The sequence below is a fragment of the Mesorhizobium sp. CU3 genome, from assembly GCF_006442965.1.
Lineage (GTDB): Bacteria > Pseudomonadota > Alphaproteobacteria > Rhizobiales > Rhizobiaceae > Mesorhizobium.
Genome location: NZ_VFWX01000015.1, coordinates 115,344 through 160,478, shown reverse-complemented (window position 1 = coordinate 160,478; position 45,135 = coordinate 115,344). Strand labels below are relative to the sequence as shown.

The 45,135-nt window shown below is 63.7% G+C and carries 36 protein-coding genes (1 of these 36 cut by a window edge); 15 read left to right on the top strand and 21 right to left on the bottom strand.

The genetic code is table 11. The features are described from left to right. Nucleotides 1-2,078: VCBS domain-containing protein (locus FJ988_RS22455; RefSeq protein ID WP_210242784.1), on the bottom strand; the 2,078-nt coding region annotated here is incomplete at its 3' end. Nucleotides 2,079-2,428: 350 nt separating this feature from the next. Between FJ988_RS22455 and FJ988_RS22445 the strand changes: the two genes are divergently transcribed. Next, nucleotides 2,429-3,343 (top strand): transglutaminase-like cysteine peptidase, encoded by a 915-nt coding sequence (locus FJ988_RS22445; protein ID WP_348644341.1) that lies wholly within the window; start codon nucleotides 2,429-2,431, stop codon nucleotides 3,341-3,343. Nucleotides 3,344-3,466: 123 nt separating this feature from the next. On the opposite strand, the gene FJ988_RS22440 is transcribed toward FJ988_RS22445, so the two are convergent. The 5 genes from FJ988_RS22440 to FJ988_RS22420 form a co-directional block, all read right to left on the bottom strand. Continuing rightward, on the bottom strand, nucleotides 3,467-4,108 hold the full coding sequence (locus FJ988_RS22440; protein ID WP_181183633.1) for a ribbon-helix-helix domain-containing protein: 642 nt from the start codon (nucleotides 4,106-4,108) through the stop codon (nucleotides 3,467-3,469). Beyond that, entirely contained in the window at nucleotides 4,098-5,387 is a 1,290-nt protein-coding gene (locus FJ988_RS22435; protein ID WP_140820529.1) for an HlyD family type I secretion periplasmic adaptor subunit, read from the bottom strand. Before FJ988_RS22435 ends, FJ988_RS22440 begins: the two co-directional genes overlap by 11 nt. 15 nt (nucleotides 5,388-5,402) lie before the next feature. Then, the gene (locus FJ988_RS22430; RefSeq protein ID WP_140820528.1) at nucleotides 5,403-7,535 is read right to left on the bottom strand and encodes a type I secretion system permease/ATPase; all 2,133 of its coding nucleotides are present in this window, start codon (nucleotides 7,533-7,535) and stop codon (nucleotides 5,403-5,405) included. A gap of 39 nt (nucleotides 7,536-7,574) precedes the next feature. Beyond that, the gene (locus tag FJ988_RS22425; RefSeq protein WP_407067746.1) at nucleotides 7,575-8,963 is read right to left on the bottom strand and encodes a TolC family protein; all 1,389 of its coding nucleotides are present in this window, start codon (nucleotides 8,961-8,963) and stop codon (nucleotides 7,575-7,577) included. A 403-nt stretch (nucleotides 8,964-9,366) separates the two neighbouring features. Continuing rightward, a complete protein-coding gene (locus FJ988_RS22420; RefSeq protein ID WP_140820526.1) occupies nucleotides 9,367-10,137 on the bottom strand; it encodes an SDR family NAD(P)-dependent oxidoreductase in 771 nt (256 codons plus the stop codon). Nucleotides 10,138-10,332: 195 nt separating this feature from the next. Between FJ988_RS22420 and FJ988_RS22415 the strand changes: the two genes are divergently transcribed. Next, nucleotides 10,333-11,673 carry an NAD(P)H-dependent oxidoreductase gene (locus FJ988_RS22415; RefSeq protein WP_140820525.1) on the top strand — a complete coding sequence of 447 codons (1,341 nt, stop codon included), beginning with the start codon at nucleotides 10,333-10,335 and terminating at the stop codon, nucleotides 11,671-11,673. On the opposite strand, the gene proC is transcribed toward FJ988_RS22415, so the two are convergent. From proC to FJ988_RS22400, 3 genes are all read right to left on the bottom strand, one after another. Next, nucleotides 11,648-12,463, bottom strand: a complete 816-nt coding sequence (gene proC / locus FJ988_RS22410; protein WP_140820524.1) for a pyrroline-5-carboxylate reductase — start codon at nucleotides 12,461-12,463, stop codon at nucleotides 11,648-11,650. The two genes, FJ988_RS22415 and proC, sit on opposite strands and share 26 nt — an antisense overlap. A gap of 82 nt (nucleotides 12,464-12,545) precedes the next feature. After that, on the bottom strand, nucleotides 12,546-13,865 hold the full coding sequence (locus tag FJ988_RS22405; RefSeq protein WP_140820523.1) for an O-antigen ligase: 1,320 nt from the start codon (nucleotides 13,863-13,865) through the stop codon (nucleotides 12,546-12,548). After that, entirely contained in the window at nucleotides 13,834-14,832 is a 999-nt protein-coding gene (locus FJ988_RS22400) for a glycosyltransferase family 2 protein (RefSeq protein ID WP_140820522.1), read from the bottom strand. Before FJ988_RS22400 ends, FJ988_RS22405 begins: the two co-directional genes overlap by 32 nt. A gap of 170 nt (nucleotides 14,833-15,002) precedes the next feature. On the opposite strand from FJ988_RS22400, the gene FJ988_RS22395 reads away from it, so the two are divergent. The 3 genes from FJ988_RS22395 to FJ988_RS22385 are packed head-to-tail and all read left to right on the top strand — an operon-like array spanning nucleotide 15,003 to nucleotide 17,886. Next, nucleotides 15,003-16,172 carry a glycosyltransferase family 4 protein gene (locus FJ988_RS22395; protein ID WP_140820521.1) on the top strand — a complete coding sequence of 390 codons (1,170 nt, stop codon included), beginning with the start codon at nucleotides 15,003-15,005 and terminating at the stop codon, nucleotides 16,170-16,172. Next, nucleotides 16,169-16,966 (top strand): WecB/TagA/CpsF family glycosyltransferase, encoded by a 798-nt coding sequence (locus FJ988_RS22390; protein WP_140820520.1) that lies wholly within the window; start codon nucleotides 16,169-16,171, stop codon nucleotides 16,964-16,966. Before FJ988_RS22395 ends, FJ988_RS22390 begins: the two co-directional genes overlap by 4 nt. Further along, nucleotides 16,963-17,886, top strand: a complete 924-nt coding sequence (locus FJ988_RS22385; protein WP_140820519.1) for a DUF6492 family protein — start codon at nucleotides 16,963-16,965, stop codon at nucleotides 17,884-17,886. Before FJ988_RS22390 ends, FJ988_RS22385 begins: the two co-directional genes overlap by 4 nt. Nucleotides 17,887-18,170: 284 nt before the next feature. Here FJ988_RS22385 and FJ988_RS22380 read toward each other — a convergent pair whose 3' ends face one another. Beyond that, complete coding sequence (locus FJ988_RS22380; RefSeq protein WP_140820518.1) at nucleotides 18,171-19,466, bottom strand: lipopolysaccharide biosynthesis protein; 1,296 nt, start codon at nucleotides 19,464-19,466, stop codon at nucleotides 18,171-18,173. A 199-nt stretch (nucleotides 19,467-19,665) separates the two neighbouring features. Here FJ988_RS22380 and FJ988_RS22375 point away from each other — a divergent pair, with 199 nt between their 5' ends. From FJ988_RS22375 to FJ988_RS22360, 4 genes are all read left to right on the top strand, one after another. Continuing rightward, on the top strand, nucleotides 19,666-22,068 hold the full coding sequence (locus FJ988_RS22375) for a GumC family protein (protein WP_140820517.1): 2,403 nt from the start codon (nucleotides 19,666-19,668) through the stop codon (nucleotides 22,066-22,068). A gap of 203 nt (nucleotides 22,069-22,271) precedes the next feature. After that, nucleotides 22,272-23,171 (top strand): bifunctional methylenetetrahydrofolate dehydrogenase/methenyltetrahydrofolate cyclohydrolase FolD, encoded by a 900-nt coding sequence (gene folD, locus FJ988_RS22370; RefSeq protein WP_140820516.1) that lies wholly within the window; start codon nucleotides 22,272-22,274, stop codon nucleotides 23,169-23,171. 17 nt (nucleotides 23,172-23,188) lie between these two features. Further along, nucleotides 23,189-24,187 (top strand): GlxA family transcriptional regulator, encoded by a 999-nt coding sequence (locus FJ988_RS22365; RefSeq protein ID WP_140820515.1) that lies wholly within the window; start codon nucleotides 23,189-23,191, stop codon nucleotides 24,185-24,187. Nucleotides 24,188-24,338: 151 nt separating this feature from the next. Then, nucleotides 24,339-25,994, top strand: coding sequence for a VWA domain-containing protein (locus tag FJ988_RS22360; RefSeq protein ID WP_181183632.1), 1,656 nt, complete (start codon nucleotides 24,339-24,341; stop codon nucleotides 25,992-25,994). A gap of 64 nt (nucleotides 25,995-26,058) precedes the next feature. On the opposite strand, the gene edd is transcribed toward FJ988_RS22360, so the two are convergent. From edd to zwf, 3 genes are all read right to left on the bottom strand, one after another. Beyond that, the gene (gene edd, locus FJ988_RS22355; protein WP_140820514.1) at nucleotides 26,059-27,882 is read right to left on the bottom strand and encodes a phosphogluconate dehydratase; all 1,824 of its coding nucleotides are present in this window, start codon (nucleotides 27,880-27,882) and stop codon (nucleotides 26,059-26,061) included. Between the two features lie 61 nt (nucleotides 27,883-27,943). Continuing rightward, complete coding sequence (gene pgl / locus FJ988_RS22350) at nucleotides 27,944-28,660, bottom strand: 6-phosphogluconolactonase (protein WP_140820513.1); 717 nt, start codon at nucleotides 28,658-28,660, stop codon at nucleotides 27,944-27,946. Further along, nucleotides 28,642-30,111, bottom strand: a complete 1,470-nt coding sequence (gene zwf, locus FJ988_RS22345) for a glucose-6-phosphate dehydrogenase (RefSeq protein ID WP_140820512.1) — start codon at nucleotides 30,109-30,111, stop codon at nucleotides 28,642-28,644. Before zwf ends, pgl begins: the two co-directional genes overlap by 19 nt. A 255-nt stretch (nucleotides 30,112-30,366) precedes the next feature. Between zwf and FJ988_RS22340 the strand changes: the two genes are divergently transcribed. Together FJ988_RS22340 and FJ988_RS22335 are read left to right on the top strand one after the other, a co-directional pair. Next, nucleotides 30,367-31,113, top strand: a complete 747-nt coding sequence (locus FJ988_RS22340; protein WP_140820538.1) for an SDR family oxidoreductase — start codon at nucleotides 30,367-30,369, stop codon at nucleotides 31,111-31,113. A gap of 113 nt (nucleotides 31,114-31,226) precedes the next feature. Next, complete coding sequence (locus FJ988_RS22335; protein ID WP_246688638.1) at nucleotides 31,227-32,549, top strand: Mur ligase family protein; 1,323 nt, start codon at nucleotides 31,227-31,229, stop codon at nucleotides 32,547-32,549. Here FJ988_RS22335 and FJ988_RS22330 read toward each other — a convergent pair. From FJ988_RS22330 to FJ988_RS22310, 5 genes are all read right to left on the bottom strand, one after another. Next, nucleotides 32,533-33,408, bottom strand: coding sequence for an SH3 domain-containing protein (locus tag FJ988_RS22330; RefSeq protein WP_181183631.1), 876 nt, complete (start codon nucleotides 33,406-33,408; stop codon nucleotides 32,533-32,535). The genes FJ988_RS22335 and FJ988_RS22330 overlap by 17 nt on opposite strands. A gap of 368 nt (nucleotides 33,409-33,776) precedes the next feature. Continuing rightward, on the bottom strand, nucleotides 33,777-35,063 hold the full coding sequence (locus FJ988_RS22325; protein WP_140820511.1) for an FAD-binding oxidoreductase: 1,287 nt from the start codon (nucleotides 35,061-35,063) through the stop codon (nucleotides 33,777-33,779). Between the two features lie 6 nt (nucleotides 35,064-35,069). Further along, on the bottom strand, nucleotides 35,070-36,503 hold the full coding sequence (locus FJ988_RS22320; RefSeq protein WP_140820510.1) for a glutamine synthetase family protein: 1,434 nt from the start codon (nucleotides 36,501-36,503) through the stop codon (nucleotides 35,070-35,072). A gap of 84 nt (nucleotides 36,504-36,587) precedes the next feature. Beyond that, nucleotides 36,588-37,529: an ATP-grasp fold amidoligase family protein gene (locus tag FJ988_RS22315; protein WP_140820509.1), complete on the bottom strand. Its 942-nt coding sequence runs from the start codon at nucleotides 37,527-37,529 to the stop codon at nucleotides 36,588-36,590. A 37-nt stretch (nucleotides 37,530-37,566) separates the two neighbouring features. Further along, on the bottom strand, nucleotides 37,567-38,385 hold the full coding sequence (locus FJ988_RS22310) for a hypothetical protein (RefSeq protein ID WP_140820508.1): 819 nt from the start codon (nucleotides 38,383-38,385) through the stop codon (nucleotides 37,567-37,569). 85 nt (nucleotides 38,386-38,470) lie between these two features. Between FJ988_RS22310 and FJ988_RS22305 the strand changes: the two genes are divergently transcribed. After that, complete coding sequence (locus FJ988_RS22305; RefSeq protein ID WP_140820507.1) at nucleotides 38,471-39,178, top strand: HAD family hydrolase; 708 nt, start codon at nucleotides 38,471-38,473, stop codon at nucleotides 39,176-39,178. 29 nt (nucleotides 39,179-39,207) lie between these two features. Here the strand turns inward: FJ988_RS22305 and FJ988_RS22300 are convergent, their stop codons facing one another. The 3 genes from FJ988_RS22300 to aceA form a co-directional block, all read right to left on the bottom strand. After that, a complete protein-coding gene (locus tag FJ988_RS22300) occupies nucleotides 39,208-39,663 on the bottom strand; it encodes a response regulator (protein ID WP_246688637.1) in 456 nt (151 codons plus the stop codon). Between the two features lie 224 nt (nucleotides 39,664-39,887). Further along, on the bottom strand, nucleotides 39,888-40,130 hold the full coding sequence (locus FJ988_RS22295; protein WP_140820505.1) for a hypothetical protein: 243 nt from the start codon (nucleotides 40,128-40,130) through the stop codon (nucleotides 39,888-39,890). A 53-nt stretch (nucleotides 40,131-40,183) separates the two neighbouring features. Further along, nucleotides 40,184-41,473, bottom strand: a complete 1,290-nt coding sequence (gene aceA, locus FJ988_RS22290; RefSeq protein WP_140820504.1) for an isocitrate lyase — start codon at nucleotides 41,471-41,473, stop codon at nucleotides 40,184-40,186. 248 nt (nucleotides 41,474-41,721) lie between these two features. Here aceA and FJ988_RS22285 point away from each other — a divergent pair, with 248 nt between their 5' ends. The 3 genes from FJ988_RS22285 to FJ988_RS22275 all read left to right on the top strand — a co-directional run. Continuing rightward, complete coding sequence (locus FJ988_RS22285; RefSeq protein ID WP_140820503.1) at nucleotides 41,722-43,164, top strand: short-chain fatty acyl-CoA regulator family protein; 1,443 nt, start codon at nucleotides 41,722-41,724, stop codon at nucleotides 43,162-43,164. Nucleotides 43,165-43,310: 146 nt separating this feature from the next. Beyond that, on the top strand, nucleotides 43,311-44,261 hold the full coding sequence (locus FJ988_RS22280; protein WP_140820535.1) for a DMT family transporter: 951 nt from the start codon (nucleotides 43,311-43,313) through the stop codon (nucleotides 44,259-44,261). 441 nt (nucleotides 44,262-44,702) lie between these two features. After that, nucleotides 44,703-45,135, top strand: the 5' end (the start) of a protein-coding gene (locus tag FJ988_RS22275; protein ID WP_140820502.1) for a polyamine ABC transporter substrate-binding protein. It continues 665 nt past the right edge of the window; the window shows 433 of its 1,098 coding nt (coding positions 1-433); it begins with the start codon at nucleotides 44,703-44,705; its stop codon lies beyond the right edge, outside the window.

The following is a 45,135-nucleotide window of genomic DNA, read 5'->3' as shown; positions in this document are numbered from 1 at the left end:
GAGCCCGATGCCGCCGGACCATCGGCCCCAAAGACGTTGCCGTAGTCGGTGCTGACATTGCCGCTGACCGTGGTCGTAGCGCCATCTTCGGTCAGCGTGCCGGCGTTCACATCGTGCGCAACCGGCACGTCGTCGACGATGACGATGTTGATGGTGCCTTCGCCATGGGTGCCGCCGATGCCGTCGACCGCGACCGATACGCTGTCGGGCAGCGTGTTGTTGCCGTTGCCGGCAGGATGGGTCTGCGCGGCGCCGAGCGTATAGCTGTAGGTGAAGTCGGCTGACTTGCCGTCCGGCGCAACCGTCACGCCGGTGATCTTCAGTGTGCCTTCACTGGTATTGATGGTCTGGTTGAGCCAGGCGTTGAGTGCGAGGGTCTGGCCACCGATGGTCACGTCCTTGATGCCGTCTGTCGCGGTGACCTTGAAGGCGCCGGTGTCGGTTTCGCTGGTGTCGGGAACCGAGGTCAGGCCGTGTTCGTACACGACGCTGGCCGCGCCATTGGCATTGGCGTCATCGCTCGGCGTGACCACGACTGTAGAGGTGTCGTCGGCGCCATTTATGGTGAAGGTGATGGTCTTGCTGTCGGCGTCGCTGTCATGGTCGGTCAGCGTGTAGCCGAGCGAGACATTGATGGCGTCGCCGTTGTTCAGCGCCTGCGTCGCAGGCTTGCTGTTGTCCAGCACGAAGCTCCAGGTGCCGTTGGCGTTTTCCGTCAGCGTGCCGTAGTCGGCCAGGTTGACGGCGCCGCCGTTGAGCGTCGCGCTTACCGCGCCCCAGGCGACTGAGCCCGATGCCGCCGGACCATCGGCCCCAAAGACGTTGCCGTAGTCGGTGCTGACATTGCCGCTGACCGTGGTCGTAGCGCCATCTTCGGTCAGCGTGCCGGCGTTCACATCGTGCGCAACCGGCACGTCGTCGACGATGTTGACCGACAGCGTGCCGGGGGCCGACACGTCACCGTCGGTGTCGGTGACCGTCACCGTTATGTTGTCGAAAATGGAATTGGTGCCGGCACCGGCCGAGTGCTGCTCGCTATGGACCAGCGTATAGGTGTAGCTCACCTGGCCGGTGGCGGCGTCGTAGCCGTTGATGGTCAGCGTGTTGCCGAACGGCGTCGTGATATCGATCGGCGTCGATCCGCTGGCGGCGAGCGCGGCGGCCGAAATCACCTGGCCGTTGATGGTCAGCGAGCCGATGCCGTCCGGCGAGTTGATGGTGAAGGTCCCGGTGTTGATCTCGGATTGATCGGTGTTGGGCGCGGGGTTCTGCGCCTCGCCCGAGCCTTCCGAACCGGAACTCGCCGGCAGGCCCTTCTCGTTGACGGTGGTGTCGCCGCCATCGACGGAAGGCGTCAGGTCGATGATCGTCGGCGTGGAGTTCTCGCGCACCAGGCCCGGGAACAGCTCGCGGTGGTCGGGCTGGCCGAACGCCAGGTCCGTCGGCGGCAGAAGGGCGGTGAGGCCGAAACCGTCGCCGATACCGCCGGGAGGCTGTTCGAAATTGCCGCCCGCGCTGCTCGGCGAGCCGTTGCCGCCCGCCGAGATCGAGCCGTCGGCGCCGAAGGCGACATCGACATGGCTTGCCTCGAGCGCGGCGATCAGGGCGACGCGCGGCACCTCGACATCGCCGAGGATGAAGGTCGGCACGTTAAGCGCGCCGTCCTTGATGACGATCTCGGATCCGTCCGGCTGCACCAGCACCAGGTTGTGCCCGTCCACCTTGATGTTGTCGATCGAGACGTTGGCCGGGAGCTTCACGACATTGCCGGCTTCGGCGTGATATTCATGCGGAACGTTGGTTGCCGCGGCATTCGCCGCCGGCGCGTTTCCTGCCGGTGCGTTTCCCGCGGCGGCATTGGCGGCCGGACCATTGGCTGCCGGCTGGTTTGCAGCCGGGGCATTCGCCGCGCCCTGCGCCGGCGCGCCGCTGCCGACATCGACCGGCACCGGTTCGCTCGCCGCTCGGCCGGTGGTCGCCTGCGCGACCTGCACGCCCGTCGGGATATGGTTTTCACCAGCGCTCGTGTGCTCGTCCCAGGAATTTGAAACGGCGTCGAATTCGATATTGTTCGTCATAGCCAAAGCCCCTCCGGCATTTCCCGGAAAGAGACATGTGGGGCTCGGACTTTGCAACAGAGCGTCAATCTATTTCATATACTTGGATATGTAGAGTATCGCATTTTTTACACTTGGTAAATCGCGATGATATAGGATGTTATGCAGCCTCTTAAGGGGAGCGGAATTGGCGTCGGTGCGTGGCGTCGGTTTGGTAAATAGAAGTATAAATTCGAATAAAATTTTACTGAAACTAGAATAGAGTGATTCGCGGAAATTTACCCACCTTCGTTTCCGGTAATTTGAGACAAGATTGGTAGCGTCCACAGTCAAAGGTGGGCGTTATGAAAATACAAAAAGCGGCCCCGGGGATGACGGGGATCAAGGTTCTGTTGCTGGCGATCGGCCTTGCCGTTGCGGCAAATCCATCGTCGGCGAATACGAATTCGGGCGCGGATCCGGTCCTGCAGAACGTGCTCGCGCCGTCGAGCCTCGGCGGCGTTTCGCTGGCCCGGCCGCAGCCCTGGCAGCCGGCCGCCGCATACCGGACAGTCGACGTTTCGGCCGTCTACACGCCATTTGAAGCGTCTTCGATCGCCACGGCCGACGCCGGCATCGACCCGATCCGGACCGCCGCGATCATCCCCGGTGTTTTCGGGTCCGTCGCCTTGTCGATGCGCAACTTTCCCGTCTCGGCGCGCTGGGCTCCGGTCTACAAGGCCATCGTCGATTGCACCGCGGGCAGCCCCTGCGATCGCGAGAGCCCGGCTTTCGCCGAGATCGTCAATATCGCCGCCGGCAAGGGTTTTCGCGAGAAGCTGTCCTTCGTCAACAGCAGCATCAACCGCCTGATCGCCTATCGCAAGGACAGCGTCGTTTACGGCAAGCTCGACTATTGGGCAAAACCTTCGGAGGTCCTCGAACATCGCGCCGGCGATTGCGAGGATTTCGCCATCCTCAAGATGGCGGCGCTGCTCAGAGCCGGAATCCCGGCGCAGAGCATGTCGCTGGTGGTCCTCCAGGATCGCCGTCGCAAGTTCTTCCATGCCGTTCTGTCGGTGAGCACGGCAAGCGGCGCCTTCATCCTGGACAGCCTCGGCAACGCCGTCATGCGCGACAGCGATCTGCCCGACTATGTTCCGCTCTATTCCTTCAGCACCGATCGCGCCTGGATCCACGGATCGAAATCCGGTGCGCAGATCGCCGACATCGCCGGCGGCTTCGCGACGGTGGCGCCCGGCGAAGGCGCGCCGGAACCATCCGTTCCTGTGGGCCTGAAGCAGTAGCCCGGAGCGGTTCCCGGAATTGCGCTGGAGCAATTCCAGGAGAGATGCGAGCGGTTTCCGTCCGGAATTACGCAAGAACAAGAGATAGAGCGGTTCGCCGTTTCCGTGAAACGGTGAACCGCTTTAGCCGTTGAAGACGAAGGCCATCAACAGTTCCGGCTCGGCGACAGGTGCGCGAACGGCGCTGAGCTGGCCGCGGTAGCGGCGCTCGCCGGCGCCGATGACGAAGCCGCTGGTGACCGGCGTCTCGCCATTGACGTCGAGCCGGGCGAAGATATCGGGAACGTTGAGGTCGAGCGCCAGCTTCAGGTCCTGCCGTCCGTCCTCGCCGGGCGCGTTCGGCAATTGACGCCTGACGAGCTGTTGGAACGGCGTGTTGAAGGCCAGGATCTTCTTCGACGACGACAGCGCGAAGGCGGGCGAGGGGCAGGCGATCAGGATCGCGTTGATCGTGCGGATCGAGGCGAGCTTGCGCAATTCCATGCTTTCCTCGGCGAGGCCGCGCATGCAGGCGACCCGGATTGCCGAGGTGAGGTTTCCCTGGTCGGGATGATGTTGGGCGATCTCCTCGACCAGCATGCCGATCGTGCATTTGCGGCTTTCCGCCATCTGCTTCAGCGACACCCAGAAGGCGCGCTCCATCCGGATGCCCCGGCGCACGCCACCGCGCGCCACGACCCGGAACTCCGGTCCGAAGTCCTCGGCTGCAAGCGCCGGCAGCAGCCGTTCGCGTTGAGTGTCGGGGCGCATGGCGCTATCGCTCACTCATCGCCTCCTGTCGCGCCTTGTTGATGGGCTTCAAAAGATAGTTGAGGATCGTCTTGCGGCCGGTCTTGATATCGACCGAGCAGATCATGCCGGGGATGATCGAATAGCTCTTGCCGTTCCTCATCAGCGTCGACTTCTCGGTCGCGACCCGCACCTGATAGTAGGGCTCGCCCGTCTTCTGGTCGACGAGACTGTCGGCGGTGATGTTGGCGACCTTGCCCTCGATGCCGCCGAAGATCGAGAAATCATAGGCCGTGACCTTGATCAGCGCCTCCTGGTCGGGCTGGATGAAGGCAACGTCGCGCGGCGAGACCCGCGCCTCGACCAGCAGCGTCTCGGACGTCGGCACGATGCCGGCCACGACCGCGCCCGGCTGCACGAAGGCGCCGAGCGTGTTGATGTCGAGCGTGTTGACGATGCCGTCGACCGGCGAGCGGATGTCGGTGCGCGCCACCTTGTCGGTGGCGCCGCGAATGGTTTCGTCGACGACGGAGAGATCGGCCAGCGCCTGCGTCAGGTCGCTCAATGCCTCCTGCTGCAATTGGAGGCCAAGTTCGTTCACCTGAAGCTGCGCCTCGGTGATTGCCGCCTGGCTTTTCTTGATGGTCTCGCCGGCGAGGTTGAGCTGGCCGTGCAGATCCGTCTGCTCGCGCTCGACCCGGATCTGTTCGGTCTTCGCCATCAGGCCTTTCTTGACCATCGGCTCGACCAGCGCCGCCTCCTGGTCGGTGACGGCCAGGCTCTTGGACAGACGGTCGGCGTTGGCGGTGGCCTCGTCCAGTTCCTTCTCGCGCTGGTCGAGGCGCGATTTCAGAACGGAAAGCTTGACCTCGAAATTGTCGCGGCGCGCAACGAGCAGCTTTTGCTCGTTGTCGCAGATTTCCGGCGCGACCTTCTGGATCTCAGCGGGGCAGGGGAACGCCCCTTCGACATTGCCACTCTGCTCGAACTGCAGCCTTGCGATGCGCGCCTGCAGTGCCCGCGCCTTGGCCTTCTCCTCGCCGAGGCTCGACGTATTGCCCGAATTGTCGAGTCGGATGATCAGGTCGTTCTTCTTGACGGTCTGGCCGATCTTGACGGCGATCTCCTGCACCACGCCGGGCTCGCTGGCCTGGATGATCTGTGTCTTTGAGGCGGGGATCACCTTGCCTTCGCCGCGCGCGATCTCATCGACCTCGGCGAAGGATGCCCAGGCGGTGAAGCAAACGAACAGCGCGCCGACGATATAGACGGACGCCGAGGCGAAAAGGGGTGGGCGATCTTCCTTTGCAAGCATGTTTATCTTTTCCGGTCAGGCACTGCCCTTCTGCAATGCCTGGATGACTTGTTCCTTCGGTCCGTCGGCGACGACGCGGCCCTGGTCGATGACGATGAGGCGGTCGGCGAGTTCCAGCATGCTGTAGCGGTGGGTCGACACGATCAGTGTCGTGCCGCGGTCGAATGCCACCTTGAGCTGCTTGATCAACTGCCTCTCGGAAGCGAGATCCATCGAGCCCGACGGCTCGTCCAGGAAGACGATCTTCGGCTTGGTCAAAAGCAGCCGCGCGATGGCCACCGCCTGCCTTTGGCCGCCCGAAAGATTGGTGCCTCGCTCGCCGACATTCATGTCGTAGCCGCGCGGATGCCGCGAGACGAACTCGTCGACGCCCGCGGCTTTCGCCGCCTCGATGATCTCCTCGTCGGTCGCTTCCGGCGCCGCCATCAGAAGGTTTTCCTTGATGGTACCCGAGAAAAGGTCGCCGGCCTGGGCGACGACGCCCACCGCGGCGCGAACCTCTGAGGGGTGGTATTGGCGGATGTCGATGCCGTCGAGCAGCAACTCGCCCGAGGTCGGCAGGAAAAGCCGGCCGATCAGCCGGCCCATCGTCGTCTTGCCGGAGCCGATGCGGCCGATGATGCCGACGCGCTCGCCGGGCCTGACCGCGATGTTGAGCCCGCTCAGAACCTCGTTCTCCGTGCCCGGATAGGCAAAGCCGACATTCCTGAAGACGAGCGCGCCGCTGCGGATCGGCCGATTGACGAAACCGACCGTATCGGGCCGGTCCTCCGGCTGCGACATGATCGTGTTGATGATCCTGAGCGACAGCATCGCCTGCCTGAACCGGGCAAGCGTGATGGCGATCTGGCCGAGCGGCGCCACGGCGCGGCCGGCGAGCATCACAGTGCCGATGATGGCGCCTGTCGAGACCTGGCCCTCGGAGAAGGCATAGGCGCCGGCAACCACCAGGGCGACCGTGACGAATTGCTGAATGGCGCCGGTGATGTTGCCCGCCGCCGCCGAGAGTTCCTTGATCTTCTCCGAGGTGTTGGCCGCATTCTTCGAATGCTCGCCCCATTTGCGCAAAAGATAGGCCTCGGCGCGCAGCGACTTGATCGTCTCCAGCGTGGAAATGGATTCGACCAGCAGCGCCTGGCGCTGCGAGGCCTCGTTCATCGAGGCGGCGACCCGCTTGCCGATCCGTCTTTGCGTGATCAGCCCGACGGTGACGGAGATGATAAAGGCCAGCGCCGGTATGATCACCAGCCAGCCGCCGATGGCATAGATCACAGCCAGGAAGACGAAGACGAAGACCGTGTCGATAAAGACGCTGATGGTGTTGGAGGTGAAGAACTCTCGCACGAATTCGTATTGCGTGACGCGGTTTGCATATTCGCCGGTCGATCCGGGCCGCGCCGAAAGCGAGGAGTTCAGCACTTTCTCGAACAGCAGATAGGAAATCCGCAGATCCGCCTTGCGGCCGGCATAGTCGATCAGCGATGCCCGGGCGGTCTTCAGCAGCAGGTCGAACAGGATCGCCGCGCCGATACCGAGCGCCAGCACCCACAGCGTCGAGATCGCTTTGTTGGGCAGGATGCGGTCGTAGACGTTCATCGTGAAGATCGGCGAGGCGATCGCCAGCAGATTGATGAACACCGCCGACAGCACCACCTTCGAGTAGGTGCGCCAGAACGCTCCCATCGTGCCTGTCAGCCAGTGGCGCCGTTCGATCCGCGCGGCCGTGCCGACCGTCATCTCTTCGGCCTGATTGGCATAGGTGATCGAGAAGGACGTGCCGCCGCTGAAATAGCTTTCGGCGAGTTCCGATCTGTCGATGGTGGTGCGGCCGTTTTCCTGCGGCGCCGTCAGATATTGTCCACCCTCGCTTTCCGCCAACAGAGCGATCGGCAACTGGCTGACGCGGAAGACGATGGCCGGCAGATCGAAGCGGCCACGCAGGAAGTCGCGATGGCTGAAATCCTGGACTTCCAGGCCGATGCGCTCGGCCAGATGGCGGATTTCGTCCGGCTCGATGCGGGTCTCCGAAATCGGCACGCCGGCGAACAGCACGGTTTCCGCGCTCGGCCTGCCGAGATAGGCCGCAACAGCGCAGAAGCAGGCTTTGAAGGCCTCCTTCGGAGAAAGGATATTGGGTTGCTGGTTCACGATCCGCCCCGAGGGACTCGAGATCGATGCTTACATCGGCTACTTCTTCCTTACCGGCGCAAGAATGTCGAAGGGCAGATCGTTCTTCTGCTCCGACGGCGTTCGCGCATAAGTCTCGGTGTCAGCTGTCGCCGGCACGCCGAACTCCGAGCGCGCATAGGCGTTGGCCTGCTTGGCCGGCTGGATGTTGAGCGTCTTCAGCAGCTCTCCAGTTGCGGCCAGCAGCCGGTATTCGGCAAACAGCGACGCGTAGGATGAGGTGTCGGCCAGTGTCGCGGTGTTGAAGCGCGTGTTCTGGGCATCGAGCACGTCGAGCAGCGAGCGCTGCCCGACCTTGAACTGCTCGCGATAGGAAGCCACGAGCTTTTCATTGGTGGCTGCCTGCTGCCGTAGCGTCTTCGCAAGCTCGGCTTGGCGGAAGCGGCGGTCCCATGAGGTGCGCACCGCTTCCTCGATCTCGCGCAGCACCTGATGCAGCGCAAGCCGCTGTTCGCTGGCGCGGCGGATCTGCTCCTGCTCGTTGGCCTTGTCGATGCCGCCGCGATAGAGGTTCCAGCGCAGCACCACCCGGGCCTGCAGGTCGCTCGTGTCGCCATCGTCGCCGTCGATGTCATAGCCGCCGCGGGCAACGCCCTCGGCGGTGATCGTCGGGCCGAATTTCGCCCGCGCCGCATCGACCAGCGAGGAGGCGGCGTCGATATCGCTGTTGGCCATATGGACGCGCGGATTGTTCTCCCTTGCCAGCCCGATCGCATCGTCCAGCGATCGCGGCAGGGCGGCTGAGACATCGGCCGGCCGCGACGCGTTGGTCAGCGGCTTGCCGACATTCTTGAAGAAGCGGATCTTGGCCGCCTCGAGTTCTTCGGTCGCCTCCTGCATCCGCGCCTTTGCGGCAAACAGGCGTTCTTCGGCTTGCTGCCGGTCGGCGTCGTTGAGCGTGCCGCCCGCGATGCCTTGCTTGATGTCGCTGAGGATGGATTGGTGGAAGCCAAGGTTCTTCTTGGCCTCGGCCACGATCGAAGCCTGCAGCATGTATTCCAGATAGTCCTGGACGACCGCAAGCCCGATGAACTCGGACCGTTCCAGAACCCGGAAGGAAGCCCCATCGACCCGCGAGGCCTGGCGGTTCAGTTCCGCCCGCCGTGCACCGCTGTCGTAGAGCGTCTGCGAGACCGTGAGATCCGCCTCGTTCGGATAAAGAGCGTTATGATCCTCGTCGAGGGCCCGCCTGGTATCATTGTCCAAGCGGCGTACGCCGGTCGACGCTTCCAGATCGACGCTTGGAAGATAAAGCCCCTTTGCCTGGCGCAGCTCGAATTCGATCGCTTCGCGGTTTTCGATCGCCTGTCCAATCTCCGGATTGGATTCGACGGCGACGGCAACGGCTTCTTTGAGTGTGAGTGCGCTGGCGCTCCCGCAAGCCAGCATCGACACCGTCACAGCAAGCGCATAGCGCCAGCTGACGGTCACTTTACCCGTCCTGGTCATTTCTACCCCGTGACTATCCCCGCGCCTTATTTTTTTATTGGCGCTTATTTGCCCAAGCCTGCCACCGGAGCTTGCGGCCAGTATCTATCAGATTTTTTTGAGATGTGAGTGCATAATGGATTAGGCACCCCTTAAAAGTGCGATTCCACTCATTAGGGGTAATTGCTGTAGCAAAAATGGCACAGAAACCGGGGTGTCGCAGGCCAAGGACTGTCAGTCAAAAAGGGCGGCTATGGTTAATGATCTTCAGCAAACTACGATTCCTACGGCTGCCACGCCCTGGTACTTTGAAATAGCGTGACACGCTCCAATTACAGGTGGGCTTCAAGCGGCTGAAAGTGGCCTAGGCCACCGACCATCCGCCGTCCACCAATATGTTCGCGCCCGTGATCAGCGACGCCGCGGGTGAGGCGAGGAACACCACGGTCCCGGCAACGTCGATCGGATCGCCGATACGGCCGAGCGGGATATGCCCCAGCACATGGGCGTGAAAATCCTTGTCGGCGAGCGACGGCCGCGTGCCGTCGGTCCAGATGAAGGTCGGCGCAACGCTGTTCACGGCAATGCCGTGCCCAGCCCATTCGCCGGCAAGGCAGCGCGTCAGATGGTTTATCGCAGCCTTCGACATGCAATAGATCGCTTCGCCCTTCAGCGTCACCGTGCCGGCCTGCGAACTGATGTTGATGATGCGCCCGGATTTCTGCGCGATCATCAGCCGCCCGACCGCTTGCGTGGTGAAGAACGTGCCTTTGAGATTGACGTCGACGGTGAGGTCGAAATCCGCCTCGGTGACGTTCTCGGCCAGGTTTTCGGGCCCGAGCCCGACATTGTTGACCAGCACGTCGATGCGGCCGAAAGCGGCGTGCGCCTCGGCCACGGCGCTGCGCACCGTGGCGAGGTCGGTAAGGTCCATATGCACGGCCAGCGCCCGGCGCCCCATGCTTTCGATCTCGGCGACGAGCGCCTTGCCGTCGGCGACGCTGCGCACGCCCACCACCATGTCGGCGCCGGAGCCGGCACAGGCGAGTGCTGAGGCGCGGCCGATGCCTCGCGTGGCGCCGGTTACCAGCACCACCTTGCCGTTCAGGTCGAATTTCGGCGTGAATTCCGTCATTTTCGGTCCTCCCAGGCCTTACGTCGCCAAACAGTAGCGGCTTACGTTGCGAAAGCCAGACGGAAGGTTGCTGCAAGGGATTTGCTGGCCTTTTGCAAATTGCGCGCGAGAAATTGCCACGGGCGGATGCTTTGATTGGCAAAACGCAGCCGTTGCCTGTAACTGCGGCCCAAAATCGAAAAGCATGGACGGCCCATGACCAATGTTGCCCTGACCGGACTTGCCCGCGATCTCGCCCGCCGCGCCGCCGAAGGCAGGCCGGTGCGCATCGGCGTCATCGGCTCCGGCGAGATGGGCACCGATCTGGTGACGCAGGGCATGCTGATGCCGGGCATTTCGATCGCCGCCATTTCGACTCGGCGCCCGCACACCGCCCGCGAGGCGATCCGCATCGCCTATGGCGACGAGGCGATGGCCGCCGAAGCCGAGACGGCATCGAAGGTCACGCAGGCTATCGAGAGCGGCAAAATCGCCATTACCTCGAACGAGATGCTGGTCACCAACCCGCTGATCGACGTGGTCATCGACGCCACGGGAAAGCCAGGCGTCGCCGCCGATTTCGACCTGATGGCGATGGAGCACGGCAAGCATCTGGTGATGATGAATGTCGAGGCCGACGTCACCATCGGCTGTTACCTGAAGCAGCAGGCCGACCGTCTGGGCGTGGTCTATTCGGTCGGCGCCGGCGACGAGCCGTCGAGCTGCATGGAACTCATCGAGTTCGCCTCGGCGCTGGGCTTGAGCGTCGTCGCGGCCGGCAAGGGCAAGAACAACCCGCTCAACCACGATGCCGTGCCCGACGACTACCGGGAAGAAGCCGTCCGCCGCAACATGAACCCGCGCATGCTGGTCGAGTTCGTCGATGGGTCCAAGACCATGGTCGAGATGTGCGCCATCGCCAACGCTACCGGCCTGGTGCCGGATGTTCCCGGCATGCACGGCCCCAAGGCCGATCGCGACCAGCTCGCCAAGGTGCTGATTCCGAAGGAGGATGGTGGGCTTTTGTCGAAGAAGGGCGTCGTCGATTACACGATCGGCAAGGGCGTGGCGCCGGGCGTCTTCGTCATCGTCGAGGCGATGCATCCGCGCGTCGTCGAGCGCATGGACGATCTGCATGTCGGCAAGGGTCCTTATTACGGCCTGTTCCGGCCTTTTCACCTGACCTCGCTGGAAGTGCCGCTGACCGCCGCCCGCATCATGCTGCACGGCAAGCCGGATATGGTGCCGCTGCCGAAGCCGGTGGCGGAAGTATGCGCGGTGGCGAAGCGCGATCTTGCCGCCGGTGAGACCTTCGACGCCATCGGCGAGACCTGCTACCGCTCCTGGACCATGACGGTAGCGGAAGCCCGCGCCAACCGGGCCGTGCCGGTCGGGCTGCTCGAAGGGGGCAAGGTGCTGAAACCGGTCGGGAAGGGCGAACTGCTGACTGCGGACAATGCCGCGCCGGACCAGACGACGCGGCTCTACGCCCTGCGCAAGCTGCAGGACGAGATGCTGTACGGAGCGAAGCTTACTTCCCCAGCTCTATCGACCTGAGCCGTGCGGCCTCGACCGCTTCGGTGACCAGCTTGGTCAGCCGGTCCTCGCCCATCAGCACGGCGAGCGCCGCGGCTGTGGTGCCGTTCGGGCTGGTCACCTGCCGGCGCAGTTCGCCCGGCTCGTCGTCGCTTTCGGCGGCGAGCGAGGCGGCGCCGAACACCGTCTGCATGGCCAAAAGCTTGGCGGTGTCCGCCGGCAGCCCGGCCTTCTCGGCAGCGACCGTCAGCGCCTCGATGAAGTGGAAGACATAGGCCGGGCCGGAGCCGGAGACCGCCGTCACCGCATCCATCAGGCTTTCGTCGTCGATCGTCGTCACCACGCCGCTGGCCGACAAAAGCTCGAGGACGAAGCGGCGGACGTCGTCGGAGACAAGCGGGTTGGAAAACACCACCATCATGCCCTTGCCGATCGCGGCCGGCGTATTCGGCATGCAGCGGATCACCGGCGCATGCTCGCCCAGGATAGCTTCGAACGTCGCGACCGGCGTGCCGGCGGCGACGCTGACGAAAGTGGTCCGGCCGTCGCCGAAGCGTTTGTAATGCGCCGTCACCTCGCGGATCACCTGCGGCTTCACGGCGATGACGACGAGATCCGGCTCAGCATCGGCCGGAATGCCAGCAGCGTCCGCGGCGGCGCGGCAGCCGAGATGCTCGGCGCGGCTGCGCAGTTCGGCGCTGGGCTCGACCACGAACACCGCCGACGGCTCCAGCTTGGCGGATTTCAGCCAGCCTGCGAGCATGGCGTAACCCATATTACCGCAGCCGGCGAGAATAAGCCTGATCGTCATCAAAGCCTCCGAAAGAAGGCTTCCTTAGACGTTTGCGTGGCGCTGGAAAAGTCCAGTTTCTCAGAGATCGATCGTCCAGCGATCAGCCGGGGCGGCGGACCGGGATCGGCCGTAGCGAGACTTGCCTCAGCCCAAATACGCCGAGCACGAAGAACAGCCAGACCGGATCGCCGCGATGGAAGAAGAAGCTTTCGAGGAAAGCGTTGAGCGCCGTGAACAGCACCACCATCATGAAGAAGTCGCCGAGGAAAATGTTTTCCCTGCGCGCCGGGATGCGCATGTAGTCGCGCAGCGGCGCGATCAGGAAGGTGTAGACGGCCACGCAGAGCGCGGGAATGCCCATCAAAACGGCGATGTCGAGATAGCCGTCATGGCCGTGCACAATGGTGCGGATGTCCCAGGGGCGGTCGAAGGGCTGGTCCTGGTTGAGCAGCAGCGGCGTCCCCCAGAAACTTTCATAGCCGTAGCCGGTCCACGGCTTTTTTGCCAGCATGTCGCCGGCGAACTCCCAAAGTGTCGTGCGTCCGGTGTAGGTGAGGTCGGGGAAATAGATTGCCGCCAGGGCTTTCACCGGCGGGATGAAGACGATGCCGAGCGTGCCGACGGCGGTTGCTGTGATTGCCAGCGCAAACAGGATCGGCGTGCCGAGCCGCATGCCGATGAGGCTCGGCAGCACGACGATCATGATCGAGAACGGAACGAGCCCCGCCGTCGTCTTCGAGCCGGTGTGCAGCATGAAGATCATCGCCGCACAGAAAATGCCGGCGCCCCACCAGCGCTGTCCCCGCCGGAAGAGATAGAGCCCGGCAAAGCTGAAGCAGGCCATCACCGGGCCGGCGATGTTCTTATGGGTGAAGACGCCGCGCCACAGGCCGGCATGCTCCGGCTCCTGCGAGTCGGCCGTGTGCAGCGCCTCATGCGGGAAGACGATGAGGCCGATATAGGAAAGGCCCATCACGACGACGGCAGTAAAGATGATCACCTTGGCGAAAGAGTCCGCGTCGCGCGGCAGCACCAGGATCGTCGCCATGGTTATTATGCCGATCATGGTGAAGGAGGCGGCGCGCATAGCGGCGGGCGGGTCGGTCGCCATCACCACCGACAGGAAGAATAAGCCCAGCATCAGCGCCCAGGAGGGGCTGACCAGCGAGCGCACCACGCGCGGATCGGCGAAGGCAAATAGCGAGAAGATCGAGACAGCGCCCAGCGAGCCGAAACCCAGCTGGTTTACGATGTCGCCGCCATCCCCCGTCAGCTCGGCGCCGGCCGGCTGGAAGGGCCGGAATGAGACGAGGATGACGGTGAACAGAAGCGCGGCGATCGCCGTCGCCACACCTTGCCTGGTGAAAGCGTCACTAAGCGGCGCGCGCTCAGTTCTTCTCGGGCTGGCGATACTGCTCATTGGCATATCCGAATTCGGCAAGCACCCGGCCGAGCGCGACATAGACGGGATAGAGCCCGGTGGCCGGCGAGCCGGTGCGCGCCAGCCGGATCGCGCCGCGCAGCGGCGAGGCGGCGAGCAGCGCCATGCTCTTCAGGAAGACTTTGAGGCCGGCAAAGGGCGTGCCGGCGCGCTTCTTCTTTTCGACCAGCGTGGAGATCACGCCGTTGCGCAGGCTCCGCGCCCGGATCCAGTCGGCCTCGACACGGCGTGCCGGCACCGTTTCGTTGACCTTGGCCTCGGCGCACCAGCCGAGCACGAAGCCCTTTTGCGCTGAGCGGCTAAGGAAATCGGCATCGCCACCGCCCATGAAGTTGAACTTGAGATCGAGAAACGGCGGTCCCATCGCCTTCAGCACATTGCGCCCGACCAGAAGGTTGCCGGACGAATAGAGCGCCGGCACAAGTCTCGTTTCGCGGTAGGGCGGCGCGAACACCGGGTGCTCGGCCCACCGGGCATGCGCCGGGTCGGCAAAGATCGGGACTTGCGGGCCGCCGACGACGTCGGCGCCGAGCGTTTCGGCCGCCTTGCACATGCGCTCCAGCCAATCCGCCTCGGCAAGCTCGTCGTCGTCGATGACCAGGAGATGCCTGAAATTGGGAAAGTGCAGCAGAGCCGTCTGCCAGCCGGCATTGTAGGCGCTGCAATTGCCGCGCTCATGCGCGATGATGACGAGCCCCTGCATCTCGCCGCTTTCGAACAGCGGCAGCACGGCTTTGGCGCCTTCGCGCAGCTCGGCCTCGTTTTCCATGACGATGACGGCAAAACGCCTGCCGGTTCGCTGGGCTTTCAGCGAGGCCAGCGTTTCCAGCACCTGCTGTGGCCGCTTGAAGGTCGGCAGTGTCACCACCGCCTCGACGGTCTCGGCGGCGAGCTCTGGAGACCGCCCGGCGATCGATACGGAAGCGTCGGACGGCAAAGGGATCATCCGTTTTTGAGCAGCGTGGGTTTCAAGCCTCGATAGCATCGCGATGATAACGTTTCGTTAATCACCTTCACGCGCGGCAGGCGAAAAGCCTGGGTTTTCGGCCTTTGACAGAGCCATTTAATCAAGGCTTCACCGCGCTTTGCTACCGGCTACACCAACGGATAGGTGAGATGCATTTGCTGTTCGCCACATCGATCGTGCCCGATGGCGCTCTCGCCTCGGGCTACGAGATTGCCAACGCCGCGATCATCGACGCGCTGCGGCGCGCCGGCGTGCGCGTCACGGTGATGGGCTTCATCTGGCCGGGAAAGACGCCGTCCGATCCGCAAAACACCGTCGTCCTCGACGCCGTCGAGGTGCGCACCGACAGCGCCTCGGGATTGCAAAAGCTTGTCTGGCTGGGCAAGGCGGTGGCCTCCGGCCTCACCTTCTCCTCGGTCAAGCTGCGTGTCGTCCCGGATGCGGATGTGCGGGCCGCGATCGATCGCGCCGGCCCGTTCGACGGCTATGTGCTGAATTCCGTGCAGTTCGCCGGCGCCTTTGAGAAAATTCTCTCCGACCGTCCATTCGTCTTCGTCGCCCACAATGTCGAGCATCGCTCGGCCGAGGAAAATGCCGCCGCGGCAACCGATGCGCTTCAGCGCTGGATGTTCCGCCGCGAGGCAAGATTGCTCAGGGTCATGGAAGAGCGCCTCTGCGGCGCGGCGCGCTTCGTCTTCACGCTGGCCGACGAGGATCGCTCAGCACTCGGCGTCGCCGCCGACAACCGCTCGGCCGTGCTGCCGCTGGTCACCCGCGCGCAGGCGCCGAAGAAGGCGCAGCGCCACATCGAATGCGACGCGGCGCTGATCGGCACCTGGACCTGGCAGCCGAACCGCATCGGGCTCGACTGGTTCCTGAGCAAGGTCGTGCCGCATCTGAAGCCGGATTTCCGCATCAGGATCGCCGGCAACATGCCTTCGGGCGTCGCATCCCCGCATCCTGGCGTCGCCTTCGTCGGCCGGGTTCCGGACGCCCAGGCCTTCGTGCGCGGCGCCGCGGTAATTCCGCTGATCAGCACAGCCGGCAGCGGCGTGCAGTTGAAGACAATCGAGACTTTCGAACTCGGCCTGCCGTCGGTCGCCACAAGCCGCTCGCTGCGCGGCATCGGCTACCGCCCGGACAACTGCGTCGTCACCGACGATCCGGTTGCTTTCGCCGCGGCGCTGCAGGCGGCCGCGGCCAGCGTCCGCGACGTCGACGGCAGCGCCTTCCATCGCCGTCAGCTCAAGGCGCTCGATGCCGCCATCGGGCTGGGGCTCGAAAAGCTCGGCGCTGTCAGGCAGGAGGTCGCGGCATGAACATGCACACCGCCCGTGCCGCCTTCGGCTTCGACACGCTGAAGACCATTCTTGGCATTTCAGTGATTGCCATCGGCTGGGACGAGGCCATCACCTTGTTGACAAGGCTGATTGATGAGCGGCGCTTCACCAAGGTGAGCTTCCTCAACGCCCACAATGCCAATCTGGCCTGCACCGATCCGATCTTTGCCGAGGCGCTGGAGGACTTTCTCATCCTGCCGGACGGCGTCGGCGTCGACATGGCGGCGAAGCTGCTCTACGGCGCGCCTTTTCCCAGCAATCTGAACGGCACCGACTTCATCCCGGCTTTCCTGCAGGCAGCGTCCCATCCGCTGACCGTGGCTCTGCTCGGCACGACGCGCGCCAATGCCGAAGCCGCCTGCGCGAAGCTGTCGTCGCTTGCCGTGCAGCACAATTTCGTCGTCATCCATGACGGCTTCTTCTCGGCCACCGAGGAGCCGGCGGTGCTCGAGCGCATCGCCGTGTTGCGGCCGGATATACTGCTCGTCGCCATGGGCGTGCCGCGCCAGGAATTGTGGATCGAGCGCCACATCGACGGCCGCTATTGCACGCTGCCGATCGCCGTCGGCGCGCTGCTCGATTTCATGAGCGGGTCGGTGCCGCGCGCGCCCTTGTGGCTGCGCCAGCTGCGGCTCGAATGGGCATTTCGTCTCTGGATCGAGCCGGGCCGCCTGTGGCGCCGCTACATCGTCGGCAATCCGGTGTTCCTGTGGCGCGTGCTCAAGCAGAAGCTGTCGTCGAACAAGCCGCTGCCGCTGGAGGCGCGCCGGTGAACAGCCGTTTCGTGCCGGACGTTGCCGCCGCGGTCGAGCCGCTGCCGGTCATGCCGTCGGCGGCGATCGTGACGGCAAGCTATGCGCCGGATTTCGAACGCTGCCGCCTGCTGTGCGAAACCATCGATCGCCACGTCAGCGGCGCGGCGCATCACTACATTCTCACCGAGCACCGCGACGTCGCGCTGTTCAGGCAATTGGAAGGGAGCCGCCGCAGCGTTGTCGACGAACGCGATCTTCTGCCGCGCTGGCTGCGCGTCTTCGACGATCCGCTGAGCGGCTTCCGCCGCCGCATATGGCTGAGTTTCAAAACGCAGCCGCTGCGCGGCTGGCATGTGCAGCAGCTGCGCCGCATCGCCATTGCCGGCCACGCGAAGGAAGATGTGCTCATCTTCTGCGATTCCGACGTTGCTTTCCTGAAGCCGTTCGACACCGGCGCCTTCTGGCGCGACGGCAAGGTGCGACTGTTCCGACGGGACGGTGTTTTGTCCCGGGACGGCCATGACGAGCATCGCATCTGGTCGCGCAATGCCGGTGCGGCGCTCGGCATCGATCCGGGCAAGACATCCGCTCACGACTACATCTCGACGCTGATCGCCTGGCGCCGCGAGACCGTCAGCGCCATGTGCGAGCGCATCGAGAAGCTGCATGGCTGCGACTGGGTCGGCGTGGTCGGCTCGGCGCGACAATTTTCCGAATGCATGATCTATGGCCGCCATGTCGACGATGTGCTCGAAGGCGCCGGCCATTTCCACGGCTCGGAAGAATTCTGCCGCGTCCACTGGAACGGCGAGCCGCTGTCGGACGATCAGTTCCGCCACTTCGTCGACACTATGGCGGCGGAACAGGTGGCGATCGGCATGCAGTCTTTCATAGGCACGGATATCGGTCGGATTCGGCGTTTGATCGGACTCGGATAGTTCTGACGATGGGAACTTAGCGAAGGCGAACCTTCCTTCGTCATTCCAGGGCGGAGCAAGGAGCGAAGCGACGCGCGCAGACCCTGGAATCCATGCCGTTACTTCGAAGCTGCTCCGCTGCGCTCCACCGTCAAGGTCACGGAATGGATTCCAGGGTCTTCGCGACGGAGCTTCGCTCCTGCTCCGCCCTGGAATGACGACCTCGAATGCTTCGCTCCGATCCCAAACGTTTGCAATGGTCCGCCCTGTCAAACGAACGGCAACTCTGGTTGCCAATAGGCACGCTAAATCGCCTTCGCCGGCCTGCGCATCGCCGAATAGGTCAGCAGCATCGAGGCGAGGTAGAGCAGCAGAAAGACGATGTTGAGCGACAGCACCAGATTGGACGTGTCGGGGATCGTCGTCAGCACATAGGTCAAAAGCACCGCCTTCAGGCCCGCGAGCAGGCCGAGATTGATTGCTCTGACCGCCGTCTGGCCGCGCGCGAACAGAAGCTCGGCCTGGTATTCGACGAGGTTTCGCAGGCCGGGCACGCAGACCGCGAGCGCGACCAGCGGTGCCGCCTCGGCGACGTTCTTGCCCAGCGCGTTGGGGAAGAAATGTAAAACGACGCCTAGCGACACCAGCGCTACCGTCGAAACCACGAACACGCCGCCTTCGATGCCGCTTTTCACCGCCAGCCGCGACAGAAGTTCCGGCGCGCGCATCATGCGCTGCACCAGCATCATCGAGAAGGTGCGGATCGGGATCGCGGTGAGGTCCACCAGCCGCATGATGATGGCGTAGATGCCGGCAAGGTGCGCGCCGCCGATCGACAGCACCAGGAGCTTGTCGAACTCCATCTGCAGGTAGAACAGCACCTCGGATCCGGCGACATAGAGGGAATCGGCAAGCCGCCGGAAATAGAGCTCGGTGCGTAGCCGCAGGCGTTGGCGCGGATAGAAGAAGAGGAAGGCGACGATCAGCGAGGCGGCGTTGGCGCCGATATAGAACAGCGACCAGACGCCGATCGTGCGCTGCGCGGCGAACATGAACAGCACCGCGCCCACGGCCCTCAGCGCCGTCGCCAGGATCGCCAGCACGGCGGCGCGGCCGAACTTGCCGAGGCCGTTGTTGACGATCAGCACCACCTCGACCGGCCGCCACAACAGCGCCTCGGCGAAGACGACCGCGGCAAAGGCCGACAAGGGCACGGTGCCGGCAAAGAAGATCAGGTAGACGAGGTAGGCCGCGCCGGCCAGGAACGGCAGCGACAAGACCCCGAGATAGAGGAAGCCCGCGGTGAATGTGCCGATCAGGTTCGGGCGGATCGTGGCGGTGCGGTAGAGCGCCGAGATGAAGCCGAAGGCGAGGATACGCGACAGCATGATGCCGGCGGCCGAGGCGGTGGCGAACATGCCGAATTCGGCGATCGACAGCGTGTTGGCCAAAGCGACGAAATAGGCGAGCGAGAACACCAGCCGGCCGCCGGCGCCGCTGATCGCCGAGAAATAGTCGAGCACCAGCTTGCGCCGGCTGGCCACGAAGTGGCCGATCCGCGCGAAGCTCCGCCTTTGCGGTATGTCGCTGGCCTGGGTCATGTCCGGGCCGATAGATAGGCGTGAAAGTTTAACGCGCCGTTTGGGGACCCATCGGAAATGCCGAAAACGCCGCGTTGACGGCGAGAAACCCTGCCTGCCGGAGCGCAAAATTAACCTTTTGTTTCCTATGCCTGTTTAGCCTGACTTAACGATTGGCCAACCGCCGCTCCCAGGCCGCCAGAGAGTAATTTCAGAGACAATGGTCGACAGGGACAACCGCGATGATTGGAGGCGTGAGCGCTCTTTGCTCGCGCTCGGCCAGGCCGTGCGCGGCGAAGACAACACCGTCCCGATCGGTGAGCGGGCCAACGCTTCATGGCGCGAGGACGCCGCCGCGCGCCATCGCGCCGCGCGCTTCGACCGCGAGGCCAAGTCAAGTCCGCGGCCGGCAGAAGCCGACGAGCCCAGTCGCGTTCGCTCCTCGGCGTCCGCAAGTCCAACCGACGACGAGTGGCATAAGACAGATCGCCACGGCGCTACGGGGCAGGACGATGCAGGCCAGGCCCCGGATCATCAATTTGCGCTCGGGTCTCGCGCTGCGAGGCAGCCGCCCGCTGGGGGAGATTCCGATTCACAGGAATGGAAGCCACTGATCAATCCAGCGCAGGTGATTGGCGGCATTGCACGATCCAGGGCGCTGATCCTGTCCACCACGATCTTGGGTGCCGTGCTCGGCATCGCGATCGCGCTGTCGACGCCGAAGAAATACGAGGCGACGACTGAGCTGACCATCGAGCCTGGTGATCTGAAGCTTTCCGACCGCGATCTCACCCAATCGGTGGGGCAGCCCGATGCCGCCTTGGCCGTCGTCGAAACCCGCATCAAGATGGCGACGTCCGGCAAGGTCCTCGATGAAGTCGTCAAGGAGCTCAATCTCGTCAACGATCCGGAATTCAACGGGCAGGGCTCCGGCCGACTGGGCGTCATGTCATTACTGCGTTCGATGCTGTCCCGAAATGACGAGCCGGCTGGCAAGGGCGAGGTGCGCCGCCAGGCGTTGGCCGTCGGTAACCTCGCCGAGAGCCTGTCGGTCGAGCGCACCGGCAAGACCTTCGTCATCTCCATCAGCGCCACCACGCAGAGTGGCGAGAAGTCGGCGCTGATTGCCAACACCACCAGAGATGTCTTTCAGCGCGAGATCGGTCAATACCAGTCCGATATGGCCGAGCGGGCGACGAGCGCATTGACATCCAAACTCGACGAACTGCGCAAAGGCGTTGAGAAGGCGGAGCGTAACGTCGAGGATTTCAGGGCCACGCACGATCTCGTCGACGCGCAGGGCCGCCTGATCAGCGACGACCAGATGCTGAAGCTCAACGAGCAGCTATCGGTGACGCGTGGCCGCACGCTTGAGCTCAACGCGCGTGCGGCCTCCGCGCGCTCGCTGGACGTCAACTCTGTCCTCAACGGCACGTTGCCGGAAGAGATCAACTCCAACATGATGAGCGAGTTGCGCTCGCAATACGCGGCGTTGAAGCAGGAGGCGGATCGTGCCGCCATCAAGTTCGGCCCGCGCCATCCGGAACTCCAGGCGCTCAATGCCCAGCTTGTCGGTGCGCGCGAGCGCATCAGCGCTGAATTGCAGCGCATCGCGGCGTCGCTGCAGGTCGATCTAAAACGCTCGATCCAGCTCGAGCAGGATCTGTCGTCGCGTTTGGCGCAGGCCAAGGTGCAGAGTGGCGACGTCAACAACAATCTTGTGTCGTTGCGTGAGTTGGAGCGCGAGGCAGCCGCCAAGCGTTCGGTGTATGAGCAGTACCTTTTGCGCGCCAAGGAGACCAGCGAGCAGAAGGACGTCAACTCCGCCAACATCAACACGATCACTCCTGCGCAACCTCCCCTGGAAGCCAAGGGCCCGTCGCGCGCCGTGATGGCCTTGGCGGGCCTCTTTGCGGGCCTGTTCGCCGGCATAGGCCTCGGCGCGCTGCGCGGCATCTATGCCAGCCTGCGCGAGACGGTCGATGCGCGTTCGCGCCGAGGTGGCACAGAAGGGCGTCCGAAGCCCGTGGAGGACAGGCCCTACCGTGCAGCTCCGCCGCCGCTGCAGGCGCCTCTCGCTGCACCGCCGCCGGTTGCGCCTGCTGCCCCGCCGCCGACCACAGTTGCACGGCCGGCAGCGGCAGCCAGGCCGACGTCGCCAGTGCGAACCGCCGCTGCGGTTTCGCCGGTTGCTCCACTCCCGGCCACACCAGCCATGCCCCCCGCGGCGCCGGCCAATGATGCTAGCCGTCCAGGATTGTTGGGCGCGCTTGCTTCATCCTTGCGCTACTTCGTGCGGCGCGACTCCGAGGACATGGTCGCTGCCGACTCTGTTCCACCCGAAAGCGCTTGGCAGGCGCCAAACCGCGAGGCTCGCTACACTGAGCCGGTCGCGCCAGCGCAGCAAGGCTTTCATCCGCCGCCTGCCAGCAGCTATGCCTACCCGTCGAATGATGCCCGGCCAGATCCTTACGCGCGGCCAGCCCCTTACGAAGAGCCGTACGCGCACACGTCTCCGGCCGACCAGCAGGATCAGATCGACGAAATCCGCGCCAGCCTGCGCGAATTCCGCGAGGCGGTGCGCGACCTGACCGAAAGCCGCACGCGCCGCCGCTATTTCTAGACCATCCGGTTCCGAGAAATGCCGATGCTTTCGGGTTTACGGCATCCGACGACGCTTTGACGGGATTGCCCGGCCGAATTTTCGTGAAAATGCCGCGCTGCATTGGTGCGTCCGCGCCTAGCGTTGGGCTAATCGAGATTGATGACTGAAGGATCGACGTCCACGAGGATTTGTGGTCGGCAGAACCGTGATTGAGGTGAGTGATGGCCGAAGTGATTGACGGAAAGAGCGTTGCCGAGGACGTGGTTTCCAAGGTGAAGGCGCTGACATCGGAACTGGTAGCCAAAGGAGCCACCAAGCCCGGCCTCGCCGTGGTGATCGTCGGTGAAGACCCTGCCAGCCAGGTCTACGTCGCTTCGAAATCGCGCACCGCCAAGGAATGCGGTTTCCATTCGCTGCAGCACACGCTGCCGGCCGACACCAGCGAGGCGCAACTGCTCAAGATCATCGACGACCTCAACGCTGATGCCTCGATCCACGGCATCCTGGTGCAGCTGCCGCTGCCCGGCCACATCGACGCCGGCAAGGTCATCCAGACCATCGCGCCCGAAAAGGATGTCGACGGCTTCCACTTCATCAATGTCGGCAAGCTCGGCACCGGCGAGCTCGAAACCGCCTTCGTGCCCTGCACGCCGGCTGGCTCCATGCTTCTGATCGAGCGCGTCCGCGGCAAGGATCTGTCCGGCCTCAACGCCGTCGTCGTCGGCCGTTCCAACATCGTCGGCAAGCCGATGGCCAACCTTTTGCTTGCGGCAAACTGCACCGTCACTATCGCGCACAGCCGCACCAAGGACCTGCCGGCGCTGGCCCGTACCGCCGACATCCTGGTCGCCGCCGTCGGCCGCCCGGAAATGGTTAAGGGCGATTGGGTGAAGCCCGGCGCGACCGTCATCGATGTGGGGATCAACCGCATTCCCGCGCCGGAGAAGGGCGAAGGCAAGTCGCGGCTGGTCGGCGACGTCGCCTATGCCGAGGCGGCCAAGGTCGCCGGCGCCATCACGCCGGTGCCAGGCGGCGTCGGCCCGATGACCATTGCCATGCTGATGGCGAACACTGTAGCTTCCGCCTACCTCGCGGCCGGGATGAAGCGGCCGTCCTTCTGACGCGGAAAGCAACGTAGTTGCCGAACCATTCCCTTCCTATCGAGCGGCCGGTCACCAGCGATCCCGTTCAGGGCGGCCGTCAGTTCGGCTTCCTTCTGGTGGACAAGTTCTCGATGTTCTCGCTGGCCGCGGCCATCGATTGCTTCCGCTCGGCCAACCGCCTGCTCGGCCGCGATTTTTACGGCTGGACGACGATCTCGGCCGATGGCGACGCGGTCATGGCCTCCAACGGCCTGCCGCTAAAGATCGACTACTCGGTTGCCGACATGCCGCCGGTCGACATCCTGTTCGTCTCGGTCGGCCTCTCCATCGAGTTCCCCGGCAAGAGCAAGGTGCTGGCGGCGCTGCGCAGCTGGGGCCGCCGCGGCAACGCGCTCGGCGCGCTCTCGGTCGGCTCCTATCTGTTGGCCGAGGCCGGACAGCTGGACGGCTATCGCTGCACCATCCACTGGGAAAACCGCGCCGGCTTCATGGAGCGTTTTCCCGATATCAACTGCACCGGAAACGTTTTCGAGATCGACCGCAAGCGCTACACCTGCGCCGGCGGCACCACCTCGATCGACCTGATGCTGGAGATCGTGCGCGGCGATTTCGGCTCCAACCTCGCCAATGGCGTCGCCAACCAGTTCCAGCATGAACGCATCCGCTCGGCCGGCGACCGTCAGCGCGTCGGGCCCGAGCGCGACCTCACCGGCAAGTCGGAGAAGCTCAGGCGTATCGTCGAATTGATGGCCGACCATCTCGACGAACCGCTGTCGGCGGTGCAACTCGCCAAATCGGCGGGGCTTTCCGTGCGCCAGGTCGAGCGCCTCTTTCTGCGCCACCTCAGCGTCACGCCCGGCCGCTACTATATGCGGCTGAGGCTCGAGCGGGCGCGCGAATTGCTGCGCCAGACCAACATGCCGATCCTCGACGTGGCGATCGCCACCGGCTTCACTTCGCACTCCTATTTCGCGCAGAGCTACCGCCTGCAGTTCGGCCGCCCGCCTTCTGAAGAGCGCCGGACCACTTACTGACCGCTGTCAGGCGATCGAACCGAGCAGCGCCGACTGCCACAAAACCGCCGCGCAATTTTTGCGCGACATGCATCGGCTTTTGCAGCTTGTCTCCGCGGGCCACCTAAAATAGCTTGCCCGGCGCGGACGAGGGATCAATCAGGAGACATCCATGGCGGGACTGATACGGGGCGTCGCTGCGGCGGCAATGCTTTTGTCGATGACGAGTTTTGGCTTTGCGGCCAACAAGGTCATCATCATTCTGGACGCTTCGGGCTCGATGTGGGCCCAGATCGACGGCAAGCCGAAATTGGAAATCGCGCGCGAATCGCTGCGCACGGTGCTGCAGTCGGTCCCAACCGATGACGAGATCGGCTTCATGGCCTATGGCCATCGCACCAAGGGCAGCTGCGACGACATCGAGCTGATCGTGCCGCCGCAGGCGGGTTCGGCAAGCGCGATTTCGGCCGCCGCCGACAGCATGAAATTTTTGGGCAAGACGCCGCTGACGGCAGCCGTCAAGCAGGCTGCCGAAGCGCTGAAATACACCGAGGACAAGGCGACGGTGGTGCTGATCACCGATGGCCTGGAAACCTGCGGCGGCGACCCCTGCGCGCTCGGCAAGGAGCTGAAGGAAACCGGCGTAGACTTCAAGGCCGATGTCGTCGGCTTCGGGCTCAGCGCCGACGAGGGCAAGCAGATCGCCTGCCTCGCCGAGAACACCGGCGGCAAATACATCCAGGCGTCTGACGAGAAAGCGCTGCAGGAAGCCCTGGTCGAGACCGTGGCGGCTCCGGCGCCAGCCCCTGAACCGGCACCGGCCCCCGCGCCGGCGCCGGCGGCAGCCGAAGTCGACTACAACCTCATCCCGCAAGCGTTCCTGAAAGAGGGCGGCGAGGTGCCGAAGATCGACGTTTACTATGAAGTCTTCAAGGATGATGCCAAGGGGGACAGCGGCGAACACGTCGATTCCGGCTATAACGTCGTCAAGTTCCATCTTGCTGCCGGCAACTACATCGTCGTCGCCTCGAGTGGCGCCGCCAAGGCCGAGCAGAAGGTCTCTCTGACGGCTGACAAGGCAACGGAGCTGGCGCTCAACCTGAACGCCGCGCAGGTCTCCATCCATGCGCGGCCGGCGCCTGGGGCCGATGTCGACCGCAATGCGCAGATCAGCATCGCCTATCCTGGCGGCACGTCGGACAGCAACTATGGCGAGGTCAAGTATGTCGTTCCGTCCGGCGAGACCAAGGTCACCGTGAAGCTGGGAGCCGGCGAGGTGAGCGAGACGTTGCAGCTTGCCGCCGGCCAGGTCGTCGACAAGGACATGATCGTCGGCGTCGGCAAGGCCAAGGCCAATGCCTTCTACACCCAGGGTGGCGAAAAGGCCGGCACCGACGTGTCCTGGAAGGTCTACAAGGCGGCCAAGAAGCTCGATGGCACCCGCGACCAGGTCACTTACGCCTATGGCCCCGACAGCCAGTTCGACCTGCCGCCCGGTGATTATGTGATGGGTGTCGATGTGCAGGCCGTGTCGACTGAGCAGCCGTTCAGCGTCACGGTCGGGCAGATGACCGATGTCAACGTGACGCTGAACGCGGGCGTGCTGGCTGTCGACGCACCCGGCGCCGACGGCTTCAAGATCTTCGAGGCCAAGAAGAACATCCAGGGCGAGCGCAAGCAGGTGACCTACGCCTATGGCGAAAAGATGCAGACCACGCTTGCGGCCGGCGACTATGTGCTGGTGACCAACTTCACCACCGACAAGGCCGACAAGGAAGCGCCTTTCACGATCAAGGCCGGCGAGCGCAACGAACTCACTGTCCAGTAGGCGCTGCGATCAGGACAAACAGAAAGGGCGGCCCTGGGCCGCCCTTTTCATTGAAGGCGGTTAGTCAGGCGTTTCCGAACGCCGCCGCCCCGTGGTCGGCGCGGCCGACCAGTTGCCGGAAGCCGGCGAACAGTTCGCGGCCGAAGCCGAACTCGTTGCCTATCAGGTCGGCGTCCGCGGTCCGACGCAGCGCGAATTCCGTTCCCGGCACCAGCACTTCCAGCGTCCCGGCATCGGCGTCGAGGCGGATGACGTCGCCGTCATGGATCCTGGCGATCGGTCCGTCCTCGACCGCTTCCGGCGTCACATGGATCGCCGCGGGCACCTTGCCGGAGGCACCCGACATGCGACCGTCCGTCACCAGCGCGACGCGCTGGCCGCGATCCTGCAGTATGCCGAGCACCGTGGTCAGCTTGTGCAGTTCCGGCATGCCGTTGGCCTTAGGCCCCTGGAAGCGGATGACGGCGATGAAGTCTCCCGTCAGCGTTCCGGCCTTGAAAGCGTCGTTCAGCCCCTGCTGGCTGTCGAACACTTTCGCCGGCGCCTCGATGATGCGCCGCTCGGGCTTCACGGCGGACGTCTTGATCACGGCATGGCCGAGATTGCCGCCGAGCACCTTCAGCCCGCCGGTCGGCTGGAACGCCTTCCTCACCGGCGCCAGGACCTTCTCGTCGCCACTCACCGGTGGCGCCGCCTCGCGCACCACGCTGCCGTCGTCGCCGAGCCTGGCTTCGACCGCATAGGGCCGCAGGCCTTCGCCCCAGACCGTCTGCACATCCTCATGCAGCAGGCCTTCGTCGAGCAACTCGCGGATCAGGAACCCGAGCCCGCCGGCGGCGTGGAAATGGTTCACGTCGGCAAGCCCGTTCGGATAGACGCGCGCGAGCAGCGGTACCGCCTCCGACAGGTCCGAAATGTCCTGCCAGGTCAGCGCGATGCCGGCGGCGGCGGCCATCGCAATGAGATGGATGGTGTGGTTGGTCGAGCCGCCTGTGGCATGCAGGCCGACAACGCCGTTGACGATAGAACGCTCGTCGATCATGCGCCCAACTGGCGTATAGGCATTGCCGAGTGCGGTGATCGCCAGCGCCCGTTTCGCCGCTTCCCGGGTCAGGGCGTCGCGCAATGGCGTGCCCGGATTGACGAAGGAGGCACCAGGCGTATGCAGGCCCATGATCTCCATCAGCATCTGGTTGGAGTTGGCGGTGCCGTAGAAGGTGCACGTGCCCGGCCCGTGATAGGATTTGGACTCCGCCTCCAGCAATTCGGCGCGGCCGACCTTGCCCTCGGCATAAAGCTGGCGGACCTTGGCCTTCTCGTCATTGGCGAGGCCCGTCGTCATCGGCCCTGCCGGAACGAACACCGCCGGCAGGTGGCCGAAGGTGAGCGCGCCGATCACCAGTCCGGGCACGATCTTGTCGCAGACGCCGAGGAAAACGGCGGCGTCGAACATGTTGTGCGACAGGCCGATCGCCGCCGCCATGGCGATGACGTCGCGCGAAAACAGCGACAATTCCATCCCGGGCTGGCCTTGGGTGACGCCGTCGCACATCGCCGGCACGCCGCCGGCGACCTGGGCGATGCCGCCCGCTTCACGCGCGGCTTCCTTGATCAGCGCCGGGAAGGTCTCGAAGGGCTGATGCGCCGACAACATGTCGTTGTAGGAGGTGATGATGCCGAGGTTCGGCACGCGGTCGCCGCCGAGCGCGATCTTTTCCGAAGGGCTGCACACGGCAAAGCCGTGCGCGAGGTTGCCGCAACCCAGCACCGCCCGGTTGGCGGTGTTGCTGGACGCTCCGGCGATGCGGCCGAGATAGGCTTCGCGGCCGGCTTTCGAGCGTTGGCGGATGCGTTCCGTGATGGCTTCGATGTCGCGTCTGGCTGTCATGGTCCGTCCTTTCAAACCCAGCAGGCGTCCTCCCGGCGCCATCAGGGCCGTCATGTTGCAATCAGGGTGCCCAGAATACCTCTACTGGTATCGGCGCCGCCTCGATCACCCTGCGAATGGGCTTTTCCGCGCCAGGCCCCAACGCAGCGTCGAATGCCGTGCGCTTGTCCTCGCTCTCGATATGCAGCGCGATGAAGCCGGCGGCGACGATGCGCGCCATCGACAGCGTCAGCCGTGGCTCGCCGCCGCTCGCCGCATGCACCGGAATGACGATCCGTTGCGAGGCTGGGTCGAGCAGTTCGTCGAGATTGCCGGCATCCGGGAAGAACGAGGCGGTATGGCCGTCGCCGCCCATGCCGAGGATCACCACGTCGAGCGGCCAGGGCAGCGACCGCAGCGCCTCGCTGTCGCTAGCCGCCGCCGCCTCGATGCTTTCGGCCTCATGGTAGAGCGGCACGAAGCGCGCCGCCTTGGCCTGGTTCTGCAAAAGGTTGGCCGCCACCAGCCCGGCATTGGAGCGTGGCGAGGAAGGCGGCACGAAACGCTCGTCGACCAGCGTCACGATCACCTTGTCCCAGGCGATCGGGATGGCCGAGAGTGCCGCGAAGAATTTCGCCGGCGTCGTGCCGCCGGAGACGGCGAGCAGGGCGGTTCCGCGGTCGGCGATCGCCTTGGTCAGCCGTCCGGCGACGTGGCCGGCAAGCGCTGCCGCCAACTCCGGGCGGTCGGCGAAGCCGTTCCAGGCGAAGCGGGGCTCGCTCAATTGCTCTCGTGCCATGTCCGTCCGTCACGTTCGATGAGCGCGATCGAGGCCGACGGTCCCCAGGTGCCGGCCGTGTAACCCTGCGCCTCCTGCCTGGCGCTCTCCCAGGCGTTCTGGATCGGGTCGATCCATTTCCACGCCGCTTCCACTTCGTCGCGGCGCATGAACAGCGTCTGGTTGCCGCGCACCACATCCATGATCAGCCGCTCATAGGCATCCGGCGCACGTCCGTCGAAGGATTGCGCGAAGCTCATGTCGAGCGAGATCTGGCGCAGCCGCATGCCGCCCGGGCCCGGATCCTTGATCATGATGAACTGCTTGACGCCTTCGTCGGGCTGCAGCCGGATCACCAGCTGGTTGGCGAAGATCGGCCCCGCGCTGTCGTCGAAGATAGAAAACGGAATCGGCTTGAACTCGATGACGATCTCCGAAACCCGGCTCGCCAGCCTCTTGCCGGTCCTGAGATAGAACGGAACGCCGGCCCAGCGCCAGTTGCCGATCTCGGCCCTGATGGCGACAAAGGTCTCGGTGGTGCTGTCCTTGCCGAGCTCCTCGACATAGCCCTTGACCGGACCGCCGGCGGAAGCGCCGGCGCGATACTGGCCGCGCACCGTGTGCTTTGGCGCTTCGTTGCCGTTGATGCGCTTGAGTGCCCTGAGCACCTTGAGCTTCTCGTCGCGCACGGCGTCGGCGTCCATCGAGGACGGCGTTTCCATGGCCACAAGGCAGAGTAGCTGCAGCATGTGGTTCTGCACCATGTCGCGGAGCGCACCGGCCTTGTCGTAATAGGTGACGCGGTCTTCCAGGCCGACGGTTTCGGCCACCGTGATCTGCACATGGTCGATATGAGCCGAGTTCCACAACGGCTCGTAAAGCGCGTTGGCGAAGCGCAGCGCCATCAGGTTCTGCACAGTCTCCTTGCCGAGATAGTGGTCGATGCGGAAGATCTGGCTTTCTTGGAAATCGTCGCCGACCGCATCATTGAGCGCGCGCGCCGAGGTCAGGTCGCGGCCGATCGGCTTTTCCAGCACGATGCGCGAGTTCGGCGTGATCAGCTTGTGCTGCTTCAACTGGTGCGAAATGTCGCCGAACAGCGCCGGCGCCACCGCGAGGTAGAAGGCGCGGACGCAGTCGCTATCGCCGATCGCCTTCTTCAGCTTGTCGAAGCCGGCGCCGGTCGTAGCATCGGCCGAGACATAGGAAAGCCTGGCCAGGAAGGTTTCGAGTTCCTTCTGGTCGATGTCGGCCGGCTGGACGTGGTCGGAGATCGCCTGCCTGGCAAAGGCCTGGAATTCGGCGTCGCTCATCTTGGCGCGCGATGTGCCGATGATGCGCGTCGGTTCGGAGAACTGATGGTCGCGCTGGCGATGATAGAGCGACGGCAGAAGCTTGCGCTCCGACAGGTCGCCGGTGCCGCCGAAGATGATGAAGTCGAAAGGGTCGACGGGGATGATCTGGCTGGTCATGGTCTGTCCGATTTGATGCCGGTCACCGGCAGCGTGGGTGGTATATTCTAATCGATTTAAATTTTCCAGTGCCATGGTGTCACATGTGAGGACCAATCGCTTGCACTTGCATCGGTCCACCTATCTCCCTGACACTCGCGCCAACGACGGGCTGTCGGCCAGCGACGGGCCCACGGAAGCGTTCGCGCTCGCAGCATAGAACGTGAATGTGACGAAAGCTAAGGGAGATATCTCGGTCCAATGAGCGGGAAAAACATGCGTCTGGAAGGAAAGGTCGCCATCATAACGGGAGCGGCGTCGGGTTTCGGCGAAGGCATGGCGAAGCGCTTCGCCGAGGAAGGCGCGCGCGTCGTCGTCGCCGACCTCAATGTCAGGGGCGCCGAGCGGGTCGCCAAGGAGATCGGCGCCAACGCGATCTGGACCCAGACCGACGTGTCGCTGCGCTCGGAATTCGACGAGATGGTCTATGCCGCCGAGAGCGCCTTCGGTCGCATCGACATCATGGTCAACAATGCGGGGTACACGCACCGCAACGGCGACTTGCTCGGCGTCGACGAAGAGACTTTCGATCTGATCACCGCCGTCAACATGAAGGCGATCTACCATGCAGCGCTTGCGGTCGTGCCGATCATGGATCGGCAGGGCGGCGGCGTCATCCTGACGACGGCCTCGACGGCCGGGCTCAGGCCGCGCCCGGGCCTGACCTGGTACAATGCCTCGAAGGGCTGGGCGATCACCGCCACCAAGTCGATGGCGGTCGAACTGGCGCCGAAGAACATCCGCGTCAACTGCCTGTGCCCGGTCGCCGGCGAGACCGGCATGCTGGAAAAATTCATGGGCGCCGACACGCCCGAGATCCGCGAGAAATTCCGCGCCTCGATCCCGCTCGGCCGGCTTTCGACGCCGCTCGACATCGCCAACGCGGCGCTCTGGCTGGCCTCGGACGAGGCCGCCTTCATCACCGGCGTCGCGCTGGAGGTCGATGGCGGGCGCTGTATTTGAGCGGCTGACATCGGGGCTTTCCGTTCCTGCGTGCAGTTGATGCTGTTAGGCCCATTGCCGGTTTGACTTGATGGTCCGTGGAAAGGATAACGGGTCGGGGGAAGGGGAAGCTTTTGGTTGGTAAAGTCGTGCTGCGCGACATTCGCAACGATGTGGGCTGGCGTTTGCGCCGGTATCGGGCAGAACGCGCGCGTGCGCGGAGCAAGGCTACTTTCATCGGCATAACCGGCAGCTCTGGCAAATCGACTGCAACGAGCTTGCTTGGGCATATTCTGGCCGGCCACGGCACGGTCTACACTCAGGTCCTGGCTAATACGTTCAAGGCACTTGTCCGTGCGCTTTACAAGCGGATGAATCGCGCGGGCAAGCTCGATTATGTCGTCTTCGAGGCCGGCGCTTTTGAACCCGGCTCGATCCGAGGCATGGCGGAGATGCTGAAGCCGGACGTCTCGATCGTGACGATGGTCAGGCTGGAGCATGTGGGCAAGTTCAGGACGCCGGACGCTGTGGCGCAGGAAAAGCGGGCGCTGGTCGATGCGCTGAGGTCCGACGGAATTGCGGTGCTCAATTGCGACGATCCGTTCGTGCTCGGCATGGCGTCCGGCGTGAAATGCCGGATTGCGACCTTCGGCCAGGCTGACAATGCAGACTACCGGGTCAGCGATGTTCATGCCGCATATCCCGAACTGCTGCGATTCTCGCTGCATTGGCGCGGTGGGGCACTGGACGTCCATGCACCGTTTCCAGGCGAGCAGTTCTGGCTGCCCACGGCGGCGGCGATCGCAACGGCGTTGGAGCTAGGTGTCCCGCCAGAGAAAGTTGCGGCAAGACTGGCTTCGTTCGAGCCATTGCCGAACCGCTGCAAGGTGCTGACGGTCGATAGCGGTCCGCAATTCATCGTCGACACGGCCAAGGCGCCCTGGCATTCGATCGGTATCACCCTGGATATGATGAGGAAGGCCAGCACGGCGCGCAAGCGCATCGTGCTCGGACAGATCTCCGACTATTTGGGATCGTCGAGGAAGTATGGCACTGCATATGGGATTGCGCGCGATATCGCCGACGAGGTCATCTATACCGGTGATAACGCCCATCGCTCACGCGCCAGCAAGGCTGACCATGACAGTGGGCGTTTCCTCGAACTTCGTACCCCGAAGGAAGTTTCCGATCATATCAAGCAGACCGCTGTCCCCGGAGAACTGATCCTGCTGAAGAGCTCGTCCAACCTTCATCTGGAGAGGGTGGCGCTTGCCTGGACGCACGACGTCAGATGCTGGATTCCCTCATGCGGCAAGAAAGAGAGTTGCCAGGACTGCGGCCTGTACGAAGTGCCGTTCGAGGAACATGGATCCTTCCTGGCAATCCGAAAGCTCGAGCGGCGAAAACGCCGCTTTGGACGGCTGCTTGGCGGATTAGGTGTCAGGCGCCGGTCTTGATGTAGCTCTTGTAGATCCAGCCGCGCTTGCCGTTATAGACGATCTCGCACCATTTTTTGCAGCTCAGCACCTGCACCGACGCCTTCGCAGGCACGGTCGTGATGGCGCCGGCGCCCTTCTTCGGGCCTGAGCGCATTGTGACAGCCCGCAGGATGCGTCCGCTGGCCACCGCGCTGGCTTTTTGCGCCTTCGGCTTGGGCGTGTCGGCACTGTCCGCCGCCGGCTGGTCGTCGGGAACGTCGGGCTTGGCTTCGGGGATGGCCGCCGTTTTGGCGCTATCCATCTTGTCTTCAGGCTTCTTCGCATCCGTGGGAGGTGCGAGCTGCGATAGCGCCGTCGATGCGTCGCTCGCGGCGGCGGGCTCGGCAAAGGCCGTATCGGTCGGCTTCTGCTCCGCCGTCGGGTTCGCCGCCTGACCGGATGGGGCCGGCTGCGCCTCGGGTTGACCGGGCTGGGTCTGCGCCCCAGAGGCCGTCCAGCGCGGATTGTTCGAAGCGAGCGCGGCGATGTCGGCCTGGCGCGCGGCGTTTGCCGGCGCTACGGCGTCTGCCTTCTGCGCGGCTTGCGGCGTCGTCGCCACGGTCACAGTGGCCGCCACGGGTGCGATCTTCGTGGTCTTTACCGGAATTGTCGGGACAGTTTGCACCGAGGTGGCGGCGGCCACTTGACGGTCATTGCCTGGCAAGGACAACCACAGCGCCACACCGGCCACGCCAAGCAGCGCGATGGTACCGATGCCGGCAATCACCAGATGCGCGTTCGACTGCATGGACTGCCAGAAAGACGGCCGTACATTGTAGCCGAACTGCATTGTAAAGCGCTGCCGTTCCGGTGCACCGAAACTGAAGGGCTCGTTCACTCAAACCACCTCCAACAAGCGGGCCGATGTTCTTTCGATCATTGCCGCAGAATACTGGCGCTCGATCAGCATCGGTCCCGAAATCATTGCGGACAGGCTCACGACATCCCCGGATAACTGCCCACAATGACATCTTTCGCTGCAGATTATGGCATGAGTAGGCCATCGCGCGAAATTCAATTAAGGATTTCAAACGGTAACGCAACGGAACCAGCCGCAATCGGCAGCTAGTTGCCACCAAGTGTCAGGCGAGATGAGGATGACTTTCTGCCGAGTCGACATAAGATCTAAGTATTTGGCAAGAAGAGGTTTTTTCGGAAGAACGCGTCGCTTTTTGCGGCCCCCGATATCCGCTTCGGGATCATGTTCTAAATCCGGTCGCGCAGTGCGAACCAGTTGAGCGCGAGAAACAGCAGCGGCGTGCGAAAACGGCGGCCGCCAGGGAAAGCCGGGATTTTCAGGTCCTCGATCAGCTTCAGCCGGTCGCGGTTGCCGGCGACCGTTTCGGCGTAGAGCTTGCCGAAGAAGTTGGACAGCATGACGCCGTGGCCGGAATAGCCGCCGATCGAGATTACCCTCGGCATCACCTCGCGCACGAACGGCTTTCTGGGCACCGTGATGCCAACATAGCCGCCCCAGCCATGCGTGATCTCGACATCCTTCAATGCCGGATAGAGCTCGGCGATCTGCCGGCGGATGTGGATATGGATGTCCTTCGGGTCGTTGACCGCATAGACCTCACGGCCGCCGAACAAGAGCCGCCCGTCCTTCGACTTGCGGAAATAGCGCACGACGAAGCGGGAATCGTCGACGGACTCGCCGCCCGGCAGCACCGTGGAGGCAGCGCCGAGCGGCACCGTCGCGCCGATGAAGGAGCCGATCGGCATGATATGCGCCGCGCTAACCGGCTCCAGATTGCCGCCATAGGCGTTGACCGCGATCAGGCATTTCTCGGCGGTAATCGTGCCCTTCGGCGTCGTGACCCTCACCTTGCCTCCGCCGGAGACGATGCCGGTGGACGGCGTCTGCTCGAACAGATGCGCGCCGGCCGCGGCGGCGACCTTTGCAGTGCCGATGACCAGCTTCAGCGGATGGATGTGCCCGGTGCCGGTATCGCGCGCGCCGCCGAAATAGCGCGTCGAGCCAAGCCGCTCCGCCGTTTCCGCCGCATCCATGAAGCTGACATGCGGATAGCCGAAGCGGCTCGCCATGATCTCGGCATGGCGCTTGTAGTCGTCGACATAGCGCGTCTTATGCGCCACCGACAGCTGTCCAGGGATATAGTCGATCTCGATATCGTTGGCGGCGGCGAAGTCGAGCAGATGCGTCTTGGCCTCTTCCGCCAGGTCGAACAGCGCCTTGGCGCGCGTCAGACCGTACTCGGCCTCCAGTTCCTCGGCCCAGGCGCGTTGACCGGTGCCAAGCTGGCCGCCATTGCGCCCCGAGGCGCCGTCACCGAAGCGATGCGCTTCGATGAGGACGACATTGCTCCCGGCCTTTGCGAGATGCGCCGCAGCCGAAAGGCCCGTGAAGCCGCCGCCGATGATGACGACCTCGCATTGGCGATCACCATCAAGCGACGGGTAGTCAGGCCGAGGGCCCGCCGTATCCTCGTACCAGGACCGTCCAGGCGAAATCGGGGATTGATAGGTCATAATGGATCAGACGTTGAGAAGCAGATACTCCCGCTCCCACGGGCTGATCACTTCCATGAAGGTCTCAAATTCGGCGCGCTTGATCGCGGTGTAGGTGGCGGCGAAGGATTTGCCCAATATGGCGCCGAGTTCCGTGTCGTCCTCGAACAGGCCGACGGCCTCCAGCAGGCCGCGCGGCAGGTCGATCTCATCCGCGTTGGCCGTCGTCAGCACTGGCGGCTCCGCCTTGATCTTGTTGTTCATGCCGACCAGCCCGCAGGCGAGCGAGGCCGCCAACGCCAGATAGGGATTGGCGTCGGAAGACGGGATGCGGTTCTCGACACGCCGCGCCGCCGGATCGGAGCGCGGCACGCGGAAGGCGGTGGTGCGATTGTCGTAGCCCCATTTGTTGTTGACCGGCGCCGAGGCCTGCTGCGTCAACCGGCGGTAGGAATTGACGTAGGGCGCAAACATCACCAGTGCGTTCGGCACATGTTTCTGCATGCCGCCGATGAAATGGAAGAACGCATCGGTTTCGGAGCCGTCCTCGGCCGAGAAGATGTTCTTGCCGGTCTTCTTGTCGACCACCGACTGATGGATGTGCATGGCCGAGCCCGGCTGGCCCTGGATCGGCTTGGCCATGAAGGTGGCGTAGATCTCGTGCTTCAGCGCCGCCTCGCGGATGGTGCGCTTGAACATGAACACCTGGTCGGCGAGCTCGATCGGATTGCCGTGGCGCAGGTTGATCTCGAGTTGGCCCGCACCCTCCTCGTGGATCAGCGTATCGATCTCCAGGCCCTGCCGTTCGGAGAAATGGTAGATGTCGTCGATCAGTTCGTCGAACTCGTTGACGCCGGCGATAGAATAGCCGGCGCCGCCGCCGATCGGCCGTCCCGAGCGCCCGACGGGCGGCGTCAGCGGATAATCCGGGTCGGGGTTCTTGCGTACCAGATAGAATTCTATTTCGGGTGCCACCACCGGCTTGAGCCCACGCTCGTCATAGGCGGCCAGCACGCGCTTCAGGACGTTGCGCGGCGTGAACTCGACCGAGCGTCCGTCCTGGTGGACGAGGTCGCAGATCACAGCCGCAGTCGGGTCTTCCTCCCACGGCACGACGGTCAGCGTCGACAGATCGGGGAGCAGCTTCAGGTCGCCGTCATCCTCGGGGTAGTGGAAGCCGTTGCCGTCTTCGGGATAGCCGCCGGAGATCGTCGTCATGAACACCGCCGAGGGCAGCGCCAGCGAGGTGTTGGAAGTGAACTTCTTCGACGGCATCATCTTGCCGCGGGCGACGCCAGCCTGGTCGGGCGTGATGCACTCTATGTCCTCGATGCCGCGCCATTCCAGCCATTCGCTGGCTTCCTTCCAGTTCCTCACGCCGCGTTCGTTCTTCAGGAACGCAGGCGTGCGGGCGCGTCCCCCCCGGCTTGACGGACGGACTTCCTTTTTTTCAGGCGGCATCAATCACCAGATTGTGTTTCGGATGTCGAAGTATAGCCGCGCCCCGCAGGGGAAGGGAAGGGGAGGCGGCTCTCGCCAGCCAGATCACCGCTTTGCCTGGCTGGCGCCTTTCTGGCCGACGGCATCAAGCCAGCGCAGCAGCGCCGCCGCGTAATTCCTGCGCCACCCCTTTTGCGGCTGCGTCAGGAACCAGGACTGGCGTATGTCCCAGCTATCGCCCGCCAGATCCCGCAGTCGGGTATTGATGATGCCCTTTCCAGACAGCGGATAGACCGAGAACTCGGAGAAATAGATCTCGCCGCCGATCTCGTAGAAATCGCAGCGCATGTGGTCGAACGGCGCCGTGAGCCGCTCCGCGATCTCGCGCATACGCAGAAACGATGGCGGCAGATCGATCTTGACCCATTGGCTGCCGCTGCCGTGTGGCACCGGCGCATAATTGCCATCGCGATCGAAGTGGCACTTCAACTCATTGCCTTGGCCATCGCGTCTCGCGGCATAGACGTAGGCCGTCTTCCCGTTCGAGACATGGAATTTGTATTCCAGCGGAACAGGGACGCCATCCTGGATAAGCATCTCCTCGACGAAGATGAGCCTTCTGGCGTCCTTGTAAGCCCATTCGCCGAATTTTCTGCCGTAGCGATGGCGCATCCACCGCGCGGTTCGTCTCAAAAGCTTCGCCCTATCGACGTCACCGTTGCGGACCATCATGTTCCAGCGGCAGCCGTGGTTGGCCTTCACCATGACATTCCCGGCCAGCAGTGCTGGCGGGATCTGTTTGGCGTCATGACCGCTCCACAACACCTTCGCGGTTTTCAGTTCGGGGCAAAGGGCGAGCGCATAGTCCTTGGACGCCAGCTTGTCGCAGGCAGTGACATAGAGGGGGTTGTGATCGAAGATCTTGCGCCAGAGGAACTTGTCGACATAGGAGGCCGGCCTTGCGGGATCGGGAAAGACGCCGCTGTGATCGTAAGTTCTTTTCCAGATCACCGGATGGCGAAGCAGGCACCACGCCGCCGTTGCCATCAAAATCGCACGGTCTGCCAGAGTCACAGCCGACGCCTCAGCTTTTGCCGCCGCGGCCGGCGGCGCCAGACCGGAAACGGACGAAAACGTCACGGGTCATGTTGCGCGATACGTGTGTGCGTCCGACCACCTCCAGACGTGGGTCGAGCGCGTCCTCCGCCCGCTCCGACCACAGGCGGGCCAGCGAATAGGGTTCCCAAAGAACGAGTTGCAGGTCGGGCGGAGCGGTGTCTGCGATGCGCGATACCACCTTCGCCTTGGGCGACACCATACTGGCGATGTAGACCACCTGCGCGGCCCGATAGTCGTAATCGCGCCCGTTGCAATGTTCCGCATGCATCCTTGAATAGCCCAGTTTGGCAGCCAGGACATTCGCCGTCTCGACGGCATCCGGCACGACATCCAGGCCGACTATTTCGGGAACCTCGGTCTGGTCGTGGATCCGGAACATGGTGAAGGGGCGACCGCCGCAGCCGACCATCACGGCACGCTTGCATCGGCTGAAATCGACATGCTCGAAGACCTCGTCAAGGCGCTTATAGGCGTCCTTCGACGACATAACGCCGATGGTCGTTTTCTCCGTCGCTATCTGTCCGAACGAGGTCGGTTCCCGTACGTCTTGGCCCAGCATCTGACTGATTTCGGCGACGTCCTGCGCATGGACCATGTCGATGAAGGCTTGCGTGAGCATGGGCCGATACGAAAACAGCTCCGGATGGTTGCGCAGCAGTTCCTCGCCCGCCTCATGGCCCATGGCCACGCCGATATCGCGAATGCCGTTGATCAGCGCGGTGGGCGTGCGCTCGCGAGCGCTCGCCACGAAGCCTTCCAGCGTGTCTTTCCAGGAATTCAGCATGCACCCCCGCGCTTTGCCGATCTCTAGCTAGCAGTGCCGCGCGAACCCGTCTACACCACCAATTTCCGAGGAGGATGATGCGGCTATGTCGGCTCTTACCACCATCGGCTTCGACGCCGACGACACGCTGTGGCAGAACGAGCAGTTCTTCCGGATGACCGAAAAGCGCTTCGCCGACTTGCTGGCGGGCCATGGCGATCACGCGCATATCGCGGCAGTGCTGCTCGCTGCCGAAAGGCGCAACCTTGCCGTCTACGGCTTCGGCATCAAAGGCTTCACCCTGTCCATGGTCGAGACGGCGATCGAGGTCACCGGGGGCGAGGTGCCCGCTTCGGTCATCGGCGAAATCCTGGCGTTCGGTCGCGAAATGCTTAGCCATCCGATCGAGCCGCTGCCGCACGCGCGAGCAACGGTCGAGGCGCTGGCCGGCGCCTATCGCCTGGTGCTGATCACCAAGGGCGACCTTTTCGACCAGGAGCGCAAGCTGGCGCAGTCGGGCATGGGCGAGCTCTTCGATGCCGTCGAGATCGTCAGCGACAAGAGCACCGCCACCTATGCCCGCATCTTCAGCCGCCATGGCGACGGTCCTCGGCAGAGCCTGATGGTGGGCAACTCGCTCAAATCCGACGTGGTCCCGGCCATCGAGGCGGGCAGCTGGGGCGTCCATGTACCGCATGAATTGACCTGGGCGGTCGAGCATGCCGAGGCGCCGGTGACAGCGCCACGTTTTCGCCAGATCGCTGACCTCAGCGAACTGCCGGCGCTTGTCGAGAGCATTGCCAGGGCGGGCTGAGGACGATCTGTCCACCCCCAGGGGCGCACTCAGCCGCGTCCGAGGTTGACCAGCCGGTCGATCACCGGTTGCAGCCGCTCCGGCGTGATCGGCTTGGCAACCACGGCGTCGACGATGCTCGACAGGCCGAGGCTATCGGGCGTGCCTGTCCTGGCTGAAAGCAGGATCACCGCCGGCAGCGCCTTGGCCGAGGCGCGCCGCAGCGCGTCGATGGCGGACATCAGCCTGTCGCAATCCTTGTTGTCGGGACCACCGTCCAGAACAATGGCGCCGGGCACGATGCCTGCCAAAGCCTTCTCGGCGGTCTCGGGCGACTCCGAGATCGGCCGCAGTCCCGACTGCTCGACGATCTTCGACACCACGACCCGGTTGATCGACGACTTTCCGACGACGAGCACCTTGGAGAAGTCCGCTGGCCTTGCGCCTGTGCGGGCCGCCGGTTTCGCATGTTTTTGGGAGTCGTCGTCAGGGTCGGCGGGACACATCGGTGGGCGGGCACTCTGGTTCAATGCAGGGTTGAAACCTGAGGCACAATTGGCGTGAGATCAAGGCGGTGTCAAGCTGAAATGGCCAAGATCGAAAATATAACAAGAAATCCTAAAATTCAGCACAAGTCCTGTGCCTTGCGCAGAATGCAAATCGAAAAAAATCGATAGTTTCCCGAACGTATAGCGCGCAGGAAACTACCGATGAGATTGTTGACGTAGCGTCAACCATTCCTCTGCTGGGTAACGATCACCGGAATCAGAAGATCGCCCCAGTTGCCGTCGCCGCCATGGTGCCTGGCCGAACGCACCAGCTCCACCGAGACGCCTGCCTCGACTGCCTTCATGACCGATTGATTGAGCCTGTGTAGGTCGTTGGCAAGCATGCGGATCGTCGCCTGCTGATCGACGCTCATCGCGGTTGATTGTTCTTCAGCCCTCTCCTTGACGCGGCTTATCGATGCCATTGCTTTTCTCCTCGGTATCAGTGCCCTTTGGGCGTTTCCTCTGGTGTTATCCCTTACTCGGCCGCCGGCCTGAACTGGGCGTGCTCGGTCGACTCATGCATGGCGGTGGTCGAAGACTGGCCGCCGGTGATCGCCATCGACACGGCGTCGAAATAGCCGGTGCCGACCTCGCGCTGGTGCTTGGTCGCGGTGTAGCCATTGGCTTCCGCCGCGAACTCGGCCTCCTGCAGCTCCGAATAGGCCGCCATCTGCCGGTCCTTGTAGCCGCGCGCCAGTTCGAACATGCCGAAATTGAGCTGGTGGAAGCCGGCCAGCGTAATGAACTGGAACTTGTAGCCCATGGCGCCGAGTTCCCTCTGGAACTTGGCGATCGTCGCGTCGTCGAGGTTCTTCTTCCAGTTGAAGGACGGCGAGCAATTGTAGGCGAGCAGCTTGCCCGGATGATGCCGGTGCACGCCCTCGGCGAACTTCCTTGCCTGCTCGAGGTCCGGCTTGGACGTCTCGCACCAGATCAGGTCGGCATGCGGCGCATAGGCCACGGCGCGCGCGATGCACGGCTCGATGCCGTTCCTGACGTTGTAGAAGCCCTCGACCGTGCGCCCGGCGTCGTAGTCGACGAAAGGCTGGTCGCGCTCGTCGATGTCGGAGGTCAAAAGCTTCGCCGCTTCCGCGTCCGTGCGCGCCACCACCAGCGTCGGCGTGCCCATAACGTCGGCTGCGAGCCGCGCCGCATTGAGGTTGCGGATATGCGCCGCGGTTGGGATCAGCACCTTGCCGCCGAGATGGCCGCACTTCTTTTCCGATGCCAGCTGGTCTTCGTAATGCACGCCGGCGGCGCCCGCCTCGATGAAGGCCTTCATGATCTCGAACGAATTCAGCGGACCGCCGAAGCCGGCTTCGGCATCGGCGACGATCGGCGCGAACCAGGTGTCGACCGAGAGGCCCTTGCCTTCCGACGTCTCGATCTGGTCGGCGCGCTGCAGCGTGCGGTTGATGCGCTTGACCAGTTCCGGTGCTGCGTTGGCTGGATAAAGCGACTGGTCAGGATACATGGCGGAAGCCGTGTTGGCGTCGGCCGCCACCTGCCAGCCCGACAGGTAGATCGCCTTCAGTCCGGCGCGGACCTGCTGCATGGCCTGATTGCCCGACATGGCGCCGAGGGCGTTGACGAAATCCTCCTCGTGGATGAGCTTCCATAGGCGGTTGGCGCCCATTTCGGCCAATGTCTGGCGAATTTGCACCGAGCCGCGCAGCCGCTTCACATCCTCTGGCGAATAGGGCCGCTCGATGCCGTCGAAACGGCCTTCGGGCGCGGAGGGGACGAGGTTGTAAAAATCAGTCATTGGGCACTCCGGATGATTGGCTGCTGGTTAGAGCGGCAGACCGCAGACATTCGCTCTGCGGCCATTCGCGTGTGACATCTTTTACATTGCGGCGCAAAATCTCCTAGAAAAACCGGCATTTCTCGAGGAAAATAAGAGAAAACCTGTGTTGCCTTTGACAAGGCAGCGCTGTAAATTTGTCACGATTGTAAAAGACGTTGTCGAGACGGTTGCGGCGTTTCGTGTAAAATCTTGTCAAGGACGCAAGGGTGGCTGACCAGAAGATCTTCGCCGGGCCGCGGCTGCGCCGGCTGCGCAGCGCCAGGGGGTTGACCCAGACGGCGATGGCCGAGGGGCTGGGCATCTCGCCCTCCTACCTCAACCTCATCGAGCGCAACCAGCGGCCGCTGACGGTTCAGCTCATCCTCAAGCTGGCCTCCGTCTACAAGGTCGATCCGCATGAATTGCAGGGCGAGGCCAAAGGATCGATCGCCGCACTGAAGGAAGTGTTCGGCGATCCGCTGCTCGCCGGCGAACTGCCGGGCGACCAGGAGCTGATCGATCTTGCCGAGACCGCGCCGAACGCCTCGGCGGCGATGATAAAACTCTTTCGCGCCTATCGCGAGCAGGCCGAGCGCCTCTCCGACCTCAACCAGCTCTTGGCGAAGGAGGGCAGGGCGACCGCATTGTCAGGCACGCGCCTGCCCGCCGACGAGGTCCATGAGGTCTTCGAGCGCCGCCCGAACCATTTCGCCGCGCTGGAAGAGGAAGCCGAGGCCTTCACCACTTTGCTCGATCCGGGCGACGATTTGTTCGGGGCGCTGAAGGCCTGGCTGCGGCGCGAGCACGGCATCGTCGTCAAAGTTCTGCCGGTCGCCACCATGCCCAACTGGCGCCGCCGCTACGACCGCCATTCGCAGCGCCTGTTCCTGTCCGAGCGGCTGTCGCCATTCGACCAGTTGCGCGAGGTCGCTATGGAGGCGAGCTTGATGCGCATGACGGTCGCGGTCGCCGGCGAGATCCAGGCGCTGAAGCTTGCCACCGACGAGGCGCGCCGGCTTGCTCGCTTCGAGCTCGGCCGCTATGCGGCGCATGCGCTGATGATGCCCTATCAGGCCTTTCATGCCGCCGCCGTTCGCGCCCGCTACGATATCGACGTGCTGCGTTCCCGCTTCGGCGTCTCTTTCGAGCAGGCGGCAAACCGCCTGACCATGCTGCAGCGTCCCGGCGCGTCCGGCGTGCCGTTCTTCATGCTGGAGGTCGACAATGCCGGCAACCGCTTCCGCAAGGCCGGCAGCCAGGGCTTTCCGCAAAGCCGCTTCGGCGGCGGCTGTCCCAAGCTTTCCATCCATGCCGCCTTCGCTCTGCCTGGCCAGATCCTGGTCGAGGCGGTGGAAATGCCCGATGGCGCCGAGTTTCTTTGCATCGCTCGCACGTTGGAAGGCCCGCAGGGCGCTTTCTCGGAGCGGCCGCGCCGCACTGCGCTTCTGCTTGGCTGCGACATCGGCTTTCGCGACGAGATCGTCTACGGCGCCGCGTTACCGGCGGGAGCTACCGGCAAGCCCGGGCAAAATTCCGCCACGCCGGTCGGCCCCGCCTGCCGGCTCTGCGAGCGCGTCGGCTGCCTGGCGCGCGCCGAGCCGCCGGTGACGCGGCCGCTAGGCCTCGACGAAATGGTGACGGGCTTAAGCGCCTTTGATTTTCAAGGATAGTTGTCCCACATTTCAACACATGCTGGATCACGCATGGCTTTCTGCTTTGCGCTACGCGGATAAGACACAGTCTTGTCGTCCAGGACACAGAGTCGCTGTCGTCCCTGTTGCATCGTAGCGCGCGGAACTCGCTGACAATCATGTCCATGACCGATACCGCCACGCCCAGTGTCGCTTCGCCGTCCGTCTCGCCGCGCGAGGAGCGGATCGGCATGCTGCTGGTCTTCCTGTCGGCATTGATGTGGAGTTTCGGCGGCGCCATCGCCCGCTTCATCGACATCACCGACAACTGGACGATCGTCTTCTGGCGCTCGCTCTGGGCGGCGGCCTTCCTGCTTGGCTTCATGGCTTGGCGCGACGGCTGGCGCGGTACGTTGAAATTGTTCCGCGACATGGGCCTGCCCGGTCTTGGCGTCGCCTTCTGCTTCGCCATTGCCTCCACCTCGTTCATCGTCGCCTTGGCTCACACCACGGTAGCCAACATCCTCCTGATCCAGGCAGGCGTGCCGCTGCTGGCTGCGCTGCTTGCCTGGGCGCTGTTTCGCGAACGGGTGGCGGCTGCGACCTGGGTGGCGATCGCCGCCGTCATCGCCGGCGTTGCCATCATGGTCTCCGAATCGCTCGACGGCGCGGTGTCGCCCATCGGCGACGGCTTGGCGCTGCTCATCGCCTGCGTGTTGTCGATCGCCACCGTGATCACCAGGCGTTTCGCCCATGTGCGCATGGTGCCGGCCAACTGCCTCGCTGCCATGCTTGCCGGGGCCTTCGCCGCCTCGCAGGCCTCGGAGTTCGCTGTATCGGCGCGCGACATGGGTTTCCTGTTTGCCTTCGGCGTGTTCAATCTCGGCGTCGGTCTGGCCTTCTTCGCCACGGGCGTCCGCCTTGTTCCGGCAGCCATAGCGGCGCTGCTCGGCACCTTCGAGCCGATCCTGGGACCCATCTGGGTCTGGCTCGTCCATGGCGAAGTGCCGTCGGTGCGCACCGTCATAGGCGGCGCGGTCGTGGTCACGGCGCTGCTCGTCCATATCGGCCTGGAGTTCAGGCGCCAGGCGCGGCCGGCGCGGCCCGGCGTCACCGGCCTGCCGTCTCCCAAGTGACGATAGTGCATGTCGCCCAAAAGTGCGCAGCGGTTTTGGGAGAACGACATGCATAAAAACAAAGACCTAAAGCGCGTCGCCTGAATCCCTTTCAGCGCGACGCGCTTTAGGCAGCCTTCCCCATTGACAACCCCGTCGCCGGGCGGGCAGGCTGGGATCACGGCAACAACAAGACAGGCGTATCTTGCCAAGTGTCTCCGCCGGCCCGATCGGGACCGGACAGCATCGCTACAACTCCACCTACGCCGCGGCGAACGCCGCTGACGCCGCCCGGATGCCTCTTCGGCAAGGCGGGCGGTTTACCCATTCCAGGACTGCGAACGAGCCCGGCGCCGACAGTTGGCGCTTGTCGCTCTCCGGAAAGCTCAATAGTCTGAAACCAACGCCGGGCCGCCATACCGAGACGAGCCGGCGAGGGAACACTCATCAAAGGAGAACAGCATGATCCGCAAAGCGCTCTGGCTTTCGGCGACTTCGGTATTACTGACGCTTTTCACTGTAAGCGGCCATGCCGAGGATCGCGTCGTCAACGTCTACAACTGGTCGGACTATATCGACAGTTCGATCATCGACGACTTCACCAAGAAGACCGGCATCAAGGTCGTCTACGACACCTTCGATTCCAACGAGATCCTGGAGACGAAGCTGCTTGCCGGCGGCAGCGGCTACGACGTCGTGGTGCCGAGCGCCAATTTCCTGGCGCGCCAGATCCAGGCGGGCGTCTTCCAGAAGCTCGACAAGTCGAAGCTGCCCAATCTCTCCAACATGTGGGACGTCATCTCCGAGCGCACCGCCAAATACGATCCGGGCAACGAGTATTCGGTCAACTATATGTGGGGCACCGTCGGCCTCGGCTATAACGTCAAGAAAGTCC

Coding starts and splice junctions, on each gene's coding strand:
- FJ988_RS22300 (WP_246688637.1), bottom strand. CDS start 39,663: ATGTGTCCCGCCGACCCTGACGACGACTCCCAAAAACATGCGAAACCG.
- aceA (WP_140820504.1), bottom strand. CDS start 41,473: ATGACTGATTTTTACAACCTCGTCCCCTCCGCGCCCGAAGGCCGTTTC.
- FJ988_RS22360 (WP_181183632.1), top strand. CDS start 24,339: ATGGCGGGACTGATACGGGGCGTCGCTGCGGCGGCAATGCTTTTGTCG.
- FJ988_RS22415 (WP_140820525.1), top strand. CDS start 10,333: ATGACCAATGTTGCCCTGACCGGACTTGCCCGCGATCTCGCCCGCCGC.
- folD (WP_140820516.1), top strand. CDS start 22,272: ATGGCCGAAGTGATTGACGGAAAGAGCGTTGCCGAGGACGTGGTTTCC.
- FJ988_RS22315 (WP_140820509.1), bottom strand. CDS start 37,529: ATGGCAACGGCGGCGTGGTGCCTGCTTCGCCATCCGGTGATCTGGAAA.
- FJ988_RS22395 (WP_140820521.1), top strand. CDS start 15,003: ATGCATTTGCTGTTCGCCACATCGATCGTGCCCGATGGCGCTCTCGCC.
- FJ988_RS22420 (WP_140820526.1), bottom strand. CDS start 10,137: ATGACGGAATTCACGCCGAAATTCGACCTGAACGGCAAGGTGGTGCTG.
- edd (WP_140820514.1), bottom strand. CDS start 27,882: ATGACAGCCAGACGCGACATCGAAGCCATCACGGAACGCATCCGCCAA.
- FJ988_RS22340 (WP_140820538.1), top strand. CDS start 30,367: ATGCGTCTGGAAGGAAAGGTCGCCATCATAACGGGAGCGGCGTCGGGT.
- FJ988_RS22295 (WP_140820505.1), bottom strand. CDS start 40,130: ATGGCATCGATAAGCCGCGTCAAGGAGAGGGCTGAAGAACAATCAACC.
- FJ988_RS22400 (WP_140820522.1), bottom strand. CDS start 14,832: ATGATCCCTTTGCCGTCCGACGCTTCCGTATCGATCGCCGGGCGGTCT.
- pgl (WP_140820513.1), bottom strand. CDS start 28,660: ATGGCACGAGAGCAATTGAGCGAGCCCCGCTTCGCCTGGAACGGCTTC.
- FJ988_RS22405 (WP_140820523.1), bottom strand. CDS start 13,865: ATGAGCAGTATCGCCAGCCCGAGAAGAACTGAGCGCGCGCCGCTTAGT.
- FJ988_RS22280 (WP_140820535.1), top strand. CDS start 43,311: ATGACCGATACCGCCACGCCCAGTGTCGCTTCGCCGTCCGTCTCGCCG.
- FJ988_RS22445 (WP_348644341.1), top strand. CDS start 2,429: ATGACGGGGATCAAGGTTCTGTTGCTGGCGATCGGCCTTGCCGTTGCG.
- FJ988_RS22375 (WP_140820517.1), top strand. CDS start 19,666: ATGGTCGACAGGGACAACCGCGATGATTGGAGGCGTGAGCGCTCTTTG.
- FJ988_RS22305 (WP_140820507.1), top strand. CDS start 38,471: ATGTCGGCTCTTACCACCATCGGCTTCGACGCCGACGACACGCTGTGG.
- FJ988_RS22310 (WP_140820508.1), bottom strand. CDS start 38,385: ATGCTGAATTCCTGGAAAGACACGCTGGAAGGCTTCGTGGCGAGCGCT.
- zwf (WP_140820512.1), bottom strand. CDS start 30,111: ATGACCAGCCAGATCATCCCCGTCGACCCTTTCGACTTCATCATCTTC.
- FJ988_RS22320 (WP_140820510.1), bottom strand. CDS start 36,503: ATGCCGCCTGAAAAAAAGGAAGTCCGTCCGTCAAGCCGGGGGGGACGC.
- FJ988_RS22390 (WP_140820520.1), top strand. CDS start 16,169: ATGAACATGCACACCGCCCGTGCCGCCTTCGGCTTCGACACGCTGAAG.
- proC (WP_140820524.1), bottom strand. CDS start 12,463: ATGACGATCAGGCTTATTCTCGCCGGCTGCGGTAATATGGGTTACGCC.
- FJ988_RS22325 (WP_140820511.1), bottom strand. CDS start 35,063: ATGACCTATCAATCCCCGATTTCGCCTGGACGGTCCTGGTACGAGGAT.
- FJ988_RS22435 (WP_140820529.1), bottom strand. CDS start 5,387: ATGCTTGCAAAGGAAGATCGCCCACCCCTTTTCGCCTCGGCGTCCGTC.
- FJ988_RS22380 (WP_140820518.1), bottom strand. CDS start 19,466: ATGACCCAGGCCAGCGACATACCGCAAAGGCGGAGCTTCGCGCGGATC.
- FJ988_RS22425 (WP_407067746.1), bottom strand. CDS start 8,963: ATGCTGGCTTGCGGGAGCGCCAGCGCACTCACACTCAAAGAAGCCGTT.